Origin of the sequence: Alteromonas sp. RW2A1 (assembly GCF_001886475.1) — a bacterium.
GTDB lineage: Bacteria > Pseudomonadota > Gammaproteobacteria > Enterobacterales > Alteromonadaceae > Alteromonas > Alteromonas hispanica.
The window spans coordinates 3,382,440-3,440,110 of record NZ_CP018031.1 but is presented as its reverse complement, the minus strand read 5'-3'; the positions used below and the strand labels follow the sequence as shown (position 1 = coordinate 3,440,110).

The following is a 57,671-nucleotide window of genomic DNA, read 5'->3' as shown; positions in this document are numbered from 1 at the left end:
TGGGCGTATCCGACGAGCTCGACCAGTTGCATTTCACTGTAAATGCGCTCAACTCATTTTTTCCGGAGGGTGATTTAGACTCGCTTACACTTGGGGCGCGCTGGGATTTTAGAACCAATATGGCGTTCAAAGCCGAGGTGTCACTGTTAGATGGTCGACGGGGGCATCCTCCTTTTTTGACATTATTGAGGGCAACGAGGATTTCGACAGAAGCTCAACATTATACCAGTTTGCATTAGAGTGGGTATTTTAATGAGTAGGCTGTTTCACATTCCTATCATCTTAGTATTGATTATTACTCTACTAGAAAGCGCGAACAGTTACGCCGCTCAGAGGGTTGTGGTTATTGCTAATATCGGTGGAGAGCCGGTGTCGCTCTCTCGATCGCAAGTTCGAGACTTATTTATGAGCGGCATTACCCGCGTAGATGAAGTTGAAGTGGCACTTTTTCCTGTGGGAATGCCACCAGGCCATATGGCACGCTCTATATTTAATGCCAGTGTTGTAGGGCTACCAGAGTCGCGTATACAATCTTATTGGGCACAGATGAAATTTAGTGGACGTTTAAAACCTCCTCTGGAAGTTGAAAATGTATCGCAAATGATAGAGCTTATTTCATCATCAAAAGGTGCGGTGGGCTATGTACCCGAGGGGACGAAGTTGCCCACGGAAGTTCAAATTATCCACGCCCCCTAGTCACTCGATGGGCTAATTCAGAAAATTAACTCATTAGTCGCTCGTCGAATGAGTGCTGTTTAGTATGACCAAGCGTGATACTTGTCCATAGCTCACTTACTTTGCAGGGCTTACTATATAGATAGCCCTGCAGCATATGACACCCGTGCCCCAATAAAAATAGGGCTTGCTCTTCGGTTTCTACACCCTCTTCACATACTGTGAAATTTAGCGCTTTTGCCATTTCGATAATCGTAACCGTGATTTGTTCTGAGCGATGGGATTTGCCAATTTGGCTGACAAACTGACGGTCAATCTTCAAGGTGTCGATGTTAAACTCTGTTAAATAACTCAGTGAAGAGTAACCTGTACCAAAATCGTCCAGCGCAAGTTTACATCCAAAGTGCTTGAGCGCTTCAAAAAAGCTATTAGCAATATCGAAGTTTTCCATATAGGCCGTTTCGGTTATTTCAAACTCGATATTTTTTGCAGGTATATCGCCAGACTTGAGACCGTTAAGAATCATATCAGTCACCCCAATATGGTTTAAGTCTCTGGGACTCAAATTTAACGATACAATAGTGTCGCTTCCAAACTCCTTAAGTATAAAGGGTAAGTCATTGCAGACGCTATTTATTACCCACTTTGTCAGTAACGATATTTTGTCTGATTTTTCTGCAATGGGAATGAATTCATAGGGCGATATATTACCTAAATCTTCGTCATGCCATCGAAGCAGTGCTTCCAAACCCGCGATATTTCCATTCGCCCCAATTTTTGCCTGGTACACCAAATAGAAGTTGTCGTTTGCTAGTCCGTCGGAGAGTTTTGAGGAAATGAAGACTTTGCGTTGAGATTCAATGAACATTTCAGGCGTAAACATTACCCAGCAGGCTTTACCCGCATCTTTCGCTTTGTACATTGCGGAATCTGCATTAGTAATAAGAAGCGACTTATCAAAGTTACTTTCACTTGCTGACGCTATACCAATACTCACACTTGCGTTAAGACGTAAACCGTTCACTTCGTGAGACTTTGATACAGCTTCAATTAACTTGTTAGCAAGAGAGCCTAAATAGTCACTCTCAACGTTTTCATTAATGATAATGAGAAATTCATCTCCTCCTAACCTTCCTAGAACAGCGTTCGGCGGAATCAGGTTTTTCATAGTTTCGCTAATGTAGACTAGAAACTTGTCGCCTGCATCATGACCGAATGAGTCGTTAATTGATTTAAAGCCATCTACATCGAGGAACATTAAGCCCACATCAGTTTTCTCGTTTTTAGCGCGCTTAATACTCGATGCCAATGTTTTCATCAATAATTGTCGATTGGGCAGCCCCGTTAGCGAGTCATAGTTAGCAAGTAATTCCATTTGCGATTGTTGCTGCTGTAGAAGTTCTGTTTTCTGTTGATTGGAACGGGCTTGGGCTTGGATGTTCGACATCATATTATTAAAAGCATGAGACAAGGCCGCCGTTTCTTTTTTGTCGAACTCTTTAACAACAACGCCATAATTCTTTTCATCAACCACACTATCCATAGTGGAAATAAGTTGCTCGAGTGGGGCAAGTGAGCGACGCTGAATTCGCAAAGTAATAAAAAGTGAAATAATAATAAGCAACACAACAAAGGGAGTTACGGCAGCAATATAACGCTGGCGACTCTCTTTAAGCGCTGCGTCTAAGTTAAAAACTAAAATCAGTTTTCCTAACAGAAAATCCAGTTCGCCTATATTTTTCACAACGACCACTTTTGAATTCAACTTATGCAGTCCAATGGGCAGAGAATATACGGCTTTTTTTTCAGCGTATTGTTCATCGAGTATGAGTGTTCTATCTATCGCAGCGTTATCTTCTTGCGGGGAAGGGCTTGATGAGAAATATGGCCCTTGTGTTAATGCGGCTTGGCTTGAGTAACTGGCGAGTAATTCATTTTCTGTATTGAAAATTTCCGCCGATTGAACATATTCGTACTCGTCGAGTCGCAATAGAGTCTGTGTTTGCTCGAAACTTCCAGCAGGTTTGTTCATGGAGCCTAGCAGATCGATAGACAAATTCTCAGCAATTGCATCTACCTCTGCTGACACAAACTCTACATACAGCTTTTCGTACACAACTATCGAGAAACCAATAATTAGTGCACTCACTACGGCGATAGAAGCAATGGTATTAAATGATATTTCCGAGCGAAGGCTTTTCAAAAACGTACTCTTCGTGATTCTTTCTGAGAACTACCAAGATATTAGTATAGCTTGGTATAGTGTTTTTTCATGTGAACAGGGAACTGACGATAGATACTCAGTACAAATATCTGTGAGAATATAGTTTTTTCTATGCGTTATACCCATTATACCTTTGGCCTATTTTTTACGCGGCTCCTTACTTCCAGGCATTGTTTAATATGCAGCATAGACAAAAAGACGAGAGCTACGCTTAAAAAGTGTGCTGGTTATCATGTGCTATAAATGCTAGACTCCGCGCGCGCTTTGACAGGACAGCAGCGTGCGTTAATTCCATCTTGTACTATAAATCAAAAGAGCTTTTTAAGTCGCCTCGGCGCCTTGGTCATCCCCTTTATATTTTTAAACCCATTGGTTAGCAAAGCAACCCATCGGTTAACAGAACGGCATTCTCGCTTTACTCACAGGTATTCACTGCTTTTCAGTCAAAGCAATCATTATTCAGGAGTTATTTAATTAATGTCATTTTCCCAGCTAGGGCTTGCCGAGCCGTTGTTGAAAGCAATTGAGAAACAAGGGTTTAGCAAACCGTCACCCATCCAAGAAAAAGCCATTCCCGTAGTGATGGAGGGAAGAGATGTACTTGCCGCAGCGCAAACCGGAACCGGAAAAACCGCAGGTTTTGGGTTACCCATATTACACAAGTTGTTAGATGGTAAAAAAGCATCTGGCAATAATGTTAGAGCGTTAATTTTAACGCCAACGCGAGAACTCGCGGCCCAAGTTGAAGAGAGCATACGCGAATTAAGTGCTTATGTTCCGCTAACCACTGCAGTGGTTTTTGGTGGCGTAGGTATTAACCCGCAAATGATGAAATTGCGAAAAGGCGTAGACGTCCTCATCGCTACCCCAGGTCGCCTACTAGATTTGTACCAGCAAAACGCGGTTAAGTTTTCTCAGCTTGAGTATCTTGTGCTCGACGAAGCCGACAGAATGCTAGACATGGGCTTTATTCACGATATAAAGAAGGTTTTGAAGTTATTACCTAGCCAACGTCAAAGCTTGCTGTTTTCTGCTACGTTTTCGCCCGAGATCACTGCGTTAGCGCAAACAATTACCCGCGATCCTGTGCAGATATCAACGACACCGGCGAACACAACGGTAGATGCGGTAAAGCAACACTTAATTGCTCTGGATAAATCTAAAAAAACATCTGCACTGATTTCGTTAATAAAACAGCAGAATTGGAAACAAGTTTTAGTATTTAGCCGAACCAAGCATGGTGCTAACCGCGTTGCCGATAAGTTGTCAAAAGCGAAAGTGCCGGCTGCTGCTATCCACGGCAATAAAAGCCAAGGTGCGCGAACCAAGGCTCTATCCGATTTTAAATCTGGCCAAATAGATGTACTGGTTGCTACCGATATAGCGGCTCGTGGTATAGATATTAGTGATTTGCCTATTGTTGTTAACCTAGACTTGCCAAATACGCCGGCAGATTATGTACATAGAATAGGGAGAACCGGGCGTGCAGGAGCCAGTGGTCAAGCATGGTCTTTCGTCAGCGCCGATGAATTGCAAAGTCTAAAAGACATTGAAACCCTTATTCAGAAGTTATTGCCAAGGGAAACTTTAGACGGTTTTGCTCCTCAAGTACCGGTGCCAGTAACGACATTATCTAAACCGAAAAAGCCGAAAAAACCAAAAGCGCCTAAGTCATTTGATAATGCAAAAAGGCCACAGGGAGCAGAAGGCGGGCGCGGTGCAAATAAAACAGGGGCGCAGTTTAAAAATAAGAGACGCAGTGCTCCTAAAAGTACTAATGGCAGCGGCGGCAGCGCTAACTCAGTGGCCAGACGCCCAAAACAGCAAAATGCATAAATAAGCTATTTATTGCCAAGAGAAGGGGTCATACTCAGTGAGTGTGGCCTTTTTCGATCCTGAGGCACTATTTTCTGCGTTATCAAGCTGCTGTGCAGCACGCTCCATAAGTTCTTCTTGTAACGTCGCTCGAAACCTCCTTACCTCTTTCCACATGGCATAAAAATTATCGTCGGTTTTTCCATTAATATCGTCTTTGAGTAATGGCGAAAGAGTTTTATAGGCTTGCTGCAAGCGTGCCGCATACTTTTCATTGTAAGACGCTTCTTGTGGAGTGGGGCTATAGGTTTGCAGAGCAGCTATTTCTGTATCTGTTAATTCTGCGTATTGGGTAAAATACTCAACGTAATCGAGCAGTGGAATGCTATCGGCATATGCCCATCTAGCCATCGTTTTCCTGTTTAACAATATGCCACTACTAGGCTCAATAATCATCACGGTGGGTGTTGCATAATATGTAGGGTAATTGAAGCGCTGAGTAATATCACGTCTGTCTTCTAACAGGCCGACATCAACCATGATAGTGGTGTAGTGCTTCTGTAAAATAGGACGCAATGCCTCAGAGTTGAAATGACCCGCAAGGCCTGTACTGTCATGACACCATTGAGCACCTAAAACGACTAATAAAAGTTTGTCATTGGCTGTGGCTTGCTCTTGAGCCGTAATAACATCTTCAAGTGGCGTATCGCTGTGCACGAAAGACGGTGTGGTATCGAGTTCGCTGGCCACACTCTAAATTGCAATACTCGATAATGCAATAAGTAATGAGAGCGATGCTATTACTAACCATATTGCTTTTAACAAAATGGTTGTAGGGCTAATGCGTTGATAGGTGCTTTTATACATGCTTACCATCTTAGTTCAAAAACGTGCTATTAATTTAATATTGTCCGTTGCTAATGTAGCACTATTTTTCGGTAAGGGGCATTTGAGTTTAAACTCGCTAGAATCCTCGCACTATTTGATGCTCATTAAATATAAATAAATTGTATTAAGAACCACAGGGTTCCCTCTTTGTTCTGTTTGTGATTCGTGTATAGTTCCTCACCAGCGAATATTTCGATTTTGATAGAGAGACTCATGGCCGCCCATCCAGACACTCAGTCCCTAATTGCATCTATGCAAAATGTAGTAGGACAAGCCTATTTATTAACTGATCAAGCCAAGAAGCAGCCTTATTGCAAAGGTATCCGGTTTGGTGCCGGTGAGGCGCTAGCCGTTGCAAGACCTGGTTCCCTTGTTGAAATTTGGCGAGTGCTAAAGCTATGTGTTGATGCCGATGTAGCTGTGATAATGCAGGCGGCTAATACAGGCTTAACTGGCGGCTCTACACCTGACGGTAAAGAGTATGACCGACCGTTAGTTATCATTAGTACCATGCGCATTGATGATATTCAGGTTGTTAACCAAGGCAAACAAATTGTAGGTCTGGCAGGAAGTACTTTGTTCGGTCTAGAAGAACAATTAGCTCCTTACGGGCGTGAGCCACACTCGGTAATAGGGTCATCGTGCATTGGCGCTTCTATTGTGGGCGGCATTTGTAACAACTCTGGTGGCGCGCTGGTAAAAAGAGGCCCTGCATACACAGAGCTGGCATTATTTGCACAAATCAATGAAAACGGCGAGCTTACGTTGGTCAATAATTTGGGCATAAAGCTCGGTGATACGCCGGAAGAAATTCTGGAAAACCTCGAGAAAAAACGTTGGACCGATGATGATGTTGAGCAACCCAATGCACGAGCGTCGGATAACGAATACGATGCACGCGTCAGAGATGTAGACTCAGACACACCATCGCGTTTTAATAACGATGGCCGCAGGTTGCACGAAGCATCTGGTTGCGCTGGTAAATTAGCCGTATTCGCTGTGCGTTTAGACACTTTTCCGATTCCAGCTAAAAAGCAGGTTTTCTACGTAGGGTCTAACGATTCAAACGTTTTTACCTCGGTGCGCAGAGATATTCTTTCTACCTTCAAACATTTGCCCGACTCTGGTGAGTATCTGCATCGCGATTGTTACGACGTATCGAAGAAGTACGGCAAAGACATGTTTATTGTCATCAACAAACTCGGTGCGAAATTTATTCCAAAGCTGTTTGCCTTTAAGCGTAAATTCGATGCGTTTGCAGATAAACTAGGCTTTCTTCCCAATAAAATGTCCGACCGTGTTATGCAGGCCGTTAGCTACGTATTCCCTAATCACTTGCCAAAGCGCATGGATGAATTCAGAGATAAATACCAACACCACTGGATTTTAGAAATGAGCAATGAAGGTGTTGATGAGGCCCGTGAATACCTCAACGAATTCTTTAAGACAAATGAAGGCGGTTATTTCGAGTGTACGGAAGAAGAGGCTGATAAGGCCATACTCCACCGCTTCGTAGCTGGTGGTGCTATTGGCCGTTATCACATAATGCACAGTAAAGAAGTAGGCGCAATGATGACCATTGACGTGGCGCTTCGTCGTAACGACCCCGATTGGTTTGAAGTGCTGCCTAAAGAAATAGACGACCAGATTGATACGAAATTGTATTACGGGCATCTGTTTTGTCATGTTATGCACCAAAATTATATTGTTAAGAAAGGTGCAGATGCCAAAGCACTTAAAAACCAGATATTGGCTACGTTTGATGCACGTAAGGCTGAGTATCCTGCAGAGCACAATGTAGGTCATGAATACGCAGCAAAAGAAACGTTGCGCAACTTTTATCGTGAGCTAGACCCGACAAACAGTTTTAACCCAGGTATTGGAAAAACCACCAAGTTTAAAAATTGGGCCGAACAGGCAGGTGGGTGCTGCTCTGGTCACGACTAAAATAAAAGCCGATATTGAAAATTCAATATCGGCTTTTTTGTTTGCCCAGCGAAGCTGGCAAACCCGTCAGGTTGAAAGAAACCTGAATCACCCTGACTGAGGGGAAGATAATCCGAATGGCAAGGGCGCACTTAGCAAGTGATATGAAGTATGCAGGAGCCGTATACGAGGCCCGTACGTACGGTTCTGTGAGAGGGATGAGGCGCAAGCCTCACCCTACTCGATGTAGGTGGTAAAGCAGGGCATTTATTGTTAATGCAAACCCATTTACATCACTTTACCTACAATTATTTATGCTAACTTATTGATGATAGATGAAAAGTCTAGAGCGCCGTTTCCTTCGTCACAATGCTGCTCAAACCATTTCGCCGCCAGTTCACCCATAGGTACCTGAGCCTTTACACCGTCTGCACCCTGCATAGCCAATGTAAGATCTTTAAGCATAAGCGCAGAGGCAAAACCGCCTGCAAAGTCTTTATCAGCGGGACTTTGCGGGCCCACCCCCTTAATTGGGCAATAAGTGGTGAGCGACCATGTTTGGCCAGAGGCATTTGATGCAATATCAAAAAATACTTGAGGATCTAAACCTAACTTTTGTGCCAGCTGCAAGCTCTCGCAGGTGGCAATCATAGAGGCGCCAAGCAGCATGTTATTGCAAATTTTTGCTGCCTGTCCTGCACCATGACCCCCGGCGTGAACAATTTTCTTGCCCATAGCACCTAAAACGCCCTGCGCTTTTTCAAATGCATCGGCATCACCACCAACCATGAAGGTTAATGTACCTGCTGCTGCCGCGGCTGTGCCACCTGATACCGGCGCATCAAGCATTTTCAGACCGTGCTCTTGGGCCATTTCCGACACAGATTTCGCACTGTCTACATCAATGGTAGAGCAGTCAATCAATAGTGTGTCTTTATTTACGTTAGTCAGTATCTGATTGGCGTAAATATCGCGAACATGCTTACCTGCAGGAAGCATGGTGACCACTATATCAGCGTCTTTCACCGCTTCTTCAGCTGAAGACGCTACGTTGCATCCGTACGCTTTTGCCTTTTCAAGCGCCGTCTCGCTTAGATCGAACGCAGTCACATCAAACTTGCCTTTAACAAGGTTGTCCGCCATGCCCGAGCCCATATTTCCAAGGCCAATAATTGCAACTTTTGTCATATTAAAACTCCTTGTGTTGCCTTAGCCCATAGTGGGAATTACGAATGCATTATCGTTTGTGTCTGAACTGTCAGGCCAGCGTTGAGTAACCGTCTTCACTTTGGTCCAGAATTTCACACCTTCCATGCCGTGCTGATTAGTATCGCCAAATGAAGAGCGTTTCCAGCCGCCAAACGTATGATAAGCAACGGGTACAGGAATAGGCACATTAATACCTACCATGCCAACGTTGACTCGCTGGGCAAATTCCCTTGCTGCATGTCCGTTACGGGTATACATAGCCACACCATTTCCGTATTGATGGTCGCTAGCTAAATTCACGGCTTCAATAAAATCTTTAGCTCTTACAATTTGCAACACTGGGCCAAAGATTTCTTCCTGATACGAGCGCATTTCTTTCGTTACATGGTCGAACAAAGTAGGTCCGATAAAGAATCCTTTGCTATCGGCAGGTATTTGAGCGTTACGACCGTCATAAACAAGCTCTGCGCCTTCTTCTATGGCAAGGTCTATATAGCCCTCAATACGAGCCTTGTGTTCGCCGGTTACTACCGGCCCATAGTGGGCGTTAGGATCTTCAGAGTGACTTACCATAATGTCTTTAATGGCAGGAATTAACTTAGCTTTAAGTTTTTCAGCGGTTTCATCGCCAACGGGAACCACTACGGGTAAAGCCATGCAGCGTTCACCTGCAGAACCGTAAGCGGCACCAACTAAGTCAGCAACAACTTGGTCAAGGTCTGCATCGGGCATTATAATGCCGTGGTTTTTAGCACCGCCCATTGCTTGAACCCGTTTGCCTGCTCGTGCGCCACGTTCGTAAACGTAGTTAGCAATATCACTAGAACCTACAAAGCTCACTGCCTTGATGTCTTTATGGTCTAAAATACCGTCTACCGCTTCTTTATTGCCGTGCACAACATTAAGCACGCCGTCAGGAAGACCGGCCTCTGTCATAAGTTTTGCTAGCTCCACTGGAACCGAAGGATCTCTCTCAGACGGTTTAAGAATAAAAGCGTTTCCACAGGCGATGGCCACACCAAACATCCACATGGGGATCATAGCTGGAAAGTTAAAAGGGGTAATGCCTGCTACCACACCTAATGCCTGACGCATAGAGTACACGTCAATACCAGGGCCAGCCCCTTCGGTGTATTCACCTTTTTGGGCATGAGGAATACCGCACGCAAACTCAATGACTTCAAGACCGCGCTGGATGTCGCCTTGGGCGTCGCTTAATACTTTTCCGTGTTCACTGGATAGCAGTTGTGCAAGTCTGTCACGGTTTGCTTCAAGTAACTCTTTAAACTTGAACATAACTCGTGCTCGTCGCTGTGGATTCGTGGCTGCCCAATCGGCTTGCGCTGCTAACGCTGAATCTACCGCTTTTTGCAAAGTATTTGAATTAGCTAAGAATACTTCGGCTTGAACGTCGCCTGTGTTTGGCGCATACACCGACGCAGTGCTTTCTGTCTCGTCGCTATATAGTTTACCTGCAATGTAATGATTAATTTGTCTCACGTTACTACTCCTAGTTTTTTTACAATATTGAAACCTTGTGTTTGCAAGATCAATACATATACTTACAGCTTGGTGCTGTAAAAATGCAGGTATATTGATGAATTGGGATGACATGAGGTTATTTCTTGGACTGGCAAGGAATGGTCGGGTAGCAATTGCAGCAAAAGGCCTAGAGCTGGATCCGACGACACTTATTCGTCGTGTAAAAAAGCTTGAAGACTCGTTAAATTGCAAATTGTTTGAGTTGACCAATAAAGGCTATGTCTTAACCTCGCACGGGATCAAACTAGTCAACTACATTGAAAAAGCAGAACACTACTTTCTTGAAGCGCAAAATGAACTGCACGACGAACGCTCGCATTTAGCGGGCACCATTCGGGTAAGCGTATCAGAAGGGTTTGGCAACTGGTTTCTGGCGCCGCGACTGCCAGAATTTAAACGCCGTTATCCCGGTATTTGTATTGAGTTAGTCGCTACCAGTGGTTTTTTAAATTTAAACAAGCGAGAAGCCGATATCGCCATCTTGCTTGAAAAGCCCAGTAAAGGATTGCTGGTAACTCAAAAACTCACCGAATATTACCTGTACTTATACACAAAAGCATCGTTAGTAGAGAGTAACTTACCTCATTCATTGAGTGACCTTTCACAATTTAATTTAGTGAGCTACGTGCCCGATTTAGTTTTTGCCCCGCAGCTTAAATTTATAGAGGAGACTGCGCTTTCACAACTAAGTGCGCTGCGCAGCACTAGTATTCATGCTCAGTACCAAATGCTCGTAAATGGGGCTGGTGTAGGCATATTGCCAAAATTTATAGCTGAACATCAGCAGGGCCTAACTCGTTTACTTGAAGATGAGATCCACATAAAACGTACGTTTTGGCTGGCAACACACAAAGAAACCCATTCTCAGGCCCGTTTTCAGGCATTTATCAATTGGCTTACTGAAGAGGTGAGTGGCGCACAAGTGACTTTCTGTGATTTATAATAGTCACCACGAGTTTGCTTTATGTCACAGCAGGCCAAGAGTAGACAAAGCACCAAAACCAATAGCGGTAATAGGCAAAGAAACCAGTGTGCTAACGGCAATAATACTGGCCGCTAATCTATGATCGCCGCCAATATTGCGCACCATTATATAACTGGCAGCCGCGGTGGGGGCTATTGAAAGCAACAAGATAACGCCCAAGCTCATACCTCTTATCCCAACCCAGTAAGCCATAGTAACCAGTAGCGTGGGATAAATAATGCATTTGCTGATGGTAGTAACAACAATGTTATACCAGTCGCTTGAAAAAGAGCGAAATTGCAGAGATGCGCCTGTACAAATTAGTGCTAATGGCAAAGTTAGCTGAGCAAAATACTCACCGGTTTTGAGCAACACCTCAGGCAGTTGCCATTGAAAGTAAGAGAAGGGAAGGGCTGCGATAATAGATATAATGAGTGGATTTTTGGCAATTCCTTTTATTTGATCGGTAGGAGCACTAAACCCTATTTGATAAAAGTTAAGAATAAAAACAGACAAGACGTTATACAAAATTGTTACGCACCCCATATATACCGAGGCTACAGCTAAACCCTCTTGCCCGTATGTGTTTGCGGCATACGCTAGCCCAATTATGCCCATATTCGCTCTGAAGCCACCTTGAACGACAACGCCCTTTGCGTTCGGGCTTACAACGGTAAAGCGAGCAAGAACAACTAACGCTACAAACATGATTATTGTGCCAGTAAGACCAACTAAAATTAAGGGTACATTTGCGGCTTGAGAAAAATCTGACTGACTTATGGAAACAAACAGCAGGGCAGGCAGCGCAACGTTAAAAACAAGTTTGGACCCAGACTGGGCAAAACTGTCGTCTAGCCATTGAATACGGACAAAATACCAACCTAGCAGTAATAATATGAGAACAGGAAACAGCGTGCTTGTTATGAAAGACAGCATGAGAGTACGTAGTGCATGAAACTTACTTTAAGGTTACCAAACTTTGCGATGGTTTAATGCACTGCGGTGAGAATTTGTATGATGTTACTAAGCACGAAAAGGATTGTTACGAAGAGTCTTATTATTTACGAAGAATCTTATTATAAAGAGGCATATAACAAATACGCTTGTTAGGAAGGCTTGTCATAATGGCCATTCAGCTTTACCTCCCTTGTTGCGAACTATTGAGCGTCTTTCTATTAGACTATTTGAATATTTTCAACAAAAGAGGTTAAAAAAAATTCACAATGTGTTGGGAAAAGGCTAAATTTAAGGTGTAGGCCGTATTAGGGAAGTAAGGTGAGCCAGCCAAGAGTAATAAACGTTTGTCTAAAAGCATTGATATGTTGCATCATGCTGTTCATTTCTTGGCATTCTGTTGCTCAGGAAAATTCATCAGTTTCCGCCTCCCACCCTGTATCTAAAAATGACACCTTACCGCTAACTTCAACAAGTTACACTGATCGCACGTTATTAAATAATCGCCTCTTTCTCTATCAATCAGGTAACGAAATCACTTCCGCCGCACAGGCAGTCACAGCATTTAAGCAGGGAAAATTTAGTCAAAACACCGCCGGACAGGTTAGTTTTGGCTTTACTAATGCCGTGCTGTGGGCTGTACTCCCAGTCAACGTAAATACTGTTTCAAATAGCCAAATAGGGGCTAGCCTAGGGACTAGCCAAGCTGCAGATACTCAGAATATAGATAATAAAACCAGCTTGAAAAGAGTGATTGAAATAGACAATGCATGGCTAGATAAAATTGATGTTTTCTTTATAAAGGGCAATGAAATAGTCAGGCGTTAGGTGATACTGAACACATCGAGCGGCGCGGGTACAACGCAAGAATGCCAACCGTAAGCTATGCATTTTCGCCCGGCGAGACCCTCGTGGTTTTTCGCTTCGTCTCTCAAGACCCCATGACAATACCTGTCTATTTGAGCAACGAGCAAGCGAAAAAAACGGTGATGCTGGAAAATGCCTATTTTTACGGCTTCTTATATGGCGCCTTGCTTATTTTATTGGTTTATAACCTCGTTCTTTTTGTGTATTTAAGGGAACGGAAGTATTTACTTTACTCCTGCTATTTATTTGCCTTTACCGCGTTTAACTTTACCTACACAGGACATGGCTATTGGTGGTTTTGGGGGGCTTACCCATCTGTACAGCAGTGGCTAATGCCCGCTCTCATGCTTTGTTACATAACGGCCGGTGTAACATTCACAATCGAGTTTTTAAACACTAAGAAATACTTACCCTCGCTTTTTGCAAAGCGTAAGCTTATTTACTCAGGGTTGCTGCTACTTGCACTGATTATGTTGATATACGGCAATCAGCGTTTTGCCATCCTGGCCCAACTTGTTATTTTAACCAGCTTATCATTGTGGATGTTACTGATTGGCATACTTTGCTACAGAAATGGCAATACGCTGGCTAAGTTTTTCGTGCCTGCGATTTTATTGGGTACTGGCGGCGCTACGGTTTCTAGCCTTGCTACCTGGGGGGTTGTTCCCTATTCCCAGTGGGCGTTTAGAGGTATAGAGCTGGGTATGTTTTTAGAAATGTCGTTATTGTCTGTCTCGTTAGGTTTCAATTTTAAAGAAGTGTATAAAGCGCGCTTAAGTGCTGAATTTACTTCCCGAGTAGACCCTCTCACTAATTTATATAATCGCAGAGCATTTTCACAGTTAGTTTATCCACTTTGGGAGTTGGGCGTTCGCAAAAAGCAAAAGCTCGCAGTTGTTCTCATTGACTTAGATTGGTTTAAGCAAATTAACGATGCATTTGGACACGATGCCGGAGATCGGGTTTTAGAGTTAGTCGCTAAAACAATAAAAGAACGAGTGCGAAGCTCAGATCTGGTTTTTCGCTGGGGTGGCGAGGAGTTTCTACTGTTTTTGCCCGACACCAATTTAGAAGAGGCTAAGACTCTTGCTGAGACATTACGAATTGCGGTTGAGAAAGAAACTAGCCAGGGAATTGCAAAAGTGACCATGAGCATTGGCATTGCATCACTCGCCCCTTATCACCAAACGGCGGCAGAAAATGAAGAAAGCAATTTAAAAAGTGCCGACAAAACGAATGAAATATCCTTACATGAGTTAATAAAATCTGCTGACAACGCACTGTATCAAGCAAAGCAGAATGGTAGAAATTGTGTGGTAGCTGCGTAAACCAAGCCCTAACAAAGGCGTGTAATTAGTCATAGTTAAGCGCAGAAAACTGTCTATTTCAGTACTTCACATCCAGATCTCTTATTCAGCTGTCTATTAGTAGGGTCTACCACGGTGTTGTGGTGTTGTGGCTTTGTGGTGTTCTAGCGTATGCTTTGTTTTTTATCCTCGCAGCAATTTCTTATGTATCAAAATTTTCAAGCCGAACTCGACTGGGCACGACTCCATATGCCACGGACTCAAAAAGCCGTCGCCGAACTCCCTGAATTGAGCCACATCAAACTAGCGTGCAACATGCACTTAGACCTAAAAATGGCCCCGCTCGTCGAGGGATTGTTATCGCGTGGTTGCGAAGTTTTTCTCACAACTTGTAATCCCACAACGGTGCAGGACGATGTTGTCGACTATTTAGTTAAAAAGGGCGCAGTCGCGCATGCATGGCGCGACATGGATGACGCAGAGTGGTCTTCCTCGTTCGACAAAGCACTTGAATGGCAACCTACTCATTTATGCGAGATGGGGGCAGATCTCACCGCACGTTTTCATGAAATTTCTAGTAAAGGCGCATCTGTACCTAACGTAAAAGCAAGCCTTGAAGCAACGGGCTCTGGTATTAGTCGCTTAAACGGTATGTCTCCTCAGTACCCTATTTTTAATTGGGATGATTTGCCAGTAAAAGAGGGGCTTCACAACCGCCATATGGTTGGCTTAAGTGCTTGGCAAACCTTTTTTCAAACTACGCATTTAACGCTTCACGAGAAAGTAGTGGTAGTGGTGGGCTACGGACTTGTTGGGCAGGGAGTGGCTGCTTCTGCAAAAGCATTTGGTGCCCAAGTGCAGGTGGCTGAAATAGATAAAGCTCGTGCTTTACAAGCGAAATACGATGGTTGGCCGATAGTACCCTTAGCTGATGCCGTAAAAACCGCTGATATCATTGCCACAGCAACAGGTGCCAGTGGCGTAGTTCATGCTGGGCATTTGGACGCTATGAAAAATAATGCGTTTCTTTTAAATGTTGGGCATGTTGCCAAAGAAATAGATGTGGCGCACTTAAAAGCGAATGCCTGCCATACTGAACCAATGCCTTATGTGAATGCTTATACTCGAAACGGAAAAACGGTTTTCTTACTAGCCGACGGCTCGATGTTTAATTTAACCGCAGGTTATGGAGATAGTTTAAACGCGTTTGACGTGACATTAGCGGTAATGGCCGCAGGCATAGGTCATATTGTAGGGGAGGGGGAGTCTCATGAAAGAGGACTTTATCTGCTGCCTGAATCGGCATGGTCTTCGGCACTTTAGCAATGCGCGCAGACATTGGCTTTAATAGCCAATGTCTGCGAATACCTAAAAGGTATGTTTAGTTTTTTGTGATCTGAAGGCGTGTGTTTGCCAACGTAAGATTACTGGTGGAAAAGCGGTTAAACTTGTTTGCTGACACTGAACGCTCAAAGTTCTCTACGCAAAGCGTGGCTTTGCTTTCTAAGCAGTTTAATACAGCAAGGTTGTTAAGCGCGATGCTTTTGTTACCCGACTGCTCAACTGCTTTCTCACAATGAGTTTGAGCGGCTTCTAAGTTACTTGTGGCAATGTGAGCCACGCACAAGTTTGTGTGCAAAGGCGCTTGCATAGATGCTACAGATGTACGAGCAAGTTGAGCATTAAGTTTGCGAATACCACTGGCGTAATCGCCGTTTTCTACGTCTTGAACGCCGTATACATCCTCTACAGTAGTTCGTAGTTTAAATACACTGTTATCACTTTGCGCTAACGCACTGGTCGCAAAAAGAAGAGTGGTTGCTAGGGTTAGAACTTTAATCATGATATTTTCCCACTTGTCGCGTTAGTTAATTTGTTTTTAGACTTATCGATGCGTGAACTTTCACGTGGCTGATAAGGCATTGGTTAACGTTTTGTTAAACGATGATTGGAGAATAGTGACTTTTACTGTAATTACATGATGAAAAGATAATTACGTACTCACTTCTTTCTAATGAAAACCTAATGTTCATTATTTTTTTGTTTATTTTTATTTATTTCAAATGCTTAATTTTTTTTGATTGAGGTTTTTAAGTGCCTTCCACGTTATTCAGAATTGAAAGTTTTGTCGTTAATACCGCAGATAACACCATTTCTTGCGATGAACGCGCAGTGAAGGTAGAGCCAAAATGTATAAAAGTGTTAAATGTATTGGCAGACAATGCGCCTGAGGCAGTAAGTCGTGAATATATTCACAAGGCTGTCTGGGGAGAACGCGTGGTTGTCGATGAGGCACTTTCACGTGTTATTTCGCAATTACGCCATGCTCTGAATGACAATAAATCTAAAAGGCTGATAAAAACGATACCCAAACTGGGGTACAAACTAACCGTAACCCCAAGCTATGTTAATAGCGAAACCTCTAAAAGTGATGCTCGAGCACCAAAGACATCATCAACTCAGTCTTTATCTGCTAACAGCCACGAAAATGCAGCCCATACAAATGAGAAAACCACTAGATTGGAGGGCAACAGCCCTGAGCTTTTAGACAGCCCTGAGCGTAAAGACAGCCCTGAGCTTGTAGACAGCCCTCAGCCTGCAAACGCTTCAGAGCCTACATCAACTCGCTCTGATACCAATGCCAATAAGGTGTCGGCATCTACCTCATCAAATGCTCGCCATAAAGTGTGGCTAGCTATAGTGGCTCTCATTGTGATAGCGGCACTATTCTTTACCATGAGCAGAACTACTATATTAAAGACAGACAGTCAGCATGAAACCTCTCAGCAAGGCATAACAACTTCTGTTGCAATACTTCCTTTTAGTCAGATTTCAGATGATACAGATTCGTCGTATATTTCCCTTGGTTTAACAGAAGAAATTAGTTCAAGCTTATCGACAACACCCGGCTTCAACGTGCCTTCGCGCTACTCTACACTAGCGCTAACTAAACAAGGCTTATCGTTAGCCGATATTGCCAAAACGCTAAATGTGAATTACGCCCTTGAGGGCAGCGTTAGAAGAATTAATCAAAGCTTCAGAATATCGGTAAGATTAATTGCTCCATATGAGGATAAAACGCTGTGGAGTGAGCAATACGACGTAACCAGTAATGATTTACTCAAAGTACAATTAGATATTTCCAATGCAATTATTACCCGTGTATCTGCTACCAATACCGCATCGGAATCTGTATTAAAATCGGGTATTACAGACAATGCCGCTGCTTATCAAGCCTACCTTAAAGGTACATATTGGTGGATGAATGGCACAACCAGTGAGTGGTTTACCAAAGCTGAAAAAGCGTTTCTACAGGCTGTGAACCAAGACCCCACATTCTCGGCGGCTTATGGCAGTCTTGCTTATATTTATGCCCGCTATAACTTCTACGATTTGTACATACCGCAAGAGGAGGCGCTACCCAAAGCAAACGCTGCAATTGATAGCGCACTGAGATTAAACCCTTATGATGCCAATGCACATAATGCTACGGCTATTCTGGCTACCCTTGATTACCGTTTCGATGACGCTCAAGCAGCGTTAAATCGAGTGCTAAGTCGCAATGCTGACAATTCAACAAGCCTGTATCTTTCCTCTGAGTTAGCGTTGGCGAAACTGCAGCCAGAACGCGCGCTTTCGCTCGCTCAGCAGGCTCTAGATAAAGAGCCACTTTCACCTTGGGTAAACGTTAATCTGGCCATCGTGCATTATTGGCGGGGAGAAACCTCGTTAGCCTTGGCAACGTTAAAACGAGCCCTAGAAATAGACGATATGTACACATGGGCCTATGTATGGAAGGCGAGGATACTGGCGTTAGAAGGCAATAATGCCGCTGCAATAGAAGCAATGGAAGCGTGTTTGTCTATTGATCCATTTTCTTCGGTAAATGCCGCGTATCTGGGAAATCTACATTCGCTGGCAGGAAATAACAGCAAAGCTACGCAATGGTTTACCCATGCAGCATCTTTGCTTGGAGATAGCACCATAGCTCGCTTTTGGAAAACTCATGCTAGTCGTTTACGCAAAAGTGACGTAACTAACACTGATATTGCGCTTATGGAATCTCTTCTTTCTGAGCAAACCCAGGCGTTTAGCGTTATCCCGCTACTTACCGATGGCTACATAGCCACCGAGCAACAAAAAAGCGGTTATGAGGTAATACTCAATCATTTTCCATCTTTAACCAAACCCACTCCAATTGTGAATAGTCACAATGTAGAAGCCGCTCTAGCTCTGGTTAGACTCTCTAGCGATGCGCCTCAAAAGGCTGTTCACATCGAAAAGGCTCTCAACGAATTTTTGCGTACCTACTCGCGGTGGGCAGCTCTTTCTGGATTACAGTCTCGTTATGACAAATTAAGTAAACGCAGATATAAAAAAAGCGAGGACGCTTCATGACGACCTCGCTTTTGCTCTTTAATGAAAAAATAGACTAGCGGCGCTTGAACGGCGGATGGCCGCTAAAATTCGTTGAGCTTTCCGACTCGTTAGTCATTTCAAACTGCGCAACATCTACCACCGGTACGCACTCTACAGAGCGTTTGAATGGCGGTTTGCCGCGCATATCTACGCTCATTCTATTTTCACATTCTGTAGACGCATTCAGCAGTTCGAATTGCGCTACATCGTGTTCGCTCACTTCAACAAGCTCACGTTTGAAGGGAGGCTTTCCGGTGCGATCAACAATTATCATTTTTTTCACGCTGGCGTCGTTGGCACCAGATTCAGCGCTCAAAGCAGCAAAGGGAGACGCCGCTAGCGAAGATAAAAACAAAAGAAGCAATATAGATTTTTTCATAATGAATCCTCATTTAACCAGTGAGTTCAATGTTACTACGTGTGAAGTTTAACTTTTGATGACTAAAAAATAATCCTATCTCGCGATAGCTAAAAACTATCAATTTTGTAGAGGTTATAAAGATAGCTTAGTCAGAAAAAGGTGGGGTTGCACGTTTTGTGTGCTGTTATGCTCTGAGGTGGTGCGTGGAAAACCATGGAGCGCCAAAATCAATCTAAAAATCAGTAGGTTATTTTTTGGCTTTTTAATTGCAAACCTCTGTTCAGCTAAAAGTAGTTACACCACTACACCGTGAAGTTTGAGAGAATGAGTATGAACAGATATTTCAACGCTTTGAAAACAGCATCTTCGGCAGTGATGTCAGCCATGCTGGTTTGTTTATTTCTGACGAGTATCAACGCTTCTGCAAATTCTTTTTTACTAACAAGCAGTGGTGGTGGAACCTTGTATCTTCAATCTTCTGATGAAGAGCATAGAGTGTTCAATTATCTCATCGATACAGGCTCTTCTTTAACCATTCTCAATAAGGCCACATTCAAAGCGTTTAAAAGTGAACAGAGCGTAAAACAAGACGGTGTTGTTATTGCCAAACTGGCCAACGGCCGCAAGCAAAAAGTAAAGCTATATACCATACCGCTACTGACGCTAAGCGCTGATTGTCACTTCGAAAATGTGAAAGTGGCAGTCATGGATAATCAGCACAACATCTTAGGTATGGAGGTGCTTAGCAGAGCCGCGCCTTTCGGTATTCAAATGTCACCGCCCACGCTAACGCTTAACCAATGTGATGATGAATTGATGCCCGAATTGGTTGCAAAAAACACCAACAATTAGTGGCGCACAATCAGTAGCCCCGACCTCTCTCGACAATGCGTGTTAATAATGTAAATTAGCCTTGCAATACCATTCCTGCATTCCCACGCTTTGCTAGAAAACTTGCCAGCGCCTTCTGAGTGGGCAATCATCTATGCGGATTGGTATTTTAATTTTAGATGTATAAGGCTCACCACATGCAAATAGGCGGAAAAACACAGCAAGAAGCATTAGAATCTTTACGCGACATGACTACAGACATGTCGCCTATTCTCATTTCTGAATATACCGCGCGTATTGAAAAAGCACAGCAGTTCATGCAGACAAACGGTATTGCAGCGCTGTATTTAAATGCTGGAACTAATCTAGCATATTTCACCGGAATGCAATGGTACGCCAGCGAGCGATTAGTTGGCGCTATTTTACCTGCGCAAGGTGATGTGGTGTATATTGCCCCCGCTTTTGAAATCGAATCTCTAGAAGAGCGTAAAGTTATAGCCGGCGATATTATTGGCTGGCAAGAGCATGAAAGTCCTTATGCGCTCTTTGCTTCATTATTGAGTGATATAGATACTGCGGGTGGTAGCAAGGTAGGTATTGACGAATCTACTCAGTTTTTCATTGCAGATGGTTTTCGCAAAGTGTTACCCACTTCTTTTGAGATTATTAATGGTAGTGAGGTAACAGCACATTGCCGCATGCATAAGTCTGAGAATGAATTAGCCCTCATACAACGAGCTATGGACATGACGCTAGCCGTACATAAAGCCACGGCGAGTATGCTTAAAGTTGGTATGACAACCACAGACGTTGAGGCTTTTATTAATGAAGCACATAAAAAGGTTGGTGCCAGTGGCAGTTACTTTTGCATTGTATTGTTTGGAAAGGCCACCTCGTTCCCTCATGGAGTTAAAGATCCGCAGGTTCTTAAAGCCAACGATTTGGTTTTAATTGATACTGGGTGCAAGCTGCATGGGTATCTCTCAGATATTACGCGAACCTATTGTTTTGGTGAGCCAAGTGACAAGCAAAAGCGACTTTGGAACAGCGAAAAGAAAGCACAGATAGCGGCATTTAATACCGCCAGTATTGGAAATACTTGCGGAGCTGTTGATGCCGCTGCGCGCGAGAGTCTGCAAGCCGATGGGTTAGGGCCTGATTATACGCTGCCTGGCCTACCTCACAGAACAGGTCACGGAATTGGTATGGATATTCACGAATGGCCGTATTTAGTGAAAGATAACCCACACCCTCTAGCAGCGGGAATGTGCTTCAGCAATGAGCCTATGATTGTGGTTCCCGGTGAGTTCGGTATCAGATTAGAAGATCACTTTTATGTCACTGAAAACGGGCCAGTGTGGTTTACACAGCCCAGCAAATCTATCACCGAGCCGTTTAATTTTTAAGCAGCATTATAGGCAGGTAATCATAAATAGCAGTGATTCTTCAAACTAGATAAACATCATTAGTACAGCTCTTTTCAATGCTCTACACTAGCGAAATGTAAATTAGATGTAAAAATGCCGATTTAACCGTCGGCTTGGTTGTATTTTGCGAGGGTGAATGATGTCTGGAACTAGTGCCGTGAACAATCAAGCAAATAATGAAGAAATCACCATGTTTAAAGACATGGTGTTACGTTTTATAGACCAAGAAATTTTGCCCAACTACGAGCAATGGGAAAAAGATCATCATATGCCTCGTGAACTTTGGCACACCATGGGCAGCGCTGGTATGTTGTTGGTTGATATGCCAGAAAAGTACGGCACGGCAGACGCAAGTTTTGACGTTTGCCAAATGATTCAGGAAGAAATGTGCCGACTAGGATTACACAGCCTGGCAACGGGATATAACATTCACGCCAACATTGTGGCTCCCTACCTATTAAATATTGGTACCGAAGAGCAAAAAGACTATTGGCTTCCTAAAATGGCTACAGGAGAAGTGCTTACCGCATTGGCGATGACCGAGCCTAATGCGGGAAGTGATGTGGCCGGAATGAAAACCAATGCGGTTAAAGACGGCGATAGCTACATTTTAAACGGCTCCAAGGTGTTTATTACCAACGGTAATCAAGCCGACATGATTATTGTATGCGCCAAAACCGACCCAAAAGCCGGAGCAAAAGGCGTGTCTTTATTTTTAGTAGACACGAGTTTGCCGGGTTTCTCCACGGGTAAGCCCATTCACAAAATTGGTCAACACAGCAGCGACACGGGTGAACTCTTTTTCGAAAATATGCGAATACCGGCCAACGCCTTGTTAGGCGAAGAGGGGAGAGGATTCGTCTATCTGATGCAGGAATTACCCCGAGAACGTTTGGGGTGTGCGGTACAGGCTATTGGCCATGCACAAGGGGCGCTAGATCTTACTATCGATTATGTAACCCAACGCAAGGCGTTCGGTCAAACAGTGGGGCAATTTCAAAATACCCGGTTTAAATTGGCGGAATGCCAAACAGAACTTGAAATGTGTAGAGCGCTGCTTGAAAAGCATATGGATAAGTTCAGTCGAGAAGAGATGACAGTAACCGATGCAGCTATGCTCAAACTAGCCGCTACCGAAATGCAGGTGAAAATGGTAAATGAATGCCTGCAGCTGTTCGGTGGTTATGGTTACACCGATGAATATCCTATTTCGCGCTTTTACCGAGATGCTAGGGTGCAAACCATCTATGCCGGCAGCTCTGAAATTATGAAAGAGGTTATTGCACGAGGAATGCTAGGGCGTTAATCGAGAATTTTAATACCAACAACAAAAAATAATAAGCCCGCTTAATTTGCGGGCTGCTTTTTTTTACGGATTCTTTTACGACTGTTTTATAGTTCTTTTATAAAAACACCGGCATGCTTGCCTAAGCGGTCTATCAAGGCATCACCAAGCGCAGAGGCAGGTGTCCAAAATCCGCCTTTTACATGCGGAGTATCTTTTGCCAGGCAAAGCGCAGCCTGAGACAGCATTTTTGCAGTGCTTCCATAGCCTGGGTCTTTATCGCCTGTCACTTTCACTGTTTGCATTTCGCCATTACTAAGCTGAGCATAAAAGCGCATGTCGAACATGCCGTTTTCCTGCTCTTCCCGCGAGGGGCCTTCACCAGGCTTTGGTAAAATATGATCTGCAAGAAGGTTTCTCAAAGGAGAAAAACTTGCCGCTCCTACAAAAGCACCTAAACCGAGTGTAGTTATCCAGGCCTTACTGGCTGTTTTGCTCGACATTGCTTCATCGTAGCTAAACTCTTGCCCATACATGCTACTTAAAAGCTTATTACTGCGGTGAACAATACGTTCGTTGATGGCTGCCATAACAAAAGGCATTGTCCAAATACCGAGTTCGCTGTCGTATTCCGCCTTTTTGTGGTTTTTCTGCCGCTGATGGAACGGATGCTCAGGGCCGCAAAGCACATAGGGGTTTACTAACAACTTTCTTAAACTTGCGTCTTCACCTGCCTCTTTGAGCACATTTAACATGCTGGCAATGGTGCCACCCGATGCAGCGCCTTTAAGCTTATATACTCGCATCTTAATTTGTGAAGCTGGTTTGCCTGTTTTTTCTATAGCGAGCTTTTGCGAAAAATATACGCCGAGGTCTGACGGTATTGAGTCGAAACCCGAGCAATGAATTATTCGTGCACCCGAGTGCTTGGCTTCATCCTCGTACTTGTCGAGCATCGCCTTTATCCATTGAGGCTCGCCAGTTAAGTCGCAATAGTCAGTACCGGTTTGTGCACACACTTTAACTAGTGTTTCACCATACAGTGCATATGGCCCCACGGTTGAGATAATCACGTTGGTTTTCTCGCACAATGCGGTAAGCGCGGTTTCGTCGCTAGCATCAGCAATAAAGTGCGGTAGTTCAGTTAAATTGTGCTGTGCTTTTAATGCTATGAGTTTCTGTTCATCTCGACCTGCTATAGCCCACGAAAACTCGTTTTGGGGCAAGCCAGATAAGTATTCAACCATGATCTTGCCAACGAATGAGGTGGCGCCATAAAGAAGAATGTCAAAAGATTCAGGTTGTTTTGCAGCTGGCATAGGGGACCTATTCGGTTTTGTCGTGCTTCATCAACCAGGCATAAGCGGTTGTGAAAGCCGGCTCTTGAAATTGTTTTAACCCGGTTTCTGCAAATGGTACGGCAACGGGGTTTCTCCGCAATGACTCTTTAATGTCAGTAGGGCTAAATACTACAACGTCTAAACCGTCAATTAATTCAATGGCAGCCTCGAGTTTAAAGCCAATAGCGCTGCCAGCAAACTTACCTTTGCTCTGGCGCTGGCGAATAATTACTGCGTCAATTTTGTAATCGGCAACCAGCTTAGCGAAGGTGCTTTGAAAGCTTTTAAGCCCCTTAGCGCTGGTGTCTGCTAATGTTAACCGGCGCGAACGGCAGTCGGGAATGTGAAACAAACCATCGATAAGCGACAGCAGACACACCGTTGCCTCGTTACTCTTTATATCTATACCGCAGACTTTCATATTAATTCCTATATCTATTTGCCTTCAGTATAACCCGATTCGATACTTTTACGGCACTTAGGCTACAATTTTCCCTTTTTCAATGCCATTTCGCTGCCCTTAATTTGGTGAAGAGCGCATTAACATCTGTATTCGGTGATAAATTCGGTAAAAAAACGCCTATTCTAGTTCGATAAACTCTATCGCTAAGTGCATGGCTAACGCGCCTTCTCTCCCTTCAACTAGGTCGTAGAGCGTGTATTGATCGAGCTCGGCAATAAATTTTGATGTTGCATCTTGAAGAATAGTTCTCAGCCTGCAAGACGGTGAAATAACACATTTGTTGGTTGGTGAAGCAAAGCACTCAGCTAGAGCCACGTCTTCTACCGTGAGCCTAAATACTTTTCCGATATTTATGGCTTTGGGAGCTAAAGCCAGTCGAACACCGCCTCCACGCCCTTTTGTGCCTAAAATGTACCCGTGCTCAATAAGCAAGGTAATTACCTTCTTCAAGTGGTTGTAAGAGACAAAGTACGCGTCTGCAATCTCACTGGTCTTTACTTTTTTGTTGTTCCGCAACGCCAAATAGATAAGAACGCGAAACGCCAAATTCGTAAATGTGTTTATTTTCATAGGTCATCTAAAAAATCGATTGATGTAATCGTCAAATTTTACAGTAATGTAAAAATTAAATATATATTTAGAATATACTTTATTGTATATTTTGTTCTAAGGTAGAACAAAATGAAATAAGGTGGCGTAATGACAATTCTTGGCTACATTGCAGCCGTGCTCATGGGCATGGTGCTCGGTGTAATAGGCGGTGGCGGCTCAATACTTACTGTACCAATACTGGTTTATCTAATGGGAGTGGCTCCAGATGTGGCGACGGGTTACTCATTGTTAATCGTTGGAGCTACTGCTGCTTACGGTGCTGTACGGTATTTTAAAGAAGGGCTAGTAGACGTTAAGTCCTCCATATTATTTGCCATTCCCTCAATTATTGCCGTTTATCTATCTCGCGCTTACTTAATGCCGTCAATTCCAGAAACTATAGAGTTTCAATCAATAGCGATAGAAAAGAACTTGGGCATTATGGTTTTGTTTGCTTCTTTAATGCTTGCCTCCGCTGCGATGATGTTGAAAAAGGCATACAGCAAAGCGACTCCCTCCAAAGTAACAGCCGAAAACACCTCTCCCAATATTGCCCTCATTGTTGTAGAAGGCGCTGTGGTTGGCGTGATCACCGGCATTCTTGGCGCAGGCGGTGGCTTTCTTATTATTCCAGCGCTGGTTCTAATTTTGGGAATGCCCATGAAAAATGCTGTGGGCGCTTCTCTTTTCATAATCGCACTTAAGTCGTTAATTGGCTTTGTTGGCGATTTACAAACTGGGATCCAATTGGAGATGCCTTTGCTTCCACTCATGTTGGTAGCGACGTTCATTGGGATGGCAATCTCCACGAAGGTAGCGGGGAAGCTAGATGGTGCAGCTTTACAAAAGTTTTTTGCATTTTTCACTCTAGTTATCGCCGTTTTTATTATGTCAAAAGAGCTTCTTTAAGGGGAATACCATGAACGTTGAAACATTCTACGACAACAAAACAGCAACCTTCACTTATGTACTCTTCGATCCTACTTCGAAGGAATGTGGAGTAATAGATTCGGTTGCCGACTACGATATTTTTTCTGGTCGCGTAACGATGGAGAGCGCCGACAAAGTTGTTGCATTTATCAACGACAATCAGCTTATTAATAAATGGATTTTAGAAACCCACGTACATGCAGATCATATAACGGCGGCGCATTATTTGAAGTCGAAAGTGGGCGGTAAAATTGGCATTGGTTCAGGCATAAAAGCAGTTCTTGATACTTGGTTAGACGTTTTCGAAATTTCAAATGATACGCCCAATGATGGCAGCCAGTTTGATGTGTTATTCGAAGAAGGTGACACGTTTAGCATTGGTGAATATGAAGTAGCAGTTTGGCATACGCCGGGTCATACACCAGCATGTGCGAGCTTTCTAGTCGACGGAAAAATTTTTGTCGGTGATACCATGTTCGCGCCTAACTTAGGCACAGCAAGGTGCGATTTCCCAGGCGGCAGCGCAGAGCAACTCTATAACACCATTCAACGCTTTTTTACTCTGCCTGACGATACCGTTGTACATCTTGGGCACGATTACCCTAAAGAAGGCAGCGAGCCACTTTCTACGCTGACGATCAAAGAGGCAAAAGAAACCAATAAACAAATCCGTCCAGATGTGCCTTTAGCAGAATATGTTGAAAAACGAGAAGCAAGAGATGCCACTCTCGCTGTGCCAAAACTACTGTTGCCGGCTATTCAGGCGAACCTCAGAAATGGGCAATTTGGGGCACCCTCAAAGAGCGGCAAGCAATTTATCAAAATCCCAGTAAACGCTATTTAGGAGGTGGAATATGAAGTACGCTAACGTTACACAACAACTTTCAGTTTCCCCCCAGATTTCAGTTGAAGATATAGAGGCAATAAAAGCCGCTGGGTTCAAATCGATTGTTTGCAATAGGCCAAATGGTGAAGGCGCAGATCAGCCCACATTTTCTGAGATAGAGGCGAAAGCTACCTCAGCGGGTATTCCCTGTGTTTATCAGCCCGTAGTGAGTGGGAAGGTTACAACGGAAGATGCCGTTAAATTTGAAGAGAATCTACAAAAGTTAGAAGGGCCAGTTTTTGCGTATTGCAGAACGGGGACTCGCTCTATTACGTTATGGGCGATGACAGCGGTAAAAACCTTATCTTTTGAAGAGATACTTACCCTTTCGCAAAAGGCAGGTTATGACCTAAGTGGTGTAGTGCGACGCCTAAAAAATAGTGGTGAAACGCCTACCGACCATGCCAATTATTCTCACGCCGTAGTGATTGTGGGAGCCGGGGCTGGCGGTATCGCGGTGGCTTCAAGCCTTAAAGCTCGATGTCCAGACCTCGATATTGCCATTGTTGAGCCAAACGAAGTGCACTATTACCAACCAGGGTGGACACTTGTTGGCGGAGGTGTTTTTAACGCTAATGAAACAGTGAGAACCGTTGCGTCGGTTATTCCACAAAATGTGAAATGGATAAAAGCCGGTGTAGCTGCCTTTTCTCCAAAAGAGAACATGATTGTTGTCGACGGATGCAGAACTGTAAAATATGAGCACTTAGTTGTATGTCCGGGAATCAAACTGGATTGGAGTAAGATTGAAGGTCTCAGTGAAACGCTTGGAGAAAACGGTGTCACCTCCAACTATCGGTTCGACTTAGCACCCTATACGTGGGAATTGGTTAAAAATCTTAAAAAAGGTAAAGCGATATTTTCTCAGCCTCCAATGCCCATAAAGTGCGCTGGTGCGCCTCAAAAGGCAATGTACCTGTCATGTGATCACTGGCTTAAAGAGGGCGTGCTGGGTAATATTGATGTTCAATTTTACAACACCGGAGCCGTGCTCTTTGGCGTTAAAGAATACGTACCCGCGTTAATGGAGTATGTTCAAAAGTACAATGCGCACCTCAACCTTGAGCATCAGCTAGTGAAAGTTGATGGTAAATCAAAAGTAGCATCGTTCAAAAACCTAGCTGAACCAGATGCTCCTCTCGTGGAGACTGAGTTCGATATGCTCCATGCTGTTCCTCCGCAATCGCCACCTGATTTTATAAAGGTAAGCCCGCTTGTCGATGCAAACGGCTGGATAGATGTAGATCAGTCGACATTACAGCATAAAATGTACGAGAACATTTTTGCATTAGGTGATGCAACAAACTCTCCCAACGCAAAAACCGCAGCAGCAGCCCGAATGCAAGCGCCAGTAGTAGCAAACAACTTGCTTTACGAGCGAGGAGTTCAAACAGGTAAGGCAATATACAATGGTTATGGAAGCTGCCCTTTAACGGTAGAGCGTGGCAAAGTGGTACTCGCGGAGTTTGGTTACGGCGGTAAGATTTTAAATAGCATGCCGTCATGGGTGTTAGATGGCACTAAGCCGTCCCGTCTCGCTTGGTATTTAAAAGAAAAATTGCTTCCACCTATCTATTGGGAAGGCATGCTTAAAGGGCGCGAATGGTTGGCAAAGCCTAAAACGCACACACCTCAATAAGTATTGCTCTTTATCTTACTGTGTTGAGAGCCTGATTTTCGTATACTTAATTTTTGAGAAGCATGCTTTTGATAGGCTGTGTCTTGGTAAGCTGGCCCTTGACCAAAAAAATAGCGCGATGCAGCTGATAATGCGGGAGCAAACACGATAAGTAATAACGCTATTGTTCCCGCTTTTTTGTTGAAACACATTTTGTGTTCTACCGATTAGTGTCTAACGGCAAACCTTTCCTATGCCACTCATCCATACCCCCTGCTACAGAAAATACGTAGCGATGACCCATCTCATAAAGAGACTTGGCTGCTAACGCCGAGCGCCCACCCGACCTACAAATTAAGTAGATACTGCGTTGGGCTAAATCCTCAATAGCATCTTTCTCTTCACAATGATGTGACAACAGCGGGTGACTACTTATCTTCATCTCAAGTAGCCCCCTTGGCATATTAACCGCTGCTGCGATATGCCCGTGTTGATACTCTTCGTTTTCTCTAACGTCGATTAAAATGACATCGGGTTGTGTTAACGCAATCATCAGGTCGTCTACGGTAACTTCTTCAACACAGGCTTTGACTTCACTAATGTAAACCTTTGGCGTTTTCATTTGGGGAGCCTCAAAGTTGATTAATCGGTACTTTGATGTAGCTCACTTGGTTATCTTCCGGCGGTGGTAATTCACCTGCTCTTACGTTTAATTGTATTGAAGGAAGAATCAAGCGAGGCATACTCAATGTAGCGTCTCGTGCTTCACGCATCTGAACAAATTCAGCCTTTGAAACGCCGTCTTTAACGTGAATATTGAATTCCTTCTGTTCACCAACTGTCACTTTACTTTCGTGAGTACGATGTTGTGTTGGATAGTCATGGCAAACGTAGATACTCGTTTCTTCAGGTAGTGCCAAAATTCGATGTATTGAGTCGTAAAGGGTGCTTGCACTGCCACCAGGGAAATCACATCGTGCGGTTCCCACGTCCGGCATAAACATGGTGTCACCTACAAATACCGACTCTTTGTTAAGTAAATACGCAATGTCTGCTGGTGTGTGACCGGGTACGTGCATCACTTCAAAGCGCAGGTTGCCAACTTCCAGAATATCACCTTCCTCAAATAGCCTGTCGAACTGCGCACCGTTAGGAAGAAATTCTTTTTCTAAATTGAACAGCGCTTTAAAGACCTTCTGGACCTCTGTAATGCGCGCCCCAATACCAATTTTTGCGTTGTACTTACGCTTGAAAAATGGTGCGGCTGATAAGTGATCAGCGTGGGCATGGGTTTCTAAAACCCACTCAACTTGTAGGCCTCTCTTGTCAATGAAGTCTGCAATTGTTTCAGCACTTTCGGTATGAATGCGACCGGCGCTGTAATCGAAATCTAAAACCGGGTCTATGATCACAGCTTTAGACGTGGATTTGTCTTCTACCACATAAGTAAATGTTTCACTGTCGCTATCTAAAAATGATGTGATTTCAGTTTGTGTACTCATCAAAATCTCCTTAGTAAAGTCAGTGATATAGAAATTCTATATCACTGATAAATAGTCAAAACGTTAGTTAACAGTTAAAGAGACTTTTTACAAAAATACCAATCTACATAGTTGTAACCGGCAGTCTCTCTGCCTTCTGCGTCTTCGATAGTGTGTGGAGGAGGCACAATCACTTCTTCGCCCACTTTCCAGTTTTCAGGGGTAGCACAGCTGTGCTCATCACTGGTTTGTAGCGCTTCAACAAGTCTTACAAACTCGTTAATAGCACGTCCGTTACTCATTGGGTAGTAAACCATGGCGCGAAGAATGCCTTCCGGATCCATAGTATTGCTCTCTTTATTTAAGGTGTATTTAATATATGTATTTAATATAGCGACAAATATAAGATTTATCTAATCTAAATTAATGATTATTGAAATTGGTTTATCAGATTGAAGCGATAGCGTGAGGCTATAAAAAAAGCTAATAACAACGCATTAGCTATTTTTAAAGGCGGGAGGGAAAATTTTGTAAAACAGCAACTTACAAAGCCGCACTGCTATTGATTACAGTGCGGCTATTTGTGTGTTTAACTTATCTGGGCCTTAATGAAATTTTTCCAGGCTCAACGTTAAGAGTGAGGGGAATTGTAGAAAGAAGGTTAATGGTTTTATTCGTTGTATCTAACGTGTACACAGGGTTTGAAGCTAAAAAGCCGTTAATCATTTGCATAACCTGAGTACTTAAGGGGGCTAAGTTTCCTTTATATCCCCCAGCATCAATAGTGCTATCAAGTAAAGATAGTGAGCGAACAAAAATAGCTTTCTTCTCAGCGTCGTAATAGGGCGTGCCTTCTATCGATAAGCGAATATTGGCAGGGTAGCTAAAGCCGAATGCCTTAATACTAGCGGTGGCATCGGTACCTAACTGAACAACGTTCCTTCCATCAGGGCCAATACTGACTGAAATATCGCTTACTTCTAGGAAAAGCGGTATACCTGCAAGTGATGCTTTCTGTTGAAGTTTGCTTAATTGGCTGTCGAGTACCTGCTCAACCTCTGCGTTTGACACTGTGTAAGCAGATAATTGTGACAGCGTTGCACAACCACTTAAAATGAGTATAGCGCTAAACATTGTGGATTTTAGAACAGCGTTTCTTAATACAGCGCCATTAAACTTTGTCTGAATACTAATGCATGAGAAAAATTTCATTATATTTGTGCTCTTAACGAATGCGAAAACGCAGTCAGTAGACATGAAAGCAAGCGATAAATCTACTCTATTGAGATAGCGAAGAACTTGCCTGAGGTATAAAGCCTTAGGTGTAGAGAAAAAAGCGTGAGAACGTGCTGGGGCGTAAAAAGGGGGAACAGAAAAGGCGAGGCCCCATTAAAGGGGCCTCTAGTGCGGCCCGGAGCCGCTACCATGTTGAAACTGCTACTCACATGGCGTGATAAATTGATTGCGGTCGAATATTAAATTCTTCCGTTAAGCTCTGCAGAAATTGGTGAGTCTTGAAGACCTTGCTCAGCAATCCACGCTTGAAGTGTTTTGCCATCTGCCTCAGGAGCTTGTAAATCTTTACTTGGCATTTTCTTAACTAATAAAGTACCAACTTCAACCGCGTTGCTAGTGACTGCCGTACGAATAAGGCTTTGACCATTGCATGAAATGCCTGAGTAATAATCGCGTAACTTCAAACGATAATCTGACTGAACGCTACGCATTTTTTTGCGAAGTTCGCCTTTGTCGTCTGCTTGCACGATAGTGCAAATGTTAGCAAGCGCATCGTTGATGCCGTCTGCTTGAGCTGCGTTAGAAAATGCAAGCGAAGACGCTGCGATGATGATAGAAGTTTTAACTATTTTCAACATGGTTAAAGTTCCTGTGGTTAATGGTTTAATGTTTTTTGCAACTCACTTGTCGTTGCTTGAGTTGTATTAAACGCCACCTTTGCAAAAACAAAAACATGTTGTGCGATATATAAGTATTCAAAACTATACTTTAGGCTAAGGCTCAAACAGAAAAGCCGTTAAACTTATAAAAAACTGCACAGCAGTTTCTGTAACTTGTGCCTTCCTATTGTTAAATCGACTATCTTGGGAGCTTTCTTTACAGTTGAATTAATGAGTAGTAGGTTTTGCTTACAACTAAAAATAAGGAAAAGCAGATGAAGTGCCTGTCGGTATGTTTTGCAGTATTTGTGACTCTGTTTGTTTCGGCGTGCTCGTCGGATTACAAGGCGCCCGCAGCTAATCAGGCAACTGATAAAAAGTCAGAAGAAGTTTTGCGCTGGGAAGCAACGGCAAAGAACGTGACTATTACCCGCGATAACTGGGGTATCCCCCATATTAAAGGGAAAACTGATGCTGATGCTGTGTTTGGCATGCTGTATGCTCAGGCCGAAGACGACTTTAATCGAATAGAGCGCAATTATATTAACGCAATGGGCCGATTAGCTGAAGATCTCGGTGAGGATGAACTATACCGAGATCTTCGCATGAAGCTGTTTATTCAGCCTAAGCAAATTAAAAAGCAGTATGAAGAAAGCCCTGAGTGGCTTAAAAAATTGATGGTGGCGTTTGCCGACGGTTTAAATTATTACCTCTACACACACCCTGAAGTAAAACCTAAAGTCATTACCCGCTTCGAGCCGTGGATGGCGCTCACCTTTAGTGAAGGCAGTATTGGTGGCGATATTGAGCGCGGCGTAAATATGGCCCGATTGGCCGAGTTTTACGGTGATGATATGGCAAATGTCTCCTTTAAAACTGACCCATTGAATACAACAAATCAATTAGACGCAGAGCCAGGTGGGTCAAATGGCTTTGCTATTGCTCCTAGTCGCACGAAAAACGGTAATGCGCTTCTTTTAGTAAATCCTCATACCAGCTTTTATTTTCGACACGAAGCTCACGTGCAATCAGAGGAAGGGTTAAATGCCTATGGGGCATCTACCTGGGGACAATTCTTTATCTACCAAGGTTTTAACGAGCGTTTGGGGTGGATGCACACATCAACCTACGTGGACGTTATAGACGAATACGCAGAAACCGTTATCGAAAAAGAGGATGGTTTGTACTACCTATATGGCGATGAGCATCGCAAGCTCGAAACGCGACTCATCGAACTACCTTACAAAGCAAAAGACGGCACTATGCAGCAAAAGCAAGTCACTGCTTATTTCACCCATCGCGGTCCAATAGTGCGCTCACATAATAATAAGTGGGTATCTGTGCGTTTAATGGAGGAGCCGGTTAAAGCGCTTATACAGTCGTACACTCGCACAAAAGCGCAAAATTACGATGAGTTTTATACAGCAATGAAAAGCTTAACGAATTCATCGAACAACACCGTATACGCCGATGCAGATGGTACTATTGCCTACTTCCACGGTAATTTTGTACCTCGTCGAGATACGGCTTTCGATTTTACTCAACCAGTAGATGGAAGTAACCCTGCTACAGATTGGCAAGGCATTCACCCCCTTGAAGAGCATATCCATATTAAAAACCCAGGTAACGGGTGGATTCAAAATACCAATAACTGGCCTTACAGTGCGGCAGCCGAGTTCAGCCCTAAAAAATCGGATTACCCAGCGTATTATTCCGGTACCACTGAAAACTATCGCGGTATTCACGCAATTAACTTGCTTGAAAGTACGACTGATTTTGATATCGATAGTCTTATTAATGCCGCTTACGATAGCCATTTAACTGGGTTTGATGAGTTGCTTCCGCCCCTGTTTAAAGCTTTTGAGTCCTTGCCCGATTCTGACCCCAGAAAAGCGTCATTACGAGAGCCTATTGCAACGCTTAAAGCGTGGGACAACCGCAGTGGCGTAGACAGCGTGCCTACCTCTGTGGCTGTTTTCTGGGGCATGGATTTGATGAAGGCCGTTCGCAATAAAGCGCGAGCTGCTGATGTAAGTGTTTATACCTATATGGAAAGCATGGCTTCTAATGAGGAGCGCGTTATTTCTCTAAAGTCGGCTGTTGATAAGCTAGCTCGTGACTTTGGAACCTGGCAGACCCCATGGGGAGAAATTAATCGTTTCCAACGCATTAGCCCTGATATTCGACAGCATTTCGATGATGATGCACCAAGCTTGCCCGTTGGTTTTGCGTCTGGCCGGTGGGGAGCTCTTGCGGCCTACGGACAAAATTATGGCCAGGGTGAAACAAAGCGAATTTATGGCACGCGTGGAAATAGCTTTGTGGCAGCCGTTGAATTTGGCGAAAAGCTAAAGGCTAAGGCGATAACCGCCGGTGGCTTGAGTAACGATCCAAACTCTCCACATTATAACGACCAAGCGGCAGTCTATGTCTCAGGTAAACTGCGCGATGTGTATTTTTATGCTGACGATATCGCGGCGAACGCAGAAGAGACGTATCGACCGGGGCAGCGTTGAGTTGCCCTTTAAAAGTAGATTGAGCCGCAAGAGCGTTGAAGCTGGAATGGAAAAAAAGCAGCTGTATTTCAAAGTGTGCCTCAAATAAGTGAATATACCTGCACCTATAATAATGCGCGATTCAGCTATTGGTGCAGGTTGTCATATTCAATGATACCTATCTCGCTATTTACTTAACTCCTTAACCTTTTGCGCGACCAACCAAAGCCTGTCTTGCCCCCACACGGCCAATACTTCGTTTTCATTCTGATCTAATAATCGATAACTTGGCACGCCTCAACTGCCAAACTCATACATACTCAGGCGGTTATCTTCTAATAGTTGCTGCCAATTGTCGTCGTGAAGATGAAGGCGCGCCTCTCTCCAATCAAGCCCCGCATGCTCTGCAACCTGCTGAATACCTTGGTGCTTATTGCAATTAATCCCTCTAGCAAATGCTCGACAAAACTCGCTCTACTATTGCTAAAGAATTGCTTTTAAATACCACCAAAACCACATCTGAAATAGGCTATGAACTTGGGTTTAAGGATACGTCGAATTTTAACCGCGCTTTCAAAAAATGGACCGGCGTTAGCCCAGGCCAGTTTCGTAAATAAGACGATGGAACGATAATCGGACGGCACGCTATTTCTAGCAACGGATTTTGAAAAGTTAGTGTTTGAAATAATTATTTTAAGTCAGCAGGTTAAATTGTAATAATGACGCTTTGCAAATTCTTTGCATGACTAACAGCTTTTCGCAAAGAAAATGCTTAGAGTCACTTTACCCGATTCTCCCTCCCCCAGTCCATGAAGCCCCATACAAAGGTGATGAGGTTTAGGTGGAATCCCTTTCTATCAGATTCAGATAAACGGCGTGTTTTGATCTGAAATTCCATGCCATAACAAATAAATTGATGTTTATTGAAGACGCTATGATTACTGATGCCGCACGCATTCGATTAGAGTAAATGACGTTTTTTTATCACCTGATTCATATGTGCCAAGAAATCAGTTCGATAAACAGAGGCGTAGCTATGATTTCTTTGGAAAAACCATTTGTATTTTCATCGGTGCTTTCACGTTTTTCTATTAGTCCGACTTGCCATGCAAAGTCGAACCAGAAATGAAAAATATACTGGGAGGGAAATTCTATCTTTGAAAGCTCTGGCAACGGATCTGCTTGATCTGGGAAAGCCTGCTCATAAAGTACCTGGTATTCTCGGTAATGTCGCCATTCAGTGCCAAGATGATGAAGCATATACAATGAGTAACCTATACTGAACTGATAGAATGCACAATCGCTCTCATTACCACTAATGTACGCCCAGTTGTACTCAGTAGCATACGTTTTAAACAGTATTTGATAAAGTTCGGTCGCAGCTGTGTTATCACCTTGCTGTATACGCTCATAAAGTTGCCATGTTGATTTCAATGGCTTCCAGCGCCCACCGTGTTTACGAATTAATTTGGCAATCAACAATATGCTGCGAACTACATGTAGGTTAATGAAATCGTCCTCTTTATTTATTTTGGAAACGATAAAGCTGGGAGCAAACTCTTTCATATAACTATCGAATAGCGATCGACATAAATTGCGGGGCAAATTTCCATTGGCGGTGCACTTAACTCCATCAGCCCCTAAAGCTCCTATTAAATTTACAGCTAACCAATAAACAGGGGCTGATGTAAATTTGGTAACATTCGAAAATTGCCAGCTAAGTAAATCACTGGATTCGAAAGGCTCAGTAAGTAGCTTGTGAGTTTGGCTTGGTGTGAGGTTAAGCATATCAGTATTCGGTGAACTGTTATGCTCATTCATATAGTTCTCAACAAATGCTTGGGCATCCTCAATTGAGTCAAACTGCTCGTTGCCCATGGCTTGTGATATTGCCTGATTGAGTTCAGTGGCAGGGTTTGAGGTTTTCTCTTTTTCTGCATAGAAATCGGTAATACCAAATCTTGGAAGCTCTTCTATCTCTCCGTCTTCAAGCGCTTTTAATAATGTCAGGTTATTTTCAGCTAACAGGTAATTTGGATCAATTGCCAATGCTCGATGAAACGCACGTTTTGCAGACAAGTGATCGCCTAAATACATCTGACAAATTCCCAAATTGCCGCAGCTTTGTACATGCTCGGGCTGGCTTTTTAACAGTAGAGTAAAGCAGTTTGCCGCTTCACTGAACTTATGACTTCCTAACAATTCAACACCTTCTTCAAAAACTTCGGCGTCTATAAGGTACTGTTCTAAAGTGAGGCGTTCGGGAAGTTGCTCTCTTATCGCTTGGAGATGGAGTCTGGCAGGTTCATATTGATGAAGTTCTTCCGGTGACGCACTGTCCAGCGCATTTTGAAATGCCGCTAAAGATTCAGCAATTGAGCCAGATTTTTCGGCACAGAGTCCAAAATTAAAATATACAAAAGCAGGTGCGTAGCCACTGTTTATTGCTTGCTTAAAAAACAAATAACCATCGGTATGATCATCATCGATAAATACAGCTGCTAGCCCTTGAAGCGCGAAGCAAACAGGATGTCGGGGGAATTTCCTGACCGCCTTTTTTACAATGAGTCGGGCAAGTTTGTAATCTTCGTCATCAATGGCATCAAAAAATGCGTCAAGCCGCATCTCTAGTTTTGGGAAATCTCTATCAAACTTTGTCAAGTAAGTAGTCTCGAATCGCTGAATTGATGCAGAAGCATAACATGCAGAGTTTTCAATTTTGAAGCCGATTTGATTAAATAAATGTTCCGGTATAGGTATATCATGAAAATATTTGCGGTCCACTCGGAAATCTATCCGTTTCATTTTTCGTCTATCGGACTATAATAAGTCTATATTTAGACCAATAGAGATTGTTATGAAAACTCAAACTGTATCTTACATGAAGGAACATGCGAATCATCTGGAATTGGATAATCCCATTTTGGTCACGCAAAATGGCAAGCCAAAGTATGTTATTCAGGATGCGAATGACTACGAAGAACAGCAACAAACTATAGCATTATTAAAACTCATAAATTTGTCAGAACGCAGTGCGCGACAGAACGGGCTATTTGATCTGGATGAAGCATTTGACGACAATTAAATACAGCATAAAAGTGACGCCGGTTTTTAAACTTTGTTTGAAAAAACTGGATGCATTTTTAACCAGAAAATTTAATCACAATGTTGCAAACGAGGCCAAGCGAGCTGTTAAATCAAAAGTTAAGTCTCAACTCTCTGGAAATCCGTATTCTGCGCCTCATAGCGACAGGCTCCTGGAATTAGGGGTAACCGGATACAGGCAACTTCTTGTCGATAGTCATAATGTGGTGCTTTACCGAGTTGAAGAGTCTACAAAGACAGTCATTCTTCTTCTAGTTTTTGATTCTAGACAAGATCTGAAAAAGATTTTGTTTGAAGTTAATTTACTCGTCTGATTTACCCCAAATTAATAGAACAGGATAAATACTGATCCCCCCGTTTATGGGGTAGAGCCGATGGTACCAAAGGGATTTGAGCTGTTACTTCTTTTCGCGCATTTCTTTCCATTTCTAGCACTTTGTCACAAATACGTTCGTATTCTTCTGGTGTGAAAGACGCGCGCCTTGTTCCAGCCTTACCTACATTGTTTAGGTTCGTAACCTGTATTGGAGCCACCCACTGATTGTCCAATGCGATTTTGAAAACCATATTTAAAGCTGCGTTATGATTGAGGATCGTTGACTTGGATAAATCCTTCTTAGCGATCTCTCTGCGTTTTACGTTGAATTCACTCAGCTTATCTTGGTCAATAGATGTGATATAGGTCCGGTCAAAGACTGGAATGTGATACTTTGTCAGTGCGCCACTGTAATCCTTGTATGCAACCTTGCCAGTGCCCATTGCAAGTTCGTGCTCCATTTGCTCAATAGCTTTCTGTGCAACATCACGGAACCGCTTGCTCGTCGATACGTGCCAGTTTCAATTTTGATCTTGTACTCAGTTCGAAGATATCGAGCAGTCGCCTTTGCTTCTTCTAAGTCCTTTTGTTTTGTCGCTTTGCAATACCATTTCCCAAACAGCTGAAAACGTGCGTACCAGCGTTTACTGTTATCCTGCTTAAATACATACAACGTATCATCGATGTCATGTCGGTCAATTTGATTAGCCATTGTTTACTGCTGTGCAAAGAATTTTTAATTCGTGTACTTTATAGTTCGTGAATTGTGTGCAGTCGCAATCGAAAGTGGATACTTGCTTTTAATCCGTAATAAAGTGGAGCTGCATGTTCCGGCCCATTCCGATCACCCATTTCCCCGACCGTTCGGATGCACCGAAATACGCAGGAGCTATTTCAGTATCTTATCTTGGTGAGTCTGAATGTCTTCAGTGGTCATTAACAGCAACTATTTTGCTCTTGGGTTCTAGTGGTTTTTAGCACAATATCTATTGTAAATTAAACGGTTCATTGCGAGTCTCCTTGATTCAATAAAGTAGCTATTATTAAATAATTTGTTATTATGATTACTAAAGGAGACCGCAATGAACAATCAAGCTATTGCTCACAATCTAAAGCGATTGCGCTCAAACGCGCGATACAATCAGTCAGATCTAGCTGAAAAGGCTGGTATGTCTCTTAGTGGTTACCAAAAACTTGAGCGTGGAAAGGCTACTCCGAGAGCTGAGTCAATCAAAGCTCTAGCTCAAGCACTACAAGTACCAATTCAAGAAATACTGGCTGAAGTGAAGCCTCTTAAGCATATTCGGTTTAGGTCACTCAAAAGGCTTAAAACTAGGGAACAAATTATTTCTGATGTGGTTACTTGGTTGTATGACTTTAATTCTCTAGAAGAGCTTACTCAAGACAAGCAAGTAGCCGATTTACATGAGTTTTACGCTTATAAGGAAAGTAATACCTGCGGAATACCTGAACTTGCAAACTATTGCAGAAGTAAGTTTGGATTGGGTCCCAAGGAGCCTGTCTTGGACATTTGTGGACTTCTCGAAGCAAGAGGAATTAAGGTCCGTTCTATTGAAGTGGAAACTGATTCATTTTTAGGGTTGTCAGTTAGTGAGCAAGAAAAAGGCGGACCCGCTGTTATAGTTAATACTTGGAAGAGACTGCCGGTAGAAACTTGGATATTTAGTGCAGCTCACGAGCTCGGTCACCTCCTGATGCATCTAAATGCATATGATATTGACCAAACTACCGAGATTGAAGAACAAGAGGCAGAAGCTGATCAATTTGCATCACATTTCCTCATGCCTCAAGACGCCTTTGAAAGAGAATGGAATGAAGCGGCCGGCTTAAGTTTTGTGGATCGGGTTTTAAAGGTAAAAAAAGTATTTAAAGTCAGTTGGAGGACTGTTCTCTATCGATACGCGGAAGATATGCCGTCTGAAAAGAAAAATAAGCTTTGGATGAATTTCAATATCGAGTTTAAACACCGTTACCGTAAATCTCTTCAGAAGCATACTGAGCCGGTAGGCATTGAAAGCGACCATTACAGGATTAACCATAGGTACACCACTGCAAGTGAGCCTTTCAATCTTGATGTATTTGATTTTACGGAAGATCGCTTGCCATTCCTTGTAAGAAAGGCTGTTGAGAGTGGCAATATTTCACTTTCTCGTGGGGCAGAGATACTGAGACTGCAGAATAAGGAAATGCGTCAACTGGCGTCTTCATGGGTTGGTTAATTCGGGAATAAATAGTGCCAGTAATAACAGATGCAAATGTCCTCATTGATTATGCCGATGCCGATATAATGATGCTGGCGTTGTATTCCGAGAAGATTGAAAGAGTTGTTATACCTTCAGTTATTCTAGGTGAAGTTGAGCAGCTTAGTCATGATGACTGTTTGCAGTATGGTTTTGACGTAGTTGAAGAAGATCTAGAAGTTCTTTTTGAAGCATCAAATGCACAACATGGGCCATTGTCTTTTCAAGACAAGGTTTGCTTGTATTTGGCAAAGAGTATTGGGGATATAACTTGTATTACAAACGAGAAAGCACTCCTGAAATTTTGCGAGGAAGATAATATACCAACGAAGCGAGGGTTGAAGCTGTTACTTGAACTCGCCGAACAAGGTTTTATTTCCAAAGACGAGGCCATTGGTACGGTTTACGCGATACACGAGTGCAATCCGCTTCATATTCACCAAGGCGTGGTAGAGGATTTTATCCGTCTTATTGAATGTGCCTAAAAAAGTATGACGCGCTGGCGAAAGCTAAAGCCGCATTCAGGAAAAGGAGTCTAGTGACTACTATCCGAACAAGGAGTTTACTTGGTCATATTCGCGACCAGTTAGGAGACGCTGAATACCATTGGAGGAAGGCTTCGGCAGTTTAAACAGTTCTACTATCCGCTAAAGCTTTCATCTTCCAACAATGCAACATACCTCAAATAATTTACAAAAAACTACTCGGTGTAGCGGCACTTGGGAAAGCTGGAACAACCCAAGAAGGTATTACCTGCATTGGTGCCGCGCTTAGCTTGTCGCTCAACTAATTCACTACCACACCTAGGACATGATGCCTGTTGGACCGGCGCTATAATGGGCTCTGCCTGTGCATCTTTAACGAGCGATAATAGTTCATTTCCGGTAATTAGCTCGATAGGCTTATCAGATGTGAAATCTATTGCCTGTTGGGTAAATTTGCCCGAACAAATAACAATGACCTTGTCTGCATTACTGGCGGTTAATACCCCAAACATCTCGCGTACCACACTGACACCAACTTTTTGTGCCTTCCATTGTTTGCACTGAACAAGCACACGCTCTTCGCCTTTCCTCAGTTCTAGGTCAATACCACCGTCAGCACCAAAACCACCTTCGGTTACTCGATAACCTTGTCTTCGATAGGCTTCTGCCACTAGCTCCTCAAAATTGCGCCAATGCAGTTGTCTAATGGTCTCTATACTCTTTTGCGCATCTAATTGCTTGGCTTTACGACGCGCATTTAAAAACGAAAAAGGAGCGATGAATAATATGAAAAGTGCAAAATAAGGCGCAGGAATAGCGAGTGCCTTAAATACCATGTTGATAAGCTGATTATCAGTTTCAACAGAAGGCAGTAGGTGGCCCATTACAACATAGGTAATCGCTGCCGTTATAACCGAAACCCACCACGGCGCTTGGAAAAGAAGGTCAGCAAACGAAGTATTTTTTCTTGGCATAATTGAACATCCTTGTTAAATATCGAAAATATATTAACTCAGGCAATGTCTTGATTGGGTATTAATTCCAATCGTGTAGTATCGTTTAACAGTGAAATATTCATTCCTGACAGATAGGAGAGACAAACATGGACGTGTTTATCGGTATCGATGTCGCTTGTGCGAAAGGTAAATACCTGCCACTGGTGATTTGTACTCTAGAAAATGGGCGATTATTGCCGTTTCCGTTAGCCAGTTACCCAATAAAACCACCTAGAGGTTTAGGCAACGCCCGGACCTTGGATGACAAGGTTAATCAGGCATTTGCAGAAGATGTCGCCAGTTACATAGAAACGGTATGCGAGGCATTCCATTTAAACCCAATTCGAATAGGTATCGACTCACCGCTTCGGCCAAGGGATAACCATCTTAATCGTAGATTTGCAGAACAGGCGCTCGATAGGGCGGGTATTAGCTGTTACACCACACCTTCTGCCGATGACTTTATGGTGATTAAAGCAAAAGGTATTGCACATCTTGAGGCGGGTAAGCCGATACAAAACCTGCCTCATGCCCACCAAATCTTTATGCTGTTAGGTTTCGCGTTGAACGAGCGACTGAGTAAAGTTGCCGAATGTATAGAGGTCTATCCACACGCGACAGTGAAACAGTTAGGTGTCGCTGATATCCATAAAAGCAAAGGGAATCAGGCTGAGTTACAGCTGTCTGCCATGTCGCATTACACTGGTTGGCCTAAAACCGACTACGATTGGTCGCAAGCAGATAATATGTGCCTTGGACCAATGCACGATAGAGTGGATGCCTACAGTGCCGCATGGGTAGCAAGCTTGCCTGAACAGGAGCGCATCTCATTTGGTGAGCCAGAAAAGGGTGATGCTATCTGGATACCAGACGTTAAGCCAATAAGCAGCACAGCTGCCAATCTACCGACAAAGCCCAACCCCATAAGGAAGACAAAACAGGCTGTTTCCAATATTGCACGTCAACAAGCTTGTCCAGCCTGTAATCAACACCTATTTAAACGCTGGCCGCTTGGGTGGGACGCGCATGCAGCACACAAGTGCACAGGATTAATAGAAGGCGAACCTGAAGCAAGAAAGAAGGAGTTTAAGCGCCGATTTATGAGCAGTTAACGATGTACCTTCTTTACAACCGTCTCAAAATAAACCACACTGGACTAAAGTATAGAAACGCAAACAGGGACGATGCTCGACTCTATCAGCTTTGCTCAAAAACAACGCCTTGCCTACATCGACTTTTGCTTGTTGTTCAAAGGTGCGATTTACCGTCAGGATTTAATTAATCGTTTTCAGGTCGGATTGTCGGCAGGCTCGCGCGATTTCAGTATTTACAAAGAGCTTGCACCGGATAACCTGTCTTACGATTCGAGAGAAAAGCGATACTTCCAGACACCGCAGTTCAAACCTGTGTTCGAACACGATGCAAGGCGTACCTTAACCAAACTCGCCAACGATATTTCTGATGGGTTTGATGCAATAGGTGATATCCATTTCCCAGTAGAAGCACCGTCCAGTCTGAATGTACCAGACATCTTTATCGTTGCTCGCCTTGTTCAGGCGATTCTCAATAACAAAGCGGTTAGCGTTATCTATACGTCACTTTCTAGCGGTTCGAATGCCAGAGAACTTGTACCGCACTCCATCGTAGACAATGGTCTACGCTGGCACGTTCGCGCCTTTGACCGAAAGAGTCAAAGCTTCCGAGACTTTGTGTTAACACGCATTAGCAAAGTAACACTAAAAGACACGCCTAATGAAGATGAAAACGCCCAAGCAGATACCGAATGGCAGCGCCTTATTCCACTTCAGCTTGTACCGCATCCCAAGAATGTTGAACATCCAACCGCGATAGAAATGGATTACGGTATGGACAATAAGCAACTTCTTATCGAGGTGCGAGCGGCAATGGCTGGATACCTGTTAAGACGATGGAATGTGGACTGCACCGAGCGCGGAACGCTAAAAGGTGCGGAATACCAACTTTGGCTACAAAACCGGTTTACGCTAAACAATGTGCAAAACTTGGCGATTGCGCCGGGATATGAAGCTAAAGAAAGAGTAAGCGGAGGCAGTAAGTGATCCTCCATTGCACCAAGAAGTTATACGCTAAACTGCCTGAGAAGGTGAAAGCTACAAAGCAACCTGCGACTGCTATAGGTATTCAGGCACAGTGGCTAAACTGGCATGCAAATCTCATCACCATTCAGCGTAGGCAATGTATCATCGCCGTGCATGATGCGACTCGCTTCACGTTGTTTATTCCATGCCTGACCAAGAAAGACTTCTCAAACCTCGACTGGCACTTTAACGATGTGTTTATTAACACCTTGCTGAAAAGCGATATGCCGCCTGAGCTCGTTAATGCCGCTGCGACGAATTACCAACCACTTACGTTCGATACAACCTGTAATCGTTCGGTACAAGGTACGATGAATCAGGTAGCTCAGGAAATTGATTATGGGTTGTATTACAAGAACACGTCGGTAGCGGATATCAGCCCGTACCGATACAGTGCAGATTTAAGCCACAGGCCTTGCGGCGTAAAAGGGCAAAAAGAATATATTTGGCCAGATAAAGAAATGGTCCAGTTACTACAAAAATTACCAAACAAAATAGCCGATAGTACAGCAAATACGACTCTGCACTAGTGGCGAACGGAATAAGAATATGGACACAAGCAATGAGTAAAACAACGAAAAAGTCACCAGCGAACAAGAAAGAAATCGTTTTTGAAGAAGCATTATGGGATGCGGCCAATAAGCTCCGTGGAAGCGTTGAATCAGCAGAATACAAGCATATAGTGCTCAGCCTTATTTTTCTCAAATTCATCAGCGACAAATTCGAAGTGCAGCGAGAAAAGCTTAAAGCGGGAGGCATGGGCGACTATGTTGATATGGTGGAATTTTATACCAAAGACAACGTGTTTTACTTACCCGAAGAAGCTCGCTGGTCGACGATTCAAAAACAAGCCAAGCAAGACGATATCGCGGTAAAGATTGATACAGCACTGCACACCGTTGAGAAAACCAACCCATCGTTAAAAGGCGCATTACCGGATAATTACTTTTCGCGTTTATCGCTGGACGTAAGCAAGCTCGCCGCACTTATTGACACCATCAATAACATCAACACCGTTGCCAATGAATGTGACATGAGCGAGGAAGACTTAGTAGGTCGAGTTTATGAATACTTCCTTGGTAAGTTTGCCGCCAACGAAGGAAAAGGCGGTGGTGAGTTCTATACACCAAAGTCAGTAGTTAGCTTAATCAGCGATATGTTAGAGCCTTACAAAGGCAAGATATACGACCCATGTTGTGGTTCAGGCGGTATGTTCGTGCAGTCGTTGAAGTTTATCGACAGCCACAAAGGCAATCGCAAAGATATCTCCATTTACGGTCAGGAATATACCAACACCACGTATAAACTGGCGAAGATGAATTTAGCGGTTCGTGGTATCTCTGCCAATCTCGGTGACATTGCCGCTGATACATTCTTCAAAGACCAGCACCCAGACTTAAAAGCTGATTACATTATGGCGAATCCTCCGTTTAACCAGAAGCAGTGGCGTGCCGACAATGAGCTTACCGACGACCCAAGATGGGCAGGCTTTGATGTGCCACCAACAGGTAACGCTAACTACGCGTGGATCATGCATATGATATCTAAGTTGAGTGAGCACGGTACGGCAGGTTTCGTTTTAGCTAATGGTTCAATGAGTTCTAACACTAGCGGTGAAGGCGCTATTCGCCAGAAAATCATCGAAAACGACTTGGTCGATTGTATGATTGCGCTTCCCGGTCAGTTGTTTTACACCACACAAATTCCTGTTTGTTTATGGTTTATCAGCAAGAATAAGAGCGAGGACAAAGAACGAGGCTACCGCAACCGACAAGGCGAAACTCTGTTTATCGATGCCCGGGAAATGGGCAGTATGATTAGCCGTGTCCATAAAGAGCTTACCAGCGATGATATCGCCAAAATCGCCAACACCTACCATGCATGGCGACAGAGTAAGCAATCCATTGAACAGGCACTCACAGAACAACAAGACGATGCCCCGACACAAGAGCTGCTACAGGAACACAAGCAACTTGATGCATATGAAGACGTTGCAGGCTTTTGTAAGTCGGCAACCTTAGACGAAATAAAAGCTAACGATTACGTGTTAACGCCTGGTCGATATGTTGGTGCCGCAGCCATTGAGGATGACGGAGTTCCATTTGAAGTGAAAATGCGAGAGTTTAGTCAAACCTTGCTCAGGCAAATGGATGAGGCCGCTAAGCTAGATCAAGCAATTCGTCGAAACTTAGAAGGGCTGGGTTATGCAAAGTAGTTGGGTTGATACTACAGTAGGCGAGTTCTGCCCTTTCATCTACGGGAAAAGCCTACCAGCGAGAGCAAGGGACGAGAGTGGGTCGACTCCAGTTTATGGTTCAGGAGGAATCAGTGGGTATCACTCGAAAAGTCATGTAGAGCACCCAGGTGTGATTATTGGCAGAAAAGGCACGGTTGGCTCTGTCAGGTTCTGTGATGGTCCTTTTTGGCCCATTGATACCACATTTTATGTGACGAAAGAGGACAAACTTGACCTACTATTTACCTATTACTTATTGAAGTCGCTAGGTTTAGAAAAGTTAAATAGTGATAGCGCGGTACCTGGACTGAACAGAGAGGAAGCTCACAGCATCCCAATCAAAGTCCCACCTTTGGAAGTCCGCAGGAATATCGCAAAATCAATATCTTGCTACGATAATAAAATCAATCTGAATTTAGAAGTAAACCAAACTCTGGAGCAAATGGCGCAGTCGCTATTTAAAAGCTGGTTTGTAGATTTCGACCCTGTGGTGGATAACGCATTAGCGGCAGGTAACCCAATACCCGACGAACTGGCTCATCGAGTTGAAGTTCGCAAAAAAGCCCATGCGTTACCCGACTTTCAACCTTTGCCAGAACATATCCGAAACCTATTTCCTAGCGAATTTGAGCAAACAGGTGAAGTTACTTTTGGCATAGAAGGCTGGATACCCAAAGGATGGGAACACAAAAAATTCAAAGAGGTTATTGACAAGTATATAGATAATAGAGGAAAAACACCGCCGCTTAGTAAAGAGGGGTATCCACTTGTGGAAGTTAAGAACCTGCCTGCAAATAGTAACTTTCCTCTAACAAACTCAGAGAAACGGGTTGACGAAAAAACCTTTAGAAGTTGGTTTAGGCAATATGTAAGAGAAAAAGATATTTTAATATCGACTGTTGGGACAATCGGTAGAAGCTCCTTCGTTAAGGATGTCGATATAGGTGTTGCTCAGAATGTACTGGGATTGAGGTTCGGGAAATTGGCTACACCTGAATTTATGTTTTACACAATTAAAGGGCATAGATTCCAGCACGATGTCGATTCAAGATTAGTTATTACAGTGCAAGCAAGTATCAAAAGGAAGGATCTCAACACAATCGATATTCTATTACCGAATATCAGTATACAGAGCAAGTTTTCCGAAATTGTCGATGGTTATTTAACCGCTCAGTATTGTAGAGCATTACAAAACCAGACTCTGGAAGCAAATCGCGATGCATTGCTTCCCAAATTAATCTCTGGCGAAATCGAGCTAGACTCGGCAGACAAAAGTTCTGCCAATCAAGAGGCTGAATTACAGGGAGTATAGCCATGCTGAATTTCACCGAAGCGCAATTGGAAGCGGCAATTATCGAGTTACTAGAAGGGCAGGGATATCCTTATGTACCCGGTAATCAGATTGCGCGTACGCCTACCGACGTTATTATCAAAGATGACCTGCGTGCGTTTTTAGCCAAGCGGTATGCCGATGATAATATTACCAGCGGTGAAATCGACAGCATAATATGCCAGATTGAGCTTATGCCTGCCAGCGACCTATACGAAAGCAATAAAACCTTTTGTAAGTGGCTAAGTGATGGTTTCTTACTTAAACGAGAAGCAAGTAGCGAAGCAGGTAAAGCCTCACAGAAAGACTTGTATATCCAGCTTGTTGATTACGATAACGTTGTCGAGTCATTGCTACCTGAATTGCAAAACAACAAGCGAAACGCACGACGTCTTGAACAAGACCTTCAGCAAAAGGTGGCTGAGCAACACCCTGAATTTGAAACGATAGTTTCAGCCACCAAAGACAGAAATATCTATAAAATCGTTAATCAGCTTGAGATTGAAGGTGCAGAAGGTGAGCTGCGCATACCTGACGGCATTCTGTATATCAACGGCTTGCCTATCGTGGTGTTTGAATTTAAAAGCGCCATTCGTGGTGAGGAAGCAAGCATCCACGATGCTTACGTGCAGCTTACTACACGTTATCGCAGAGACATCCCACAGTTGTTTATTTACAACGCGCTATGCGTTATCAGTGATGGCGTAAATAACAAAATGGGTAGCATGTTTGCGCCGTACGACTTCTTTTATGCGTGGCGCAAGGTGACAGGCAACGAGTCAATTGAAAAAGACGGTATTAGCTCACTGCACACAATGTTGGAAGGGCTTTTTGATAAAGCACGTCTTCGCGATGTAATACGTAACTTTGTGTTTTTTCCAGACACCTCAAAACATGAAGTGAAAATTGTCTGTCGCTATCCGCAATATTACGCCGCCAGAAAGCTATACCAAAACATTAAAGACCACCGTAAGCCAATAGGCGACGGTAAAGGCGGTACTTACTTTGGGGCAACGGGATGCGGAAAAAGCTTCACCATGCAGTTTCTAACCCGCTTGTTGATGAAAAGTGTAGAATTTGAAAGTCCAACCATTGTGTTAATTACAGACAGAACAGACTTGGACGACCAGTTATCGCAACAATTTACCAATGCTAAAGGTTACATTGGCGACCAGACTGTGGAATCGGTAGAAAGCCGTTCTGATTTGCGCGCCAAACTGCAAGGTCGCAACAGCGGCGGTGTGTTCTTAACCACCATTCACAAATTCACGGAAGATACACAGCAATTAACTGAACGTAGCAATGTTATCTGTATCTCAGATGAAGCGCATCGCAGCCAGACCAACCTAGACCAAAAGCTTCGCATTGTGGAGAAAGGCCCTAATGCAGGTGTAAAGCGTACCTTCGGCTTTGCCAAGTATTTGCATGACTCGTTGCCCAATGCCACTTATGTAGGCTTTACAGGCACACCGGTAGACGCGACCTTGGATGTCTTTGGTCAGGTAGTCGACAGCTACACCATGACAGAGTCTGTTAAAGACGAGATTACCGTTCGCATTGTATATGAAGGTCGTGCCGCTAAAGTGGTATTGAACAACGCCAAATTAGAAGAGATTGAAGCCTATTATCAGCAATGCGCCGAAGACGGTAGCAACGAACACCAGATTGAGGAAAGTAAGAAAGCTTCGGCGAACATGACCTCTATTTTGGGTGATCCTGACCGTATTGAGGCTCTGGCGAAAGACTTTGTGGCGCATTACGAGCAGCGACTCTCAGAAGGCTCAACCATTAAAGGCAAAGCTATGTTCGTGTGCAGTAGCCGTGAAATCGCTTGGCAGTTCTATCAATCACTGAGGGACATAAAGCCCGAATGGTTTGAAGTATTGCAGTGCGAAGCAGGTGCTACGCTCACAGAACAGGAGAAGAAAAAGGTTAAGCCCATGGAACGGGTAAAAATGGTAATGACCCGTGGTAAGGACGATCCTAAAGTACTGTGGGATTTACTCGGCACCAAGGAAGACCGTAAAGAGCTTGATCGCCAATTCAAAAATGAAAAGTCCAATTTCAAAATCGCCATTGTGGTGGATATGTGGTTAACCGGTTTCGATGTGCCATTCCTAGACACGATTTACATCGACAAACCCATACAACGCCATAACCTGATCCAGACGATATCTCGTGTTAACCGCAAATACGAAGGCAAAGACAAGGGCTTAGTCGTTGATTACATCGGTATAAAAAGCCAGATGAATAAAGCCTTGGCCCAATATGCCAAGACAGATGAAACCAATTTTGAGGATATAGCCCAGTCTGTCGTGGTGGTGAAAGACCACCTAGACTTGCTCGCTAAGCTAACCCACGGCTTTGATGCCAGCGATTACTTCACTGGTAAACCTATTGCGCAGTTAAACTGCTTAAATAACGCCGCTGAATTCGTGCTACAAACTAAAAAGCTCGAACATCGTTTCATGGCGTTAGTTAAGCGGTTAAAAGCAGCCTACGACGTTTGCTGTGGCAGCGAAAAGCTTAACCAAAAAGAACGAGACCTGATCCACTTTTATCTTGCAGTGCGTTCCATCGTGTACAAGTTAACTAAAGGCAATGCGCCAGATACCGCGCAGATGAATGCCAAAGTACGCGAAATGATCACCGAGGCATTAAAGGCTGATGGCGTTGAAGAAATCTTTAAGCTTGGACAGGGGCAGGACGGTATCGATATCTTCGACGATGATTACCTCGCTAAGATAGAAAAGATAAAGCTGCCCAATACCAAAATACAGTTACTTCAGCAGATGTTGGCAAAAGCCTTGGGCGAGTTCAAAAAGGTCAATAAAACTAAAGCGTTTGATTTCTCAGAACGGTTTAAATCACTGGTCGAAAAATACAACGAACGCAAAGAAGAAGATGTGCTGGTGAGCAATGTACTGGAAGATTTTTCAGACGAAATCATCAACATGTACAACGACCTCAGAACCGAAATGAACTCCTTTGAAGACATGGGCATCAACTTCGAGGAAAAAGCGTTCTACGACATCCTGCTTGCCTTAGCGGCTAAATATGACTTCAACTATCCAGACGATAGATTATTGGAGCTAGCCAAGGCAGTAAAAGAAGTTGTGGACGACAAAGCCAAGTACACTGACTGGAGCCAGCGCGACGATATTAAAGCCGAGTTGAAAGTGGATTTAATCATTCTACTAGCCAAGCACGGCTACCCACCCGTTGACCGCGATGAGGTATATAAGGAAATCTTCGAGCAGGCCGAGAACTTCAAGAAGAATAGGGATAAAACATAATGGTCTCAAAACGCTTGGGAAATATCATTATGAATAGACGCTAAAACAGGAACACGATGCCTTTATTACTGCCAACAGAACTTCAATTTGCAACAGAATATGCTTTTTCCATACCTGATGATGCTTTCAGAGAATTTCAGGCGCTGATCCGTAAAATAAATCCCAATGAACGGTGTACAGAAAAACACATACTAGAAACATTTAAGAAGCACATGTCAAAGCCAGCGGAGATGGAATACGGAAAGAGTTCCAGTATCGACTGGGCGAGGGGAGACTTAGAAAGTTGTATGGAACAAGCTAGTCAGGACGGTCCAGGATTCATTGCCGCACTCTATAATGCATGTGAACAAGTTTCTCTTTTAGAGATTAATGTTCCCGCAGAGTTATACATAAACCAAATTCTGTCGAGACATGGGCTACCTTGCCATATCAACAACAGCGAGCTGATATTGGCTGGTAACGTAAAAATACCCGAATCTAATGCTTCGGCATCACAGACAGTCGTCCGTGCATTACAAGATGCAAAGACACTGTCACCAGCAAGCGCAATTGATCGTGTTCATACAGCACTTCATGCATATTTGGTTGAATTGTGTCACCAAGCTTCTATCCCCTTAGAAACAGGTGCTACGGCACAAAAAGCTTTCAAAGAACTAAAAAGTAATCACGCAGCTCTTAAACCAATCGGGAACAGACCATCAGAAGTAGCAAACGTTCTCAACAGCATGGCCGCAACAATAAATGCTTTGGGTACAATTCGAAACCACGCTAGTCTGGCTCATAATAATGAGCTACTTCTTGAGCCAGAAGCTCAAGCGATGGTCAATGCAGCAATGACTATTTTTCGTTACATCGAAGAATGTATTGCGCGCCAGAAGAAGACCTAATATCAGAATTAGAAGTCAAGCCGATTTAGTTACTGTTAACAACTACTGAAATCAAAAATGACTGCCAAGATAACATTTGGAAATAGCTCCATGTTAATACGACTTAACAGTGACTAACCCACTCGTGTACGTTGCTGTGTTCTCGCTTTAGCTCTCAGCTTAGCGGATATTTGTTGATATAGTTGTGCTTGTTCGTTTTCGTAATCTGTTATTGATATTGCTACTGCGTATGGTTCAAACTGTTTTACTAGATCGTTTGCCCATACTTGGTCTTGGCGAGTTACCACCAAAAACAGTTTTCTAGGCCTGTTGAATTGTTTGTAAGTCCATGAACTTGATTGAACTGTCCCTCTGCTCCTGTCATCTTGCGTGATGTTACGCTTTTGAGAGTCAGCTTCTGATATGCTGTCTGTGCCCTGTCTATTGTCGTTATTGAATGAATCTACAACCTGTTCCAATGACTCTGCATCTATAAGGTGGTACTTCATTTTACTAGCTACGTATTCTATACGGGTGGTTTTGACCGCTGGGCTATAAGCAAGTGTTACTGTTACTGTGCGAGTTGCCCTTCCAATGCGGAAAAAATCACTTGGCAGCGGGATTTCAAAAAATTGGTGTTTATCGTTCTCTATGCTGTCTTCTGCAATGAGAACCACATGTTCCTCAGATGATTTGAAAAGGCTTTCTTCATCCACCTCGCCGTAACCTGCAACCCTTCTCAGTTGCTTGTTATTGGTAAACGTATTGCCCAGGGTCGCTGAAATCCGTGCGTTATTTACTAATATTGCACGGATAAGGTTCGCTGACGCGTTGGGGTAGGAGTTTAATAGCCGCGCTGATAAATGAGATATATAGGGGGCTGCGAAACTTGTCCCGCAGAACTCCTTAAATATAGTGCTCGTATTGAATTGATGATTAAGAGTTACTACTCCAAGCCCTCGATGGATTTGACGGTGTTGATCATTTTCCTGCCTGATATTTACCGCAAAATTCCCGCCATGAGCTACCAGCTCAGGTTTGAACGGAGCTTTGTCATCTTGGCTACAGCGTGAAAAAGGTGAGATTTGGCCTTCATTCGCTACGTGAATTTCATTTATTTCTCCTCTTTGGCCATAGCGACGTTCATTAAAAGTAAGTGTGTGCTTTGAAATGGACCCAATTGTGAGAGAGTTCACAGCAGGAGCAGGATCGATTAACGCAGCTTTTTCATCAAAGAGGTAAGATGGGTATTCTTCTTTCCAGTCTCGGAGGTTATCCGAACCATTAAAATTGCCCGCAGAAACAATGATAATAATATCAAGGTTTCGAGCAAGCTCATCAATTGTAACCGCGATACCTGAGATATGTTTATGAAGGAAAGGTGCATTTGAGTTACCAATTGATAGGTTAAAAACTCTGCAACCGTAATTGTCATGAAAGTAAGTTATTGCATTTATTATTGAAGTTTCTATTGTCATTTCATCGAATACTGGATCACCGTTTTCATCTGCTTTTAGAATTTTCCCACTGAGCAACCATATTTCACGAGACCAGTCATTTGCGTCAATTCGCTCTTCAATATCCCCATATAAGGCCACTCCCGCTACAGCCGTGCCATGTCCGTGATCATCATCAGCGCCTACATCAGAAACAAAACTTTGAGCGTCGCCAACAGCGCCTTTTAGAAGAGGGTGATTTGAGTTCAATCCAGAATCTAGAATGCAGACTTTTGCAGAGTTCTCTGAGGGCTCTTGTATTTCAATAGGAATGTCATTGATATCAACATGAAGATGTTGGAACTGTACTCCATACCTTGGCGGAAGGTCGACTTGTCTAATATCTTTGTGATTTAACAAGAGATCTACTTGATCAGAGTTTACACTTACACGATAAAGCAGAAGGCTGTCACGATTAACGCAGTCCTTCTGTGCAATCCCTTCAGTAGTAAGCCAACTAGAAAAGTCTGATTTAATTTGAAGTCTTTCTGCGTCATTGCTTAAACCAATCGGCCACAATTCTACATCTAAATAAAATGATTCACTGTCTGGTAAACCAATATGCCGCAGCGCCCAGCTTTTCCGGTCTTCGTAACCCCAAGCATCTATTTGGTCTATGGCTAATAAGATTTGGACATATGTAACTTGCTCGCCAGCAGCGAGGCTCGATAGTTTGCTACTAAACTCATTAAGCTCTTGTTCACTCCCAAAGGCTAGGTAGATCGTGTCATCTTCCTGACCTATCAAAGATATTCCATGTTTTGAAATATCCTCCAAGTTTACCTTCTCTGCCGTTCTGAGCTTGATAACATTGCGGGTTGGGCTCCCTCCGAGCTGAGAGGACAAAGTCTCTTGAAGGGCTGTTGCTTGATTTTGAAGTACTCTGCCGTGCGCTTGCCGATCGTCTCTAGTTACGGAGCTTCCAAATCCATTTCTTCTCCGTCTCGGTGTCAGATGTACTTCTTTTGTAATTAAAAGGTGTTCGTAAGCTCCTGCCATTTAAAACTTCCTTGAATGAGATGATTATCTACTGGGCTCTATCTCAGCAGCCTGTTGCAGCATTCTGATAGACAAAAACTCTTTTTGTTTGAGAATCATTCTTTTTATAGCTCTTCTAATTATTCTCTCAATAATTGCTGGAGATTTTCCTTCAAATAATTCAAATAGCTGACGGTTTTCAATTTCGAATTCTCTACGGACACCTCTGAGTTTTAATTGTAGAAGTTCTTTAAGTTGTTTTTTGTCCAGCATTGGAAATGGGACTATTTCATCAAATCTTCGCCAAATTGCGCTATCAAGAATCTGCTCATGATTAGTTGCCGCAATAATTAAACTTTTACCTTTATAAGCATCCATCATTTGTAGTACAGCATTAACGACTCTTCTCAGTTCACCATGCTCTGAACCATCGTCTCTCTCTTTTCCTAAAGCATCGAATTCGTCAAAAAGGACTACAAGCCTGTGTTTGGAAATGAACTCAAATACTCTGCGAAGATTAGTTGCTGTCTCTCCTAGAAATGAAGAGACTAGCGAATCGAGTCTTACAATTGCTAAGGGGCGATTAAGCTCATAAGCAATTGTCTCAGCAGCTAATGTCTTACCGCACCCGGGAGGCCCATACATCAACAACTTTTCAGCCGGAATCATTCCATAGCTGCGTAATATATCCTCTCGCCGGTATTCCTCGAGGATGTTTTCAATAACTTCCATGGTATTTGGTTGGAGTATTAATTCTTCCAAAGAGCGGTTTGCTTGTCGAATGTCGACAAGTGGAACTCCAGATTCTTGGTCGTTAGGTGGTTCTGGAAGAATATTATGGACAGAATTGTTCTCATGACTCCTTTCGCCATAAAGTATTCTTTCCAAGTCATTGGCAAGCAGATTATGTTGCTTGGCCCTTTCTTCCTTGATTAGCTGTTCTGTGGCACTTCTGAAGGCACTGGGGTCACCTGCTGTCCCAGATTGAACAAGTAGTCTTAATAGTTTCCCGCTGGCCATGTCGATCTCCCAACCAATGTTCCATATATGGCTAAATTAGAGCTTTTGTTAGCTTGTAGTTTATAGTATTTCAAAAAAGTATGATTTTCATTAGTTTGACAATGTTTAATTAACTCTTTCTTCGTACTCCCTACGCTGGATTACATCCTTGTTAGTATTTTGATTTTCCATTTACGTTAACCAGCTTTTATTCCCTAGGCGTAAGTCCCTTCTGTTTCTTCCGATACGAATTGTTACCTCTCATCGTCAAAAAGTTAATTGTGAAGCTAGAGAGTAGATATGTTGGGACAGGCAATTCGAGTCGGAGAAAGCTATTAAGATTCAGGAAATTAATCGCTTCGCTGGGATACTCATAAAGCTGATTACACAAAAAAACCGACTCAAAAGTCGGTTTCAGTATCTGCTTCTAAAAGAAGAGATGGTACCAGTGGGCGGACTTGAACCGCCACGCTATCGCTAGCAACGGATTTTGAATCCGTCATGTCTACCAATTCCATCACACTGGCATTAAATTTTTCAGTCTACAAAACTCTAAACACTTTGCATGACTTTGCAAGCATTTTTTAACTTGTTTAAGTCAAAAGGTGCTTACCTTTCAATGACTTGCCTATTTTGAGTTGCTAGACGCGACCAATTTTGAATCCGTCATGTCTACCAATTTCATCACTCTGGCATCAAATTGTAATGGCTACACGCCAATGCGATGCATTATAGCGATGCAGCGCGCGCATACAACACTTTTTTACCTAAAAATGACTAACTGTTGAAAGAATGCTCAACCGTAGTCTTAGGTACACTCATTTCTCACAATAGCGGCGCCATCAGATAAGGCTTTGAGTTTAGCGCGGGCTACCTCTCTTGGCAGCGGTGCCATACCGCAGTTCGTGCAGGGATAAAGTTTATCTGCATCTACATATTTTAGTACGTTACTGAGCGTGTTGGCGACTTCATCGGCGGTTTCTACTGTGTGGTTGGCAACATCGATCGCGCCCACCATGATTTTCTTGCCTCTTAACAATTCAATAAGCTCTAGCGGTACCCTAGAGTTGTGGCACTCTAATGAAATGATGTCTATGTTTGAGCGCTGAAGCATAGGGAAAATAGATTCGTACTGTCTCCATTCGTTGCCCAGTGTCTTTTTCCATTCAGTATTCGCCTTAATGCCGTAACCATAGCAAATATGTACAGCAGTTTCGCATTTCAGCCCTTCCACAGCGCGCTCTAAAGCGGCTACGCCCCACTCATTTACATCGTCGAAAAATACATTAAATGCGGGTTCATCAAACTGAATAATATCTACACCAGCCTCTTCTAGTTCTTTCGCCTCTTGATTGAGAATCTTCGCAAACTCCCATGCCAGTTTTTCACGGCTTTTGTAGTGCGCGTCATAAAGCGTATCTACCATTGTCATAGGTCCGGGCAGGGCCCACTTGATAGGTCTGTCCGTTTGGCTACGTAGGAATTTAGCGTCTTCTACAAATACGGAATTGGGGCGAGTAACGGCATCAATTACTCTTGGTACGCTTGCGTCGTAACGATCTCGAATTCGTACAGTTTCTCTGTTTTCAAAATCAACGCCGTTTAAATGTTCAATGAAAGTGGTAACAAAATGCTGCCTTGTTTGTTCGCCATCGCACACAATATCAATTCCAGCACATTGCTGTTCGTGTAAAGATAGTTTCAAAGCATCTCGCTTGCCTTCAATAAGGGCTTCATTGTTAAGTTTCCATGGCGACCATAGCGTTTCTGGCTCTGATAGCCAGGACGGTTTTGGTAAACTTCCAGAAATTGTTGTTGGTAATAGTGTTTTCATAATCAAATCTTCACTTAATAGGGGGGGGGGAGCATTAACACGCGCTGTCGTATGGGCGTTACTTTAAGCGCGTTGCTTGATGTATTGCCCCAAGGTTGCGCGGTAGGGCTTGATAAAGGTTTCTTCAACAAATTTTCCTTGCTCAACGCCTAGCTTGGTGCGTTCATCTCTGTCGTAAACAATGCGAGTAACCGAGTGGTCTGGATGACGCAAATTAGGCTGGTAACGTTTTCCGGCAACGGCATTCGCGTTATAAATCTCTGGGCGATAGATTTTTTGAAATGTTTCCATTGTGCTAATGGTGCTGATTAGCTCTAAGTTGGTGTAGTCGTTTAGCAAGTCATTAGAGAAATAGAACGCAAACGGCGCAACACTATTAGGCGGCATAAAATAGCGCACATTTAAGCCCATTTTTTTGAAGTAGCTTTCGGTTAATGACGTTTCATTGGGAATATATTCAACCCCTAAAATCGGGTGTTCATTTTCAGTTCGGTGATACACCTTGCTATCTGAAACGCTTATACAAATAACAGGAAGCTTTGAAAAGTGCGCCTTGTAAGTGTTTGACTGCACAAGCTGTTGAAAGAGCGTACCATGCAGGTCGCCAAAGTTGTCAGGAACACTAAAGTGAGACTGCCCCTTATTATGCGCTGGAAGCACTACGCTGAAATCGTAATCTCTTAAGTAAGAAGAAAAGTTGTTACCCACTATACCTTCTGTACGCTGCTTTGTTTTAGTGTCCACAATCGTCGTTTTCAGAACTTCAATAGCTGGAAAGCTTTTGTTAGCACCCTGAAGCTTGGTATCTGAGAGGGCGGAATTTTTGATACTGTGATCGTTAATCTCGTTTTTAGTGATTGCAGGGGCTTTAAGGGTTACCTCTACTGTTATAATGTCTAACTCTACAGCGTATCTTTGCCCCGTAAGGTTGTCCCATGTAGCCAGTGCATTAAAGCGGTTGTTT

The 57,671-nt window shown here is 43.4% G+C and carries 50 protein-coding genes and 1 tRNA gene (2 of these 51 cut by a window edge); 28 read left to right on the top strand and 23 right to left on the bottom strand.

Features of this window, described 5'->3' with window-relative positions; genetic code table 11:
- Together BM528_RS15230 and BM528_RS15225 are read left to right on the top strand one after the other, a co-directional pair.
- Positions 1 to 239, top strand: partial view of a hypothetical protein gene (locus BM528_RS15230; RefSeq protein WP_198033566.1) — the end only. Its footprint begins 955 nt before the window's first position; 239 of the gene's 1,194 nt are visible here — the last part of the coding sequence; the start codon falls outside the window, past its left edge; its stop codon occupies positions 237 to 239.
- A gap of 13 nt (positions 240 to 252) precedes the next feature.
- Positions 253 to 696: a hypothetical protein gene (locus BM528_RS15225; protein WP_071980565.1), complete on the top strand. Its 444-nt coding sequence runs from the start codon at positions 253 to 255 to the stop codon at positions 694 to 696.
- 25 nt (positions 697 to 721) lie between these two features.
- On the opposite strand, the gene BM528_RS15220 is transcribed toward BM528_RS15225, so the two are convergent.
- Positions 722 to 2,878 (bottom strand): putative bifunctional diguanylate cyclase/phosphodiesterase, encoded by a 2,157-nt coding sequence (locus BM528_RS15220; RefSeq protein ID WP_083595310.1) that lies wholly within the window; start codon positions 2,876 to 2,878, stop codon positions 722 to 724.
- 498 nt (positions 2,879 to 3,376) lie between these two features.
- Here BM528_RS15220 and BM528_RS15215 point away from each other — a divergent pair, with 498 nt between their 5' ends.
- Entirely contained in the window at positions 3,377 to 4,735 is a 1,359-nt protein-coding gene (locus BM528_RS15215; RefSeq protein WP_071980564.1) for a DEAD/DEAH box helicase, read from the top strand.
- A 9-nt stretch (positions 4,736 to 4,744) separates the two neighbouring features.
- Here the strand turns inward: BM528_RS15215 and BM528_RS15210 are convergent, their stop codons facing one another.
- Positions 4,745 to 5,464: a thioredoxin family protein gene (locus BM528_RS15210; protein ID WP_083595309.1), complete on the bottom strand. Its 720-nt coding sequence runs from the start codon at positions 5,462 to 5,464 to the stop codon at positions 4,745 to 4,747.
- 351 nt (positions 5,465 to 5,815) lie between these two features.
- Between BM528_RS15210 and dld the strand changes: the two genes are divergently transcribed.
- Positions 5,816 to 7,549, top strand: coding sequence for a D-lactate dehydrogenase (gene dld / locus BM528_RS15205; protein WP_071980563.1), 1,734 nt, complete (start codon positions 5,816 to 5,818; stop codon positions 7,547 to 7,549).
- A gap of 291 nt (positions 7,550 to 7,840) precedes the next feature.
- Here dld and mmsB read toward each other — a convergent pair whose 3' ends face one another.
- Together mmsB and BM528_RS15190 are read right to left on the bottom strand one after the other, a co-directional pair.
- Entirely contained in the window at positions 7,841 to 8,716 is an 876-nt protein-coding gene (gene mmsB, locus BM528_RS15195; RefSeq protein WP_071980561.1) for a 3-hydroxyisobutyrate dehydrogenase, read from the bottom strand.
- Positions 8,717 to 8,737: 21 nt separating this feature from the next.
- Positions 8,738 to 10,237 carry a CoA-acylating methylmalonate-semialdehyde dehydrogenase gene (locus tag BM528_RS15190; RefSeq protein ID WP_071980560.1) on the bottom strand — a complete coding sequence of 500 codons (1,500 nt, stop codon included), beginning with the start codon at positions 10,235 to 10,237 and terminating at the stop codon, positions 8,738 to 8,740.
- Between the two features lie 97 nt (positions 10,238 to 10,334).
- On the opposite strand from BM528_RS15190, the gene BM528_RS15185 reads away from it, so the two are divergent.
- Positions 10,335 to 11,222: a LysR family transcriptional regulator gene (locus BM528_RS15185; RefSeq protein WP_071980559.1), complete on the top strand. Its 888-nt coding sequence runs from the start codon at positions 10,335 to 10,337 to the stop codon at positions 11,220 to 11,222.
- Between the two features lie 24 nt (positions 11,223 to 11,246).
- Here BM528_RS15185 and BM528_RS15180 read toward each other — a convergent pair whose 3' ends face one another.
- Positions 11,247 to 12,179, bottom strand: a complete 933-nt coding sequence (locus BM528_RS15180) for an AEC family transporter (RefSeq protein ID WP_071980558.1) — start codon at positions 12,177 to 12,179, stop codon at positions 11,247 to 11,249.
- A 393-nt stretch (positions 12,180 to 12,572) separates the two neighbouring features.
- On the opposite strand from BM528_RS15180, the gene BM528_RS18915 reads away from it, so the two are divergent.
- The 3 genes from BM528_RS18915 (at position 12,573) to BM528_RS15165 (ending at position 15,694) form a co-directional block, all read left to right on the top strand.
- The gene (locus BM528_RS18915) at positions 12,573 to 13,025 is read left to right on the top strand and encodes a 7TM-DISM domain-containing protein (RefSeq protein ID WP_071980557.1); all 453 of its coding nucleotides are present in this window, start codon (positions 12,573 to 12,575) and stop codon (positions 13,023 to 13,025) included.
- Between the two features lie 41 nt (positions 13,026 to 13,066).
- Entirely contained in the window at positions 13,067 to 14,392 is a 1,326-nt protein-coding gene (locus BM528_RS15170) for a diguanylate cyclase (protein ID WP_071980556.1), read from the top strand.
- Between the two features lie 183 nt (positions 14,393 to 14,575).
- Positions 14,576 to 15,694 (top strand): adenosylhomocysteinase, encoded by a 1,119-nt coding sequence (locus BM528_RS15165; protein ID WP_071980555.1) that lies wholly within the window; start codon positions 14,576 to 14,578, stop codon positions 15,692 to 15,694.
- A gap of 58 nt (positions 15,695 to 15,752) precedes the next feature.
- Here BM528_RS15165 and BM528_RS15160 read toward each other — a convergent pair whose 3' ends face one another.
- Complete coding sequence (locus tag BM528_RS15160; protein WP_071980554.1) at positions 15,753 to 16,214, bottom strand: tetratricopeptide repeat protein; 462 nt, start codon at positions 16,212 to 16,214, stop codon at positions 15,753 to 15,755.
- 251 nt (positions 16,215 to 16,465) lie between these two features.
- Here BM528_RS15160 and BM528_RS15155 point away from each other — a divergent pair, with 251 nt between their 5' ends.
- Positions 16,466 to 18,769 (top strand): winged helix-turn-helix domain-containing protein, encoded by a 2,304-nt coding sequence (locus BM528_RS15155; RefSeq protein ID WP_071980553.1) that lies wholly within the window; start codon positions 16,466 to 16,468, stop codon positions 18,767 to 18,769.
- Positions 18,770 to 18,803: 34 nt separating this feature from the next.
- Here BM528_RS15155 and BM528_RS15150 read toward each other — a convergent pair whose 3' ends face one another.
- Entirely contained in the window at positions 18,804 to 19,169 is a 366-nt protein-coding gene (locus tag BM528_RS15150; RefSeq protein ID WP_071980552.1) for a hypothetical protein, read from the bottom strand.
- A 312-nt stretch (positions 19,170 to 19,481) separates the two neighbouring features.
- On the opposite strand from BM528_RS15150, the gene BM528_RS15145 reads away from it, so the two are divergent.
- The 3 genes from BM528_RS15145 to BM528_RS15135 all read left to right on the top strand — a co-directional run bounded on the left by BM528_RS15145 (position 19,482) and on the right by BM528_RS15135 (position 22,715).
- Positions 19,482 to 20,003 (top strand): retroviral-like aspartic protease family protein, encoded by a 522-nt coding sequence (locus BM528_RS15145; protein ID WP_071980551.1) that lies wholly within the window; start codon positions 19,482 to 19,484, stop codon positions 20,001 to 20,003.
- Positions 20,004 to 20,179: 176 nt separating this feature from the next.
- Positions 20,180 to 21,388: a M24 family metallopeptidase gene (locus tag BM528_RS15140; RefSeq protein ID WP_071980550.1), complete on the top strand. Its 1,209-nt coding sequence runs from the start codon at positions 20,180 to 20,182 to the stop codon at positions 21,386 to 21,388.
- 157 nt (positions 21,389 to 21,545) lie between these two features.
- Positions 21,546 to 22,715 (top strand): acyl-CoA dehydrogenase family protein, encoded by a 1,170-nt coding sequence (locus tag BM528_RS15135; RefSeq protein ID WP_232230506.1) that lies wholly within the window; start codon positions 21,546 to 21,548, stop codon positions 22,713 to 22,715.
- A gap of 86 nt (positions 22,716 to 22,801) precedes the next feature.
- Here BM528_RS15135 and BM528_RS15130 read toward each other — a convergent pair whose 3' ends face one another.
- The 3 genes from BM528_RS15130 to BM528_RS15120 all read right to left on the bottom strand — a co-directional run bounded on the left by BM528_RS15130 (position 22,802) and on the right by BM528_RS15120 (position 25,067).
- Complete coding sequence (locus tag BM528_RS15130) at positions 22,802 to 24,013, bottom strand: saccharopine dehydrogenase family protein (RefSeq protein ID WP_071980548.1); 1,212 nt, start codon at positions 24,011 to 24,013, stop codon at positions 22,802 to 22,804.
- Positions 24,014 to 24,020: 7 nt separating this feature from the next.
- Entirely contained in the window at positions 24,021 to 24,455 is a 435-nt protein-coding gene (locus BM528_RS15125; protein WP_071980547.1) for a DUF3010 family protein, read from the bottom strand.
- Positions 24,456 to 24,614: 159 nt separating this feature from the next.
- Positions 24,615 to 25,067, bottom strand: a complete 453-nt coding sequence (locus tag BM528_RS15120; RefSeq protein ID WP_071980546.1) for an RrF2 family transcriptional regulator — start codon at positions 25,065 to 25,067, stop codon at positions 24,615 to 24,617.
- A gap of 129 nt (positions 25,068 to 25,196) precedes the next feature.
- Between BM528_RS15120 and BM528_RS15115 the strand changes: the two genes are divergently transcribed.
- Genes BM528_RS15115 through BM528_RS15105 form a run of 3 tightly spaced genes read left to right on the top strand, consistent with a single transcriptional unit; the run spans position 25,197 to position 28,543 of the window.
- On the top strand, positions 25,197 to 25,997 hold the full coding sequence (locus BM528_RS15115) for a sulfite exporter TauE/SafE family protein (protein WP_071980545.1): 801 nt from the start codon (positions 25,197 to 25,199) through the stop codon (positions 25,995 to 25,997).
- Positions 25,998 to 26,007: 10 nt separating this feature from the next.
- Positions 26,008 to 26,862: an MBL fold metallo-hydrolase gene (locus tag BM528_RS15110; RefSeq protein WP_071980544.1), complete on the top strand. Its 855-nt coding sequence runs from the start codon at positions 26,008 to 26,010 to the stop codon at positions 26,860 to 26,862.
- Between the two features lie 10 nt (positions 26,863 to 26,872).
- Positions 26,873 to 28,543 (top strand): bifunctional protein tyrosine phosphatase family protein/NAD(P)/FAD-dependent oxidoreductase, encoded by a 1,671-nt coding sequence (locus BM528_RS15105; protein ID WP_071980543.1) that lies wholly within the window; start codon positions 26,873 to 26,875, stop codon positions 28,541 to 28,543.
- Positions 28,544 to 28,742: 199 nt separating this feature from the next.
- On the opposite strand, the gene BM528_RS15095 is transcribed toward BM528_RS15105, so the two are convergent.
- From BM528_RS15095 to BM528_RS15075, 5 genes are all read right to left on the bottom strand, one after another.
- Positions 28,743 to 29,144 carry a rhodanese-like domain-containing protein gene (locus BM528_RS15095; RefSeq protein WP_071980541.1) on the bottom strand — a complete coding sequence of 134 codons (402 nt, stop codon included), beginning with the start codon at positions 29,142 to 29,144 and terminating at the stop codon, positions 28,743 to 28,745.
- Positions 29,145 to 29,154: 10 nt separating this feature from the next.
- On the bottom strand, positions 29,155 to 30,024 hold the full coding sequence (locus BM528_RS15090; RefSeq protein ID WP_071980540.1) for an MBL fold metallo-hydrolase: 870 nt from the start codon (positions 30,022 to 30,024) through the stop codon (positions 29,155 to 29,157).
- Between the two features lie 74 nt (positions 30,025 to 30,098).
- Positions 30,099 to 30,347, bottom strand: coding sequence for a hypothetical protein (locus BM528_RS15085; RefSeq protein WP_232230505.1), 249 nt, complete (start codon positions 30,345 to 30,347; stop codon positions 30,099 to 30,101).
- Positions 30,348 to 30,597: 250 nt separating this feature from the next.
- The gene (locus tag BM528_RS15080; RefSeq protein WP_071981349.1) at positions 30,598 to 31,137 is read right to left on the bottom strand and encodes a DUF1439 domain-containing protein; all 540 of its coding nucleotides are present in this window, start codon (positions 31,135 to 31,137) and stop codon (positions 30,598 to 30,600) included.
- A gap of 341 nt (positions 31,138 to 31,478) precedes the next feature.
- On the bottom strand, positions 31,479 to 31,877 hold the full coding sequence (locus BM528_RS15075) for a DUF3718 domain-containing protein (protein ID WP_071980539.1): 399 nt from the start codon (positions 31,875 to 31,877) through the stop codon (positions 31,479 to 31,481).
- 296 nt (positions 31,878 to 32,173) lie between these two features.
- On the opposite strand from BM528_RS15075, the gene BM528_RS15070 reads away from it, so the two are divergent.
- Both BM528_RS15070 and BM528_RS19095 read left to right on the top strand, forming a co-directional pair.
- Complete coding sequence (locus tag BM528_RS15070; protein ID WP_083595306.1) at positions 32,174 to 34,414, top strand: penicillin acylase family protein; 2,241 nt, start codon at positions 32,174 to 32,176, stop codon at positions 34,412 to 34,414.
- A gap of 434 nt (positions 34,415 to 34,848) precedes the next feature.
- Positions 34,849 to 35,010, top strand: a complete 162-nt coding sequence (locus BM528_RS19095; protein ID WP_071980538.1) for a helix-turn-helix domain-containing protein — start codon at positions 34,849 to 34,851, stop codon at positions 35,008 to 35,010.
- Between the two features lie 376 nt (positions 35,011 to 35,386).
- On the opposite strand, the gene BM528_RS15060 is transcribed toward BM528_RS19095, so the two are convergent.
- The gene (locus BM528_RS15060) at positions 35,387 to 37,198 is read right to left on the bottom strand and encodes a hypothetical protein (RefSeq protein WP_232230504.1); all 1,812 of its coding nucleotides are present in this window, start codon (positions 37,196 to 37,198) and stop codon (positions 35,387 to 35,389) included.
- Between the two features lie 52 nt (positions 37,199 to 37,250).
- Here BM528_RS15060 and BM528_RS15055 point away from each other — a divergent pair, with 52 nt between their 5' ends.
- Both BM528_RS15055 and BM528_RS15050 read left to right on the top strand, forming a co-directional pair.
- Positions 37,251 to 37,478 (top strand): type II toxin-antitoxin system Phd/YefM family antitoxin, encoded by a 228-nt coding sequence (locus tag BM528_RS15055; RefSeq protein WP_071980537.1) that lies wholly within the window; start codon positions 37,251 to 37,253, stop codon positions 37,476 to 37,478.
- Entirely contained in the window at positions 37,456 to 37,812 is a 357-nt protein-coding gene (locus BM528_RS15050) for a type II toxin-antitoxin system RelE/ParE family toxin (RefSeq protein WP_232230503.1), read from the top strand. Before BM528_RS15055 ends, BM528_RS15050 begins: the two co-directional genes overlap by 23 nt.
- Before the next feature lies 1 nt (position 37,813).
- Here the strand turns inward: BM528_RS15050 and BM528_RS15045 are convergent, their stop codons facing one another.
- On the bottom strand, positions 37,814 to 38,275 hold the full coding sequence (locus BM528_RS15045) for a hypothetical protein (protein WP_071980536.1): 462 nt from the start codon (positions 38,273 to 38,275) through the stop codon (positions 37,814 to 37,816).
- A gap of 621 nt (positions 38,276 to 38,896) precedes the next feature.
- Here BM528_RS15045 and BM528_RS15040 point away from each other — a divergent pair.
- Both BM528_RS15040 and BM528_RS15035 read left to right on the top strand, forming a co-directional pair.
- Entirely contained in the window at positions 38,897 to 40,054 is a 1,158-nt protein-coding gene (locus BM528_RS15040) for a helix-turn-helix domain-containing protein (RefSeq protein WP_071980535.1), read from the top strand.
- A 14-nt stretch (positions 40,055 to 40,068) separates the two neighbouring features.
- Entirely contained in the window at positions 40,069 to 40,560 is a 492-nt protein-coding gene (locus tag BM528_RS15035; protein ID WP_071980534.1) for a hypothetical protein, read from the top strand.
- A gap of 215 nt (positions 40,561 to 40,775) precedes the next feature.
- Here BM528_RS15035 and BM528_RS15030 read toward each other — a convergent pair whose 3' ends face one another.
- Complete coding sequence (locus tag BM528_RS15030) at positions 40,776 to 41,534, bottom strand: DUF2034 domain-containing protein (RefSeq protein WP_071980533.1); 759 nt, start codon at positions 41,532 to 41,534, stop codon at positions 40,776 to 40,778.
- A gap of 128 nt (positions 41,535 to 41,662) precedes the next feature.
- Between BM528_RS15030 and BM528_RS15025 the strand changes: the two genes are divergently transcribed.
- The 7 genes from BM528_RS15025 (at position 41,663) to BM528_RS14995 (ending at position 51,421) form a co-directional block, all read left to right on the top strand.
- A complete protein-coding gene (locus BM528_RS15025; RefSeq protein WP_071980532.1) occupies positions 41,663 to 42,667 on the top strand; it encodes a DUF429 domain-containing protein in 1,005 nt (334 codons plus the stop codon).
- Between the two features lie 72 nt (positions 42,668 to 42,739).
- Entirely contained in the window at positions 42,740 to 43,633 is an 894-nt protein-coding gene (locus BM528_RS15020) for a WYL domain-containing protein (RefSeq protein WP_071980531.1), read from the top strand.
- A complete protein-coding gene (locus BM528_RS15015; protein WP_071980530.1) occupies positions 43,630 to 44,202 on the top strand; it encodes a DUF6933 domain-containing protein in 573 nt (190 codons plus the stop codon). Before BM528_RS15020 ends, BM528_RS15015 begins: the two co-directional genes overlap by 4 nt.
- 32 nt (positions 44,203 to 44,234) lie before the next feature.
- Positions 44,235 to 45,887: a class I SAM-dependent DNA methyltransferase gene (locus BM528_RS15010; RefSeq protein WP_071980529.1), complete on the top strand. Its 1,653-nt coding sequence runs from the start codon at positions 44,235 to 44,237 to the stop codon at positions 45,885 to 45,887.
- Positions 45,877 to 47,220 carry a restriction endonuclease subunit S gene (locus BM528_RS15005; RefSeq protein WP_071980528.1) on the top strand — a complete coding sequence of 448 codons (1,344 nt, stop codon included), beginning with the start codon at positions 45,877 to 45,879 and terminating at the stop codon, positions 47,218 to 47,220. The genes BM528_RS15010 and BM528_RS15005 overlap by 11 nt, the downstream gene beginning before the upstream one ends.
- Before the next feature lie 5 nt (positions 47,221 to 47,225).
- Positions 47,226 to 50,534 (top strand): type I restriction endonuclease subunit R, encoded by a 3,309-nt coding sequence (locus tag BM528_RS15000; RefSeq protein WP_071981345.1) that lies wholly within the window; start codon positions 47,226 to 47,228, stop codon positions 50,532 to 50,534.
- Positions 50,535 to 50,590: 56 nt separating this feature from the next.
- Positions 50,591 to 51,421, top strand: coding sequence for an abortive infection family protein (locus BM528_RS14995; RefSeq protein ID WP_071980527.1), 831 nt, complete (start codon positions 50,591 to 50,593; stop codon positions 51,419 to 51,421).
- Between the two features lie 113 nt (positions 51,422 to 51,534).
- Here BM528_RS14995 and BM528_RS14990 read toward each other — a convergent pair whose 3' ends face one another.
- From BM528_RS14990 to BM528_RS14970, 5 genes are all read right to left on the bottom strand, one after another.
- Entirely contained in the window at positions 51,535 to 53,895 is a 2,361-nt protein-coding gene (locus BM528_RS14990; protein ID WP_071980526.1) for a S8 family peptidase, read from the bottom strand.
- A 24-nt stretch (positions 53,896 to 53,919) separates the two neighbouring features.
- Entirely contained in the window at positions 53,920 to 54,894 is a 975-nt protein-coding gene (locus tag BM528_RS14985; RefSeq protein WP_071980525.1) for an AAA family ATPase, read from the bottom strand.
- A gap of 419 nt (positions 54,895 to 55,313) precedes the next feature.
- Positions 55,314 to 55,400, bottom strand: a tRNA-Leu gene (locus BM528_RS14980).
- Between the two features lie 281 nt (positions 55,401 to 55,681).
- Positions 55,682 to 56,707 carry a methionine synthase gene (locus BM528_RS14975; RefSeq protein ID WP_071980524.1) on the bottom strand — a complete coding sequence of 342 codons (1,026 nt, stop codon included), beginning with the start codon at positions 56,705 to 56,707 and terminating at the stop codon, positions 55,682 to 55,684.
- A gap of 63 nt (positions 56,708 to 56,770) precedes the next feature.
- On the bottom strand, positions 56,771 to 57,671 hold the 3' portion of the coding sequence (locus tag BM528_RS14970; protein ID WP_071980523.1) for a putative oxygenase MesX. The gene runs 149 nt beyond the window's last position; 901 of the gene's 1,050 nt are visible here — the last part of the coding sequence; its start codon lies off the right edge, out of view; it ends in the stop codon at positions 56,771 to 56,773.

Coding starts and splice junctions, on each gene's coding strand:
- BM528_RS15225 (WP_071980565.1), top strand. CDS start 253: ATGAGTAGGCTGTTTCACATTCCTATCATCTTAGTATTGATTATTACT.
- BM528_RS15215 (WP_071980564.1), top strand. CDS start 3,377: ATGTCATTTTCCCAGCTAGGGCTTGCCGAGCCGTTGTTGAAAGCAATT.
- dld (WP_071980563.1), top strand. CDS start 5,816: ATGGCCGCCCATCCAGACACTCAGTCCCTAATTGCATCTATGCAAAAT.
- mmsB (WP_071980561.1), bottom strand. CDS start 8,716: ATGACAAAAGTTGCAATTATTGGCCTTGGAAATATGGGCTCGGGCATG.
- BM528_RS15185 (WP_071980559.1), top strand. CDS start 10,335: ATGAATTGGGATGACATGAGGTTATTTCTTGGACTGGCAAGGAATGGT.
- BM528_RS15180 (WP_071980558.1), bottom strand. CDS start 12,179: ATGCTGTCTTTCATAACAAGCACGCTGTTTCCTGTTCTCATATTATTA.
- BM528_RS18915 (WP_071980557.1), top strand. CDS start 12,573: ATGCTGTTCATTTCTTGGCATTCTGTTGCTCAGGAAAATTCATCAGTT.
- BM528_RS15170 (WP_071980556.1), top strand. CDS start 13,067: ATGCCAACCGTAAGCTATGCATTTTCGCCCGGCGAGACCCTCGTGGTT.
- BM528_RS15165 (WP_071980555.1), top strand. CDS start 14,576: ATGTATCAAAATTTTCAAGCCGAACTCGACTGGGCACGACTCCATATG.
- BM528_RS15160 (WP_071980554.1), bottom strand. CDS start 16,214: ATGATTAAAGTTCTAACCCTAGCAACCACTCTTCTTTTTGCGACCAGT.
- BM528_RS15150 (WP_071980552.1), bottom strand. CDS start 19,169: ATGAAAAAATCTATATTGCTTCTTTTGTTTTTATCTTCGCTAGCGGCG.
- BM528_RS15145 (WP_071980551.1), top strand. CDS start 19,482: ATGAACAGATATTTCAACGCTTTGAAAACAGCATCTTCGGCAGTGATG.
- BM528_RS15140 (WP_071980550.1), top strand. CDS start 20,180: ATGCAAATAGGCGGAAAAACACAGCAAGAAGCATTAGAATCTTTACGC.
- BM528_RS15135 (WP_232230506.1), top strand. CDS start 21,546: ATGATGTCTGGAACTAGTGCCGTGAACAATCAAGCAAATAATGAAGAA.
- BM528_RS15130 (WP_071980548.1), bottom strand. CDS start 24,013: ATGCCAGCTGCAAAACAACCTGAATCTTTTGACATTCTTCTTTATGGC.
- BM528_RS15125 (WP_071980547.1), bottom strand. CDS start 24,455: ATGAAAGTCTGCGGTATAGATATAAAGAGTAACGAGGCAACGGTGTGT.
- BM528_RS15120 (WP_071980546.1), bottom strand. CDS start 25,067: ATGAAAATAAACACATTTACGAATTTGGCGTTTCGCGTTCTTATCTAT.
- BM528_RS15115 (WP_071980545.1), top strand. CDS start 25,197: ATGACAATTCTTGGCTACATTGCAGCCGTGCTCATGGGCATGGTGCTC.
- BM528_RS15110 (WP_071980544.1), top strand. CDS start 26,008: ATGAACGTTGAAACATTCTACGACAACAAAACAGCAACCTTCACTTAT.
- BM528_RS15105 (WP_071980543.1), top strand. CDS start 26,873: ATGAAGTACGCTAACGTTACACAACAACTTTCAGTTTCCCCCCAGATT.
- BM528_RS15095 (WP_071980541.1), bottom strand. CDS start 29,144: ATGAAAACGCCAAAGGTTTACATTAGTGAAGTCAAAGCCTGTGTTGAA.
- BM528_RS15090 (WP_071980540.1), bottom strand. CDS start 30,024: ATGAGTACACAAACTGAAATCACATCATTTTTAGATAGCGACAGTGAA.
- BM528_RS15085 (WP_232230505.1), bottom strand. CDS start 30,347: ATGGATCCGGAAGGCATTCTTCGCGCCATGGTTTACTACCCAATGAGT.
- BM528_RS15080 (WP_071981349.1), bottom strand. CDS start 31,137: ATGTTTAGCGCTATACTCATTTTAAGTGGTTGTGCAACGCTGTCACAA.
- BM528_RS15075 (WP_071980539.1), bottom strand. CDS start 31,877: ATGTTGAAAATAGTTAAAACTTCTATCATCATCGCAGCGTCTTCGCTT.
- BM528_RS15070 (WP_083595306.1), top strand. CDS start 32,174: ATGAAGTGCCTGTCGGTATGTTTTGCAGTATTTGTGACTCTGTTTGTT.
- BM528_RS19095 (WP_071980538.1), top strand. CDS start 34,849: ATGCTCGACAAAACTCGCTCTACTATTGCTAAAGAATTGCTTTTAAAT.
- BM528_RS15060 (WP_232230504.1), bottom strand. CDS start 37,198: ATGAAACGGATAGATTTCCGAGTGGACCGCAAATATTTTCATGATATA.
- BM528_RS15055 (WP_071980537.1), top strand. CDS start 37,251: ATGAAAACTCAAACTGTATCTTACATGAAGGAACATGCGAATCATCTG.
- BM528_RS15050 (WP_232230503.1), top strand. CDS start 37,456: ATGAAGCATTTGACGACAATTAAATACAGCATAAAAGTGACGCCGGTT.
- BM528_RS15045 (WP_071980536.1), bottom strand. CDS start 38,275: ATGGAGCACGAACTTGCAATGGGCACTGGCAAGGTTGCATACAAGGAT.
- BM528_RS15040 (WP_071980535.1), top strand. CDS start 38,897: ATGAACAATCAAGCTATTGCTCACAATCTAAAGCGATTGCGCTCAAAC.
- BM528_RS15030 (WP_071980533.1), bottom strand. CDS start 41,534: ATGCCAAGAAAAAATACTTCGTTTGCTGACCTTCTTTTCCAAGCGCCG.
- BM528_RS15025 (WP_071980532.1), top strand. CDS start 41,663: ATGGACGTGTTTATCGGTATCGATGTCGCTTGTGCGAAAGGTAAATAC.
- BM528_RS15020 (WP_071980531.1), top strand. CDS start 42,740: ATGCTCGACTCTATCAGCTTTGCTCAAAAACAACGCCTTGCCTACATC.
- BM528_RS15010 (WP_071980529.1), top strand. CDS start 44,235: ATGAGTAAAACAACGAAAAAGTCACCAGCGAACAAGAAAGAAATCGTT.
- BM528_RS15005 (WP_071980528.1), top strand. CDS start 45,877: ATGCAAAGTAGTTGGGTTGATACTACAGTAGGCGAGTTCTGCCCTTTC.
- BM528_RS14995 (WP_071980527.1), top strand. CDS start 50,591: ATGCCTTTATTACTGCCAACAGAACTTCAATTTGCAACAGAATATGCT.
- BM528_RS14990 (WP_071980526.1), bottom strand. CDS start 53,895: ATGGCAGGAGCTTACGAACACCTTTTAATTACAAAAGAAGTACATCTG.
- BM528_RS14985 (WP_071980525.1), bottom strand. CDS start 54,894: ATGGCCAGCGGGAAACTATTAAGACTACTTGTTCAATCTGGGACAGCA.
- BM528_RS14975 (WP_071980524.1), bottom strand. CDS start 56,707: ATGAAAACACTATTACCAACAACAATTTCTGGAAGTTTACCAAAACCG.